55 protein-coding genes (2 of these 55 only partly in view) are annotated in these 55553 nt (G+C 66.8%); 28 read left to right on the top strand and 27 right to left on the bottom strand.

Translation table 11 applies throughout. The features are described from left to right. A protein-coding gene (locus tag IHE46_RS02730; protein WP_192163055.1) for a YifB family Mg chelatase-like AAA ATPase crosses the window boundary here: on the top strand, positions 1-1312 show its 3' portion. The gene continues 188 nt to the left of window position 1, outside the view; only the last 1312 of its 1500 coding nucleotides appear in the window; its start codon lies off the left edge, out of view; its stop codon occupies positions 1310-1312. 115 nt (positions 1313-1427) lie between these two features. Beyond that, positions 1428-3224: a sodium:proton antiporter gene (locus IHE46_RS02725; protein ID WP_192163054.1), complete on the top strand. Its 1797-nt coding sequence runs from the start codon at positions 1428-1430 to the stop codon at positions 3222-3224. 90 nt (positions 3225-3314) lie between these two features. Here the strand turns inward: IHE46_RS02725 and aceA are convergent, their stop codons facing one another. Both aceA and aceB read right to left on the bottom strand, forming a co-directional pair. After that, entirely contained in the window at positions 3315-4610 is a 1296-nt protein-coding gene (gene aceA / locus IHE46_RS02720; protein WP_192163053.1) for an isocitrate lyase, read from the bottom strand. A 207-nt stretch (positions 4611-4817) separates the two neighbouring features. Beyond that, positions 4818-6416 (bottom strand): malate synthase A, encoded by a 1599-nt coding sequence (gene aceB / locus IHE46_RS02715; RefSeq protein ID WP_192163052.1) that lies wholly within the window; start codon positions 6414-6416, stop codon positions 4818-4820. Between the two features lie 255 nt (positions 6417-6671). Here aceB and IHE46_RS02710 point away from each other — a divergent pair, with 255 nt between their 5' ends. Continuing rightward, a complete protein-coding gene (locus IHE46_RS02710) occupies positions 6672-7580 on the top strand; it encodes a LysR family transcriptional regulator (protein WP_225562774.1) in 909 nt (302 codons plus the stop codon). 14 nt (positions 7581-7594) lie between these two features. On the opposite strand, the gene IHE46_RS02705 is transcribed toward IHE46_RS02710, so the two are convergent. From IHE46_RS02705 to IHE46_RS02665, 9 genes are all read right to left on the bottom strand, one after another. Next, on the bottom strand, positions 7595-8224 hold the full coding sequence (locus tag IHE46_RS02705) for a LysE family translocator (RefSeq protein ID WP_192163050.1): 630 nt from the start codon (positions 8222-8224) through the stop codon (positions 7595-7597). A gap of 4 nt (positions 8225-8228) precedes the next feature. After that, on the bottom strand, positions 8229-8825 hold the full coding sequence (locus IHE46_RS02700; RefSeq protein WP_192163049.1) for a 1-acyl-sn-glycerol-3-phosphate acyltransferase: 597 nt from the start codon (positions 8823-8825) through the stop codon (positions 8229-8231). Beyond that, positions 8822-9244 carry an alternative ribosome rescue aminoacyl-tRNA hydrolase ArfB gene (arfB, locus tag IHE46_RS02695; protein WP_192163048.1) on the bottom strand — a complete coding sequence of 141 codons (423 nt, stop codon included), beginning with the start codon at positions 9242-9244 and terminating at the stop codon, positions 8822-8824. The genes IHE46_RS02700 and arfB overlap by 4 nt, the downstream gene beginning before the upstream one ends. Before the next feature lie 97 nt (positions 9245-9341). Then, positions 9342-10064, bottom strand: a complete 723-nt coding sequence (locus tag IHE46_RS02690) for a pseudouridine synthase (RefSeq protein ID WP_192163047.1) — start codon at positions 10062-10064, stop codon at positions 9342-9344. Positions 10065-10141: 77 nt separating this feature from the next. After that, on the bottom strand, positions 10142-11791 hold the full coding sequence (gene ubiB / locus IHE46_RS02685) for a ubiquinone biosynthesis regulatory protein kinase UbiB (RefSeq protein ID WP_192163046.1): 1650 nt from the start codon (positions 11789-11791) through the stop codon (positions 10142-10144). Continuing rightward, a complete protein-coding gene (locus IHE46_RS02680) occupies positions 11788-12462 on the bottom strand; it encodes an SCP2 sterol-binding domain-containing protein (protein WP_192163045.1) in 675 nt (224 codons plus the stop codon). The genes ubiB and IHE46_RS02680 overlap by 4 nt, the downstream gene beginning before the upstream one ends. Positions 12463-12511: 49 nt before the next feature. Further along, complete coding sequence (gene trmL / locus IHE46_RS02675; protein WP_192163044.1) at positions 12512-12979, bottom strand: tRNA (uridine(34)/cytosine(34)/5-carboxymethylaminomethyluridine(34)-2'-O)-methyltransferase TrmL; 468 nt, start codon at positions 12977-12979, stop codon at positions 12512-12514. Between the two features lie 49 nt (positions 12980-13028). Continuing rightward, positions 13029-13196 (bottom strand): hypothetical protein, encoded by a 168-nt coding sequence (locus IHE46_RS02670; RefSeq protein WP_192163043.1) that lies wholly within the window; start codon positions 13194-13196, stop codon positions 13029-13031. A 42-nt stretch (positions 13197-13238) separates the two neighbouring features. Next, positions 13239-13442: a hypothetical protein gene (locus IHE46_RS02665; protein WP_192163042.1), complete on the bottom strand. Its 204-nt coding sequence runs from the start codon at positions 13440-13442 to the stop codon at positions 13239-13241. 385 nt (positions 13443-13827) lie between these two features. Here IHE46_RS02665 and IHE46_RS02660 point away from each other — a divergent pair, with 385 nt between their 5' ends. After that, complete coding sequence (locus IHE46_RS02660; protein ID WP_192163041.1) at positions 13828-14229, top strand: DUF4156 domain-containing protein; 402 nt, start codon at positions 13828-13830, stop codon at positions 14227-14229. A 232-nt stretch (positions 14230-14461) separates the two neighbouring features. Here IHE46_RS02660 and IHE46_RS02655 read toward each other — a convergent pair whose 3' ends face one another. Beyond that, positions 14462-16543 (bottom strand): S46 family peptidase, encoded by a 2082-nt coding sequence (locus IHE46_RS02655; RefSeq protein ID WP_192163040.1) that lies wholly within the window; start codon positions 16541-16543, stop codon positions 14462-14464. Positions 16544-16754: 211 nt separating this feature from the next. Here IHE46_RS02655 and IHE46_RS02650 point away from each other — a divergent pair, with 211 nt between their 5' ends. Genes IHE46_RS02650 through pssA form a run of 6 tightly spaced genes read left to right on the top strand, consistent with a single transcriptional unit; the run spans position 16755 to position 23502 of the window. After that, positions 16755-17249 carry a MarR family transcriptional regulator gene (locus IHE46_RS02650; protein ID WP_192163039.1) on the top strand — a complete coding sequence of 165 codons (495 nt, stop codon included), beginning with the start codon at positions 16755-16757 and terminating at the stop codon, positions 17247-17249. A gap of 3 nt (positions 17250-17252) precedes the next feature. After that, the gene (locus tag IHE46_RS02645) at positions 17253-19358 is read left to right on the top strand and encodes an FUSC family protein (protein ID WP_192163038.1); all 2106 of its coding nucleotides are present in this window, start codon (positions 17253-17255) and stop codon (positions 19356-19358) included. Then, positions 19348-19548 (top strand): DUF1656 domain-containing protein, encoded by a 201-nt coding sequence (locus IHE46_RS02640; RefSeq protein ID WP_192163037.1) that lies wholly within the window; start codon positions 19348-19350, stop codon positions 19546-19548. The genes IHE46_RS02645 and IHE46_RS02640 overlap by 11 nt, the downstream gene beginning before the upstream one ends. 7 nt (positions 19549-19555) lie before the next feature. Next, positions 19556-20587 carry an HlyD family secretion protein gene (locus tag IHE46_RS02635; protein ID WP_192163036.1) on the top strand — a complete coding sequence of 344 codons (1032 nt, stop codon included), beginning with the start codon at positions 19556-19558 and terminating at the stop codon, positions 20585-20587. After that, the gene (locus tag IHE46_RS02630; protein ID WP_192163035.1) at positions 20587-22056 is read left to right on the top strand and encodes an efflux transporter outer membrane subunit; all 1470 of its coding nucleotides are present in this window, start codon (positions 20587-20589) and stop codon (positions 22054-22056) included. Before IHE46_RS02635 ends, IHE46_RS02630 begins: the two co-directional genes overlap by 1 nt. A gap of 48 nt (positions 22057-22104) precedes the next feature. Further along, entirely contained in the window at positions 22105-23502 is a 1398-nt protein-coding gene (gene pssA / locus IHE46_RS02625) for a CDP-diacylglycerol--serine O-phosphatidyltransferase (protein ID WP_192163034.1), read from the top strand. Between the two features lie 11 nt (positions 23503-23513). Here the strand turns inward: pssA and bioC are convergent, their stop codons facing one another. Genes bioC through IHE46_RS02610 form a run of 3 tightly spaced genes read right to left on the bottom strand, consistent with a single transcriptional unit; the run spans position 23514 to position 25913 of the window. After that, complete coding sequence (gene bioC / locus IHE46_RS02620) at positions 23514-24395, bottom strand: malonyl-ACP O-methyltransferase BioC (RefSeq protein ID WP_192163033.1); 882 nt, start codon at positions 24393-24395, stop codon at positions 23514-23516. After that, positions 24388-25176 (bottom strand): pimeloyl-ACP methyl ester esterase BioH, encoded by a 789-nt coding sequence (gene bioH / locus IHE46_RS02615; RefSeq protein ID WP_192163032.1) that lies wholly within the window; start codon positions 25174-25176, stop codon positions 24388-24390. The genes bioC and bioH overlap by 8 nt, the downstream gene beginning before the upstream one ends. Next, positions 25173-25913 carry a sulfurtransferase gene (locus tag IHE46_RS02610; RefSeq protein ID WP_192163031.1) on the bottom strand — a complete coding sequence of 247 codons (741 nt, stop codon included), beginning with the start codon at positions 25911-25913 and terminating at the stop codon, positions 25173-25175. The genes bioH and IHE46_RS02610 overlap by 4 nt, the downstream gene beginning before the upstream one ends. Before the next feature lie 206 nt (positions 25914-26119). On the opposite strand from IHE46_RS02610, the gene IHE46_RS02605 reads away from it, so the two are divergent. Beyond that, positions 26120-26611, top strand: a complete 492-nt coding sequence (locus IHE46_RS02605) for a hypothetical protein (protein ID WP_192163030.1) — start codon at positions 26120-26122, stop codon at positions 26609-26611. On the opposite strand, the gene bioF is transcribed toward IHE46_RS02605, so the two are convergent. After that, positions 26595-27815 carry an 8-amino-7-oxononanoate synthase gene (bioF, locus tag IHE46_RS02600; RefSeq protein ID WP_192163140.1) on the bottom strand — a complete coding sequence of 407 codons (1221 nt, stop codon included), beginning with the start codon at positions 27813-27815 and terminating at the stop codon, positions 26595-26597. The genes IHE46_RS02605 and bioF overlap by 17 nt on opposite strands. A gap of 138 nt (positions 27816-27953) precedes the next feature. Beyond that, on the bottom strand, positions 27954-28997 hold the full coding sequence (gene bioB, locus IHE46_RS02595) for a biotin synthase BioB (protein ID WP_192163029.1): 1044 nt from the start codon (positions 28995-28997) through the stop codon (positions 27954-27956). A 126-nt stretch (positions 28998-29123) separates the two neighbouring features. Here bioB and IHE46_RS02590 point away from each other — a divergent pair, with 126 nt between their 5' ends. Further along, positions 29124-29855 carry a ComF family protein gene (locus IHE46_RS02590; protein ID WP_192163028.1) on the top strand — a complete coding sequence of 244 codons (732 nt, stop codon included), beginning with the start codon at positions 29124-29126 and terminating at the stop codon, positions 29853-29855. A gap of 218 nt (positions 29856-30073) precedes the next feature. Continuing rightward, on the top strand, positions 30074-30538 hold the full coding sequence (locus tag IHE46_RS02585) for a nucleoside deaminase (protein ID WP_192163027.1): 465 nt from the start codon (positions 30074-30076) through the stop codon (positions 30536-30538). Positions 30539-30544: 6 nt separating this feature from the next. Here IHE46_RS02585 and ubiA read toward each other — a convergent pair whose 3' ends face one another. Beyond that, complete coding sequence (gene ubiA, locus IHE46_RS02580) at positions 30545-31474, bottom strand: 4-hydroxybenzoate octaprenyltransferase (RefSeq protein ID WP_343229978.1); 930 nt, start codon at positions 31472-31474, stop codon at positions 30545-30547. 313 nt (positions 31475-31787) lie between these two features. Between ubiA and IHE46_RS02575 the strand changes: the two genes are divergently transcribed. The 10 genes from IHE46_RS02575 (at position 31788) to IHE46_RS02525 (ending at position 42532) form a co-directional block, all read left to right on the top strand. After that, positions 31788-32147 (top strand): DUF1304 domain-containing protein, encoded by a 360-nt coding sequence (locus IHE46_RS02575; protein ID WP_192163025.1) that lies wholly within the window; start codon positions 31788-31790, stop codon positions 32145-32147. Between the two features lie 45 nt (positions 32148-32192). Next, entirely contained in the window at positions 32193-32537 is a 345-nt protein-coding gene (locus tag IHE46_RS02570) for a TfoX/Sxy family protein (RefSeq protein WP_192163024.1), read from the top strand. A gap of 354 nt (positions 32538-32891) precedes the next feature. Next, positions 32892-35225: a TonB-dependent receptor gene (locus IHE46_RS02565; RefSeq protein ID WP_192163023.1), complete on the top strand. Its 2334-nt coding sequence runs from the start codon at positions 32892-32894 to the stop codon at positions 35223-35225. 112 nt (positions 35226-35337) lie between these two features. Beyond that, entirely contained in the window at positions 35338-37749 is a 2412-nt protein-coding gene (locus IHE46_RS02560; protein WP_192163022.1) for an alkaline phosphatase family protein, read from the top strand. A gap of 119 nt (positions 37750-37868) precedes the next feature. Beyond that, complete coding sequence (locus IHE46_RS02555) at positions 37869-39128, top strand: cytochrome c peroxidase (RefSeq protein WP_192163021.1); 1260 nt, start codon at positions 37869-37871, stop codon at positions 39126-39128. A 220-nt stretch (positions 39129-39348) separates the two neighbouring features. Further along, a complete protein-coding gene (locus IHE46_RS02550; protein ID WP_192163020.1) occupies positions 39349-39624 on the top strand; it encodes a hypothetical protein in 276 nt (91 codons plus the stop codon). Between the two features lie 46 nt (positions 39625-39670). After that, positions 39671-39904 (top strand): hypothetical protein, encoded by a 234-nt coding sequence (locus IHE46_RS02545; RefSeq protein ID WP_225562725.1) that lies wholly within the window; start codon positions 39671-39673, stop codon positions 39902-39904. A gap of 571 nt (positions 39905-40475) precedes the next feature. Then, positions 40476-40682, top strand: a complete 207-nt coding sequence (locus tag IHE46_RS02535; RefSeq protein WP_225562724.1) for a hypothetical protein — start codon at positions 40476-40478, stop codon at positions 40680-40682. Between the two features lie 309 nt (positions 40683-40991). Further along, complete coding sequence (locus IHE46_RS02530) at positions 40992-41525, top strand: hypothetical protein (RefSeq protein ID WP_192163017.1); 534 nt, start codon at positions 40992-40994, stop codon at positions 41523-41525. Positions 41526-41674: 149 nt separating this feature from the next. Then, positions 41675-42532 (top strand): hypothetical protein, encoded by an 858-nt coding sequence (locus IHE46_RS02525; RefSeq protein WP_192163016.1) that lies wholly within the window; start codon positions 41675-41677, stop codon positions 42530-42532. A 183-nt stretch (positions 42533-42715) separates the two neighbouring features. On the opposite strand, the gene IHE46_RS02520 is transcribed toward IHE46_RS02525, so the two are convergent. Then, positions 42716-43072 carry a hypothetical protein gene (locus IHE46_RS02520; protein ID WP_192163015.1) on the bottom strand — a complete coding sequence of 119 codons (357 nt, stop codon included), beginning with the start codon at positions 43070-43072 and terminating at the stop codon, positions 42716-42718. Positions 43073-43366: 294 nt separating this feature from the next. Here IHE46_RS02520 and IHE46_RS02515 point away from each other — a divergent pair, with 294 nt between their 5' ends. The 5 genes from IHE46_RS02515 (at position 43367) to IHE46_RS02495 (ending at position 46523) form a co-directional block, all read left to right on the top strand. Next, positions 43367-43588: a hypothetical protein gene (locus IHE46_RS02515; protein WP_192163014.1), complete on the top strand. Its 222-nt coding sequence runs from the start codon at positions 43367-43369 to the stop codon at positions 43586-43588. A gap of 29 nt (positions 43589-43617) precedes the next feature. Further along, entirely contained in the window at positions 43618-44055 is a 438-nt protein-coding gene (locus IHE46_RS02510) for a DUF6869 domain-containing protein (protein WP_192163013.1), read from the top strand. 526 nt (positions 44056-44581) lie between these two features. Further along, entirely contained in the window at positions 44582-44932 is a 351-nt protein-coding gene (locus IHE46_RS02505; RefSeq protein WP_192163012.1) for a DUF3147 family protein, read from the top strand. 28 nt (positions 44933-44960) lie between these two features. Next, positions 44961-45308 (top strand): VOC family protein, encoded by a 348-nt coding sequence (locus IHE46_RS02500; protein WP_192163011.1) that lies wholly within the window; start codon positions 44961-44963, stop codon positions 45306-45308. Positions 45309-45752: 444 nt separating this feature from the next. After that, positions 45753-46523, top strand: coding sequence for a DUF4328 domain-containing protein (locus tag IHE46_RS02495; RefSeq protein WP_192163010.1), 771 nt, complete (start codon positions 45753-45755; stop codon positions 46521-46523). Positions 46524-46602: 79 nt separating this feature from the next. On the opposite strand, the gene ilvD is transcribed toward IHE46_RS02495, so the two are convergent. From ilvD to leuD, 8 genes are all read right to left on the bottom strand, one after another. Continuing rightward, on the bottom strand, positions 46603-48477 hold the full coding sequence (gene ilvD, locus IHE46_RS02490) for a dihydroxy-acid dehydratase (RefSeq protein WP_192163009.1): 1875 nt from the start codon (positions 48475-48477) through the stop codon (positions 46603-46605). A gap of 39 nt (positions 48478-48516) precedes the next feature. After that, the gene (gene ilvA / locus IHE46_RS02485; protein WP_192163008.1) at positions 48517-50088 is read right to left on the bottom strand and encodes a threonine ammonia-lyase, biosynthetic; all 1572 of its coding nucleotides are present in this window, start codon (positions 50086-50088) and stop codon (positions 48517-48519) included. Beyond that, positions 50085-50363: an acetolactate synthase small subunit gene (gene ilvN, locus IHE46_RS02480; protein WP_192163007.1), complete on the bottom strand. Its 279-nt coding sequence runs from the start codon at positions 50361-50363 to the stop codon at positions 50085-50087. The genes ilvA and ilvN overlap by 4 nt, the downstream gene beginning before the upstream one ends. 73 nt (positions 50364-50436) lie before the next feature. After that, the gene (gene ilvB, locus IHE46_RS02475; RefSeq protein WP_192163138.1) at positions 50437-52236 is read right to left on the bottom strand and encodes a biosynthetic-type acetolactate synthase large subunit; all 1800 of its coding nucleotides are present in this window, start codon (positions 52234-52236) and stop codon (positions 50437-50439) included. Between the two features lie 191 nt (positions 52237-52427). Beyond that, positions 52428-52769 carry a hypothetical protein gene (locus IHE46_RS02470; RefSeq protein ID WP_192163006.1) on the bottom strand — a complete coding sequence of 114 codons (342 nt, stop codon included), beginning with the start codon at positions 52767-52769 and terminating at the stop codon, positions 52428-52430. Between the two features lie 68 nt (positions 52770-52837). Then, positions 52838-53854, bottom strand: coding sequence for a ketol-acid reductoisomerase (gene ilvC / locus IHE46_RS02465; RefSeq protein ID WP_192163005.1), 1017 nt, complete (start codon positions 53852-53854; stop codon positions 52838-52840). A 220-nt stretch (positions 53855-54074) separates the two neighbouring features. Next, positions 54075-55172 carry a 3-isopropylmalate dehydrogenase gene (gene leuB, locus IHE46_RS02460; RefSeq protein WP_192163004.1) on the bottom strand — a complete coding sequence of 366 codons (1098 nt, stop codon included), beginning with the start codon at positions 55170-55172 and terminating at the stop codon, positions 54075-54077. Then, positions 55169-55553 carry the 3' portion of a 3-isopropylmalate dehydratase small subunit gene (leuD, locus tag IHE46_RS02455; RefSeq protein WP_192163003.1) on the bottom strand. It continues 197 nt past the right edge of the window, so only the last 385 of its 582 coding nucleotides appear in the window; its start codon lies beyond the right edge, outside the window; its stop codon occupies positions 55169-55171. The genes leuB and leuD overlap by 4 nt, the downstream gene beginning before the upstream one ends.

The following is a 55553-nucleotide window of genomic DNA, read 5'->3' as shown; positions in this document are numbered from 1 at the left end:
CAAGGTCACCGTGAATCTGGCCCCGGCCGAGTTGCCCAAGGACGGCGGCCGCTTCGACCTGCCGATCGCGCTGGGCATCCTTGCCGCCAGCGGCCAGGTGCCGCGCGAGAAGCTCGACGATTGCGAGTTCCTAGGCGAACTGGCGCTGAGCGGTTCGCTGCGCAGCGTTTCCGGCGTGCTTCCCGCGCTGCTGCGTGCGCGGGCGCGCGGACGCAAGGTGGTGGTGCCGCGTGCCAATGCAGCCGAAGCGGCGCTGGTTTCCGAAGTGGACGTGCGCGTGGCCGACACGCTGGCCGAGGTCTGCGGGTGGTTGCGGGGTGCGCAGGATCTGGCCACGCCCACTGGGGTCGATGCCGAAGGCGGCATCTACGACGGCCCGGACCTGCGCGACGTGCGCGGGCAGCTGCAGGCGCGGCGCGCGCTGGAGATCGCCGCGGTCGGCGGCCATCACCTGCTGATGGTGGGACCGCCCGGCACCGGCAAGACCATGCTGGCCGAACGCTTGCCTGGCATCCTGCCGCCGCTGTCCGAATCCGAGGCGCTGGAGACTTGTGCGGTGTTGTCGGTGGCCGGCCAGTCCACCGATCTCGCACGCTGGCGGCGGCGGCCATTCCGGGCACCGCACCACACCGCCTCGGCGGTGGCGCTGGTGGGCGGCGGCTCGCAGCCGCGGCCGGGCGAGATCTCGCTGGCGCACAACGGCGTACTGTTCCTCGACGAATTGCCCGAGTTCACCCGGCACGTGCTGGAAGTGCTGCGCGAACCGCTGGAATCCGGCCACATCGTGGTGTCGCGCGCGGCGCGGCAATCCATCTTCCCGGCCCAGTTCCAGCTGGTGGCGGCGATGAATCCCTGCCCCTGCGGTTACGCGGGCGATACGCGGCGGCGTTGCCAATGCACGCCGGAGCAGATCCAGCGCTACCGGGCCCGCATTTCCGGGCCGCTGCTGGATCGCATCGATCTCACGGTCGAGGTGCCGCCCCTGCCGTTGCGCGAGATGGACACGGCGCGTGGCCCGCGCGACGAGGATTCCGCCACGGTGCGGGCCCGCGTTTTCAATGCACGGCGTCATGCGCTGATGCGCGCGGGACGGCCGAACGCGGAGATCAGCCATCGCGAACTGGAGCGCGACTGCGCGCTGGGGCCGGCCGAAAGGCGCTGGTACGAACAGGCGCTGGAGAGGCTGGGCCAGTCCGCGCGCGCCTACCATCGGATATTGCGCGTGGCGCGCACCATCGCCGACATCGATGGCGGCGCGGCCCTGCTTGAGCGCGAGCATCTTGCCGAGGCGTTGCAATATCGCCGCTTCTGACGGGCGCATCAGGGATGCGTGGCCGGGTCCTTGAGCCCGTCCTGGATGGGCTGTCTGGACGCGTCGCTCGGCGGCGTGTTCCGATAAAGGTCCGCAACGCAGACCAAGGATCGCGATGAGCATCGAACCGGGCCTCGTGCTGACCGGCATGCTGGTGATCGGCTTCCTGTGCCAGTGGCTGGCATGGCGGGCGAAGCTGCCGGCGATCGTGTTTCTGCTGCTGGCCGGCCTCTTGCTGGGGCCGATGCTCGGTCTGTTGCGACCGGATGCCCTGCTGGGCGATCTGTTGTTTCCCATGGTGTCGCTGGCGGTGGCGCTGATCCTGTTCGAAGGCAGCCTCACGCTGCGCTTCCACGAGCTGCCCGGCATTGGCGGCGTGGTGCGCGGGCTGGTGAGCTATGGCGCGTTGCTCGCCTTGCTGCTGCTGGCCGCGGCCGCGCACCTGGTGGCCGCACTGGCGTGGCCGATCGCATTCCTGTTCGGTGCGCTCACGTGTGTCACCGGACCTACCGTGATCGCGCCGATGCTGCGCACGCTGCAGCCGAACGCCCGCATCGCCAATGCGCTGCGCTGGGAAGGCATCGTGATCGACCCGCTGGGCGCCTTGTTCGCGGTGCTGATCTACGAAGTGGTGGTGTCGCGCAAGGAAGGCCACGCGCTCAGCGTGTTCCTCGGCACTGTGCTGTGCGGTGTAGCGGTGGGCGCGCTGGCGGCGTGGCTGTTGGGCCTGCTGCTGCGGCGCCAGCTGATTCCCGAATACCTGCAGAACTTCGGCGTGCTGGCCGTGGTGTTGCTGGCTTTCACGCTTTCCAATTGGCTGGCACACGACTCGGGCCTGCTTACCGTGACGATCATGGGTATCGCGCTGGGCAACATGCGCGATGTGCATGTCGACGACATCCTCGACTTCAAGGAGCACCTCACCACCTTGCTGGTGTCGTTGCTGTTCATCCTGCTGGCAGCGCGGTTGCCGTGGCCGCTGCCAGGCGACCTGCTGTGGAAAGGCGCGGTGATCTTCCTCATCGCGCAGTTCCTGGTGCGGCCGCTCAGCGTGCTGGTGGCCAGCCTGGGTAGCGGGTTGAGTTGGCGCGAGCGTGCGCTGATCGGCTGGGTGGCGCCGCGCGGCATCGTGGCGGCCTCGGTGTCGGCCCTGTTCGCGCTGCGGTTGCAGGCGCTGGGCGTGGCGGGTGCCCAGGCGCTGGTGCCGCTGGTGTTCATCCTCATCATCGGCACCGTGGTCCTGCAGAGCGCCACGGCGCGGCCCTTGGCGCTGTGGCTGAAGGTGGCCGATCCCGAGCCGCGCGGCGTGCTGATCTTCGGTTCCGACGCGGTGGCGCGCGGCGTAGGCATGGCGCTGCACGAAGCGGGTTTCCGCGTAGTGCTGGCGGACGACGACCACGACGGTATCCGGCGGGCACGCATGGAAGGGTTGAACACCTTTTTCGGCAATCCGGCCTCGACGCATGCGGAGCGCAATCTCGATCTCGCCGGCATCGGCCGCCTGCTGGCGATGTCCGTGCACCGCGAACGCAACACGCTGGCCTGCGTGCATTACCGGCAGGAGTTCGGCCGCACCAAGGTCTACCGCCTGCGCGTGCTCGCGCCGGAAGAGAATACCGACCGCGCCGCGCTGGCCGACAAGCTGCTGGCGCCGCCGCTGTTCGACGAAGCGATGACGCACGCGCGTTTCGCGGATCTGCTCGCACGCGGCTGGCGCATCAAGACCACGCGGCTCAGCGCCGCGTTCGACTGGTCGCGCTTCATCGAGGAGTACGGGCCGGACAGCGTGCTGCTGTTCGGCGTGGAAGAGAAAGGCGCGTTGCGTGTGGCCTCGACCAAGCGCGAACTGGAGCCGAGGCCGGGCTGGACGGTGATTGCCCTGGTGCCTCCGCTGGAACAGGATGTGGGATGAGGAAGAGCGGCAAGCGGGAGAGGAAATGCCAAGACAGGTGTACCTCGCATTCCCTCTTTCCCCGCCGCCGATTGCTACGCCCTCGTTTTCTCACGCCGCCGCATGGCGCGCGAATTGCGCTTCTTCCGTCGACCCCTTCAATGCCGTGGTCGACGACTGTCCCTGCTGGATCGCCTGCGTCACCGCGTCGAAGTAGCCTGTGCCCACCTCGCGCTGGTGCTTCACCGCGGTGAAGCCGCGCTCGGCGGCGGCGAACTCTCTTTCCTGCAGTTCCACGAAGGCGCTCATCTGGCGGCGCGCGTAGCCGTGCGCCAGGTCGAACATGCCGTAGTTGAGGCTGTGGAAACCGGCCAGCGTGATGAACTGGAACTTGTAGCCCATCGCGCCCAGTTCGCGCTGGAATTTCGCGATGGTGCTGTCGTCGAGGTTCTTCTTCCAGTTGAAGCTGGGCGAACAGTTGTAGGCGAGCAGCTTGCCGGGGAACTGCTGGTGGATCGCTTCGGCGAACTGCCGCGCCTCTTCCAGGTTCGGCTTGCTGGTCTCGCACCACACCAGGTCGGCGTAGGGCGCGTAGGCGAGGCCGCGGCTGATCGCCTGGGCCAGTCCGGCGCGCACGCGGAAGAAACCCTCGACGGTGCGTTCGCCGGTGACGAAGGGCTTGTCGTTGTCGTCGATGTCGGAGGTGAGCAGGTCGGCGGCATCGGCATCGGTGCGCGCCACGATCAGGGTGGGCACGCCGGCCACGTCGGCGGCGAGGCGCGCGGCGGTGAGCTTGTCCACCGCTTCGCGGGTGGGCACCAGCACCTTGCCGCCCATGTGGCCGCACTTCTTCACGCTGGCGAGCTGGTCCTCGAAATGCACGCCGGCGGCGCCGGCCTCGATCATCGCCTTCATCAGCTCGAAGGCGTTGAGCACGCCGCCGAAGCCGGCCTCGGCATCGGCCACGATGGGCGCCAGCCAGTCGACGCCGTCCTGGCCCTCGGCGTGGTGCAGCTGGTCGGCGCGCAGCAGGGTGTTGTTGATGCGCTTCACCACCTGCGGCACGGAGTTCGCGGGGTAGAGCGACTGGTCGGGATACATCTCGCCGGCGAGGTTGGCATCGGCGGCGACCTGCCAGCCCGAGAGGTAGATGGCCTTCAGGCCGGCCTTCACCTGCTGCATCGCCTGGTTGCCGGTGAGCGCGCCCAGCGCGTTGACGAAGTCCTCTTCGTGCAGGCTCTTCCACAGACGCTCGGCGCCATGGCGAGCCAGCGAGTGCTCGACGGCCACGGTGCCGCGCAGGCGCACCACGTCGGCAGCGCCGTAGTTGCGGCGGATGCCGGCCCAGCGGGGGTTGTTGTTCCAGTCGAGTTCGAGCTGTTCGACGGTGGGCAGATGAGTCTTCATGGCGTGGCTCCGGTGAATGCGAGGCTGTAAAACTTCGGGTGTCGTTGCCGTTCGTCCTGGGCGTAGGCCAGCAGAGTCGGAGTCGAAGGGATCGGACGCTTCGACTCCGCTTGCTGTCGCAAGCTGCGCTCAGTGCGAACGGGATCCGTGGGCTGAGGGTTGTCGCAAATCAGGCATCACGAAGCGGCGTTCGCTTCTCTGGTGGATTCAGGCGAGCTGTTCGTACGCGGGCAGCGTGAGGAAATCGGCCAGTGCGTCGGCGTGGATCAGTTCGCGCAGCAGCCGTGCGGCGGCGTCCACGCGCGCCGCGCCGGGCACGTCGCTGTCGCGCAGGCGATGGGCGTGCGTGGCCAGCGCGTGGTCGAACAGCGCGAAGTCGATCGACGCGTGGTCGGGAAACTCCAGCTTGCCGTGATGCAGCCACTGCCATAGCTGCGCGCGGGCGATCTCGGCGGTGGCGGCGTCTTCCATCAGGTGATGGATGGGCACGCAGCCCTGGCCGTCCAGCCATGCGGCCGTGTAGCGCAGGCAGACCTCGACGTTGTTGTCGAAGCCGGCGCGGGTGATGGTGCCCGGGCACGGCGCGAGCAGCTGCTCGCGGCCCACGCGCACGTCGTCGCGCTCCACGTCGCGCTGGTTCGGCTCGGGCATGTATTCGTCGAACACCGCCTGCGCCACCGGCACCAGCGCGGGGTGCGCCACCCAGGTGCCGTCGTGGCCGGCCTTCACTTCGCGCAGCTTGTCGGCGCGCACCTTGGCCAGCGCGGCTTCGTTGGCGGCCGCGTCGCCCTTGATCGGGATCTGTGCCGCCATCCCGCCCATCGCGAACGCGCCGCGCCGGTGGCAGGTCTGGATCAGCAGCTCCGAATACGCCTTGAGGAACGGCACCGTCATCAGCACCTGGCCGCGCTCGGGCAGCAGGCGGTCGCGATGGCCGCGCAGGGTCTTCAGGTAGGAAAAGATGTAATCCCAGCGCCCGCAGTTGAGGCCCACGGCGCGCGACTGCAGCGCATGCAGGATCTCGTGCATCTGAAACGCGGCGGGCAGCGTCTCGATCAGCACGGTCACCTTCATGCTGCCGGGCGGCAGGTCCAGTTCGGTTTCCGCATGCGTCATCACCGCATCCCACAGCGCGGCCTCCTCCATGCATTCCAGCTTGGGCAGGTAGAAATAGGGGCCGAGGTCGCGACGTTGCAGGGCGCGTGCGTTGTGGAAGGCGTACAGGCCGAAGTCCACCAGCGCGCCAGCCATGGTTTCGCCGTCCACCGTGATGTGGCGTTCGGGCAGGTGCCAGCCGCGCGGGCGCACCACCAGCACCGCCGGATTCGCGCCCACGCGGTAGTGCTTGCCCTCGGGCGAGGTGTAGTCCAGCTTGCCGGCGACCGCGTCGCGCAGGCTGAGCTGGCCGTCCAGCTGGTTGGCGAAGCTGGGCGCGGAGGAATCCTCGAAGTCCGCCATGAACACCTTCGCGCCGGAGTTCAGCGCGTTGATGATCATCTTGCGCTCCACCGGCCCGGTGATCTCCACGCGGCGGTCGCGCAGCGCGGGCGGGATCGGGCCGACGGTCCATTCCGATTCGCGGATCGCGGCGGTGTCGGTGCGGAAATCCGGCAGCTCGCCGGCGTCCCAGCGCGCCTGCCGTTCGCGGCGGGCGGCCAGCAACTCGCGGCGGCGGCCGTCGAAGCGGTGGTGCAGATCGGCCAGGAAGGCCAGCGCCTGCGGGTCGAGGACCTCCCGCTGGGCGGGGCTGGGCTGACCGTGCAGCTGCACGGCTTCGGTGGCGAGGCGTTCGCGGGGCATGGCCATGGGTGGCTCCGGTCGTTGGACGACTCGAAACTAGGCCATCGATTTCAAGTTTGACAAACTAAATATTTCAATTTTTGATATTGTTATTATCAATATTTTCTTTAAATCATTGATGTGACAGAACGAAAAGCCCCAGCCAAGACGGCGAAATCGCCCCAAAAACCGCGCCGTAGTGCAGCGAAGAAGCGTACGCCTGCGCATGGTTCGGGCGGCGAAGCCGTCCGTTTCTACTACAAGGGCAATCGTCACAAGCAGCTGCGCGCCTTCGTGGCCACGGTGAAACTGGGCACGCTGAGCCGCGCAGCGGAAGCGCTGTACCTGTCCCAGCCTTCGGTGAGCCTGCAGTTGCAGGCGCTGGAGCGCGAACTGGGCGTGGCCCTGCTGGAGCGGCGCCGCCGCCGCATCAACCTCACCGATGCGGGCGAGGCGCTGTACGAACTAGCCCGTCCGCTGGTGGAGGGCTGGGACAACCTCGACCGCGATTTCCAGGCCAAGGTGCAGGGCCTCACCGCCGGCAGGCTCACCATCGCCGCCGGCACCTCCACCATCCAGTACCTGCTGCCGGAGCTGGTGCGCCGCTACCGCGAACGCTACCCCGCCGTGCACCTGCAGCTCGCCAATGTCACCGGCAAGGACGGCATGGCGATGCTGCGCGAGGACAAGGCCGACTTAGCCGTGGGCTCGATGCTGGATGTGCCGCACGACATCGCCTGGGCGCCGGTGCGCCAGTACGACCCCATGCTGATCCTGCCGCCAGGGCATCCGCTGGCGGAGAAGGAGGAATTGGCGCTGGCGGATCTCTCGCCCTACGGCCTGATCCTGCCGCCGCAGCGGCTATCCACGTACCGCCTGGTGGACCTGGTGTTCCAGCAGAACCAGGTTCCCTACCACGTCGCCATCGAAGTGGGTGGCTGGGACGTCATCAAGGAATACGTGGCGATGGGCTTAGGGATATCCATCGTCACCGGCATCTGCATCACCGATGCCGACCGCGAGCGTCTGGTCGTGCGCAACATGCAGCGCTGGTTCCCGCAGCGCAGCTACGGCGTGGTGATGCGCAAGGGCAAGTTCCTCAGCGCCGAAGCGCGCGCCTTCATCGACCTGATACGGCCGGGACTGCTCACGCATCGCGACTACGACGAGCCGGGGCACTCGGAGCGCTAGGCGGGCGCAGAGCCTCAGCCTTGCCGTTGCAACGCCAGCTTCAGGCCGAAGCCCAGCAGCACCACGCCGCAGACGCGGTCCATCCACTGTCCGACCTGCTGCTTGCGTTGCAGCAGGCGGTGGATGCGCCCACCCGCCATGGCCAGCACCATCGACCAGACAAGCCCGGTGGCGATGAAGCTGGCGCCCAGCACAAGCAAGCCGAGTTGCGGATGGAGCGCACGCAGCGAAACGAACTGCGGCAGGAAGGCAAGGTAGAACAGCGCCACCTTCGGGTTCAGCACGTTGGTGAGCATGCCCTGGCGGAACGCGGCGACGAAGCCGGTGCCGCGCGTTTGTGTCGGCCTGCGTTCGTGCTGCCGACTGAGCAGCATGCGCAGGCCGATCCATACCAGGTAGGCCGCGCCGAGGTATTTCAGCACCGCGAAAGCCAGCGCCGAAGTCATCAGCAGCGCCGACAGGCCGAGCACGGCGGCCAGCGTATGCACCACGCAGCCGGCGTTGATGCCCAAGGCGGCGCCCAGGCCCACCGCATGGCCTTCGCGACCACTGCGCGCGAGGATGTAGAACGTGTCGAGCCCCGGTGTGAGGTTCAGCGCGATGCAGGCGAGCAGGAAGGCGTCGTAGTGCTGGATGCCGAGCATGGCGTCATATTCCGTGGTACTTGCCCTGGAACGGCGCATAGAACGCGCGCAGCCGTTCGATGTCGGCCGCCATGTCGTCGGTGGTGTCGAGCAAGGGGCCGAGCCGGATGGTCTTGTCGGGGTAGTTGAAGGCGACGGGAAACACCGGCACGCCGGCACCGTGGGCGATGCGCCAGAAGCCGGTTTTCCAGCGCGGCATGTGGCGGCGCGTGCCTTCGGGCGCGATGCCCAGCCACAGCGTGGACTCGCGACCGAAGCGGTCGATCGTCTGTTCGACCATGCCTGCAGCGGCGCCGCGATTGATGGGGATGCCGCCGAGCTTGACGAGCAGCGCGCCCAGCGGGCCGCGGAACAGTTCGCGCTTGGCCATGAAGTGCACGTCGGCGCCGATCGCGGCCTTCATCAGCAGGCCCCAGATGCCGTCCCACCACGAGGAATGCGGTGCGGCGATCAGCACCAGCTTCGGCACGTCGGGGAAATTGCCGACCAGGCTCCAGCCGCACAGCTGCAGCACGTTGCGGCACAGCCTGCGGCGCCAGCCGTCGCGTAGGTGCGGCATATGCGGCGGCAGTTGCGCCGGCGCGAGAACGCTTCCCTTCATTCGAGTCCCGGCTTCTTCGCGCGCAGTTGCTTCAGTTTGCCGCGCTGCTGCTTGCCGGCGAGGCGGCGCTCCTTCGAGGCGCGCGTGGGCTTGGTGGCTACGCGCTTCTTTGGCACCACCTGCGCGGCGCGGACGATTTCGACCAGCCGTTCGCGCGCGTCCTCGCGGTTGCGGCCCTGGTCGCGGAAGCGGCGCGCCTGGATCACCAGCACGCCGTCGTCGGTGAGGCGACGGTCGCGCCGCGCCAGCAGACGTTCGCGCAACGGCTCCGGCAGGGTGGGCGAGCGCGCCACGTCGAAACGCAGCTCCACCGCGCTCTCGGTGCGGTTCACGTGCTGGCCGCCCGGGCCGTCGGCGCGCAGGAAGCGCTCGACCAGTTCGGATTCGGGCAGGGCAAGGGTGCGGCTGATGGTCAGCATGCGCGGAGTGTAGGGGATGGCGCGGGTCGTGAGTCCGTTCGGGCGGCCATCGCACCGATGGTTCGCGCATCCCGTCCTTCGACGCTGTCCGCAGCGCTCAGGCCGAACGCACCGTGGGTACGGGTAGCGTCCAGCCGAAGCGTTCGAGAACACCGGCGTATTCGTGATCCAGCGGCGCCTGCAGCGTCATCGCCGCGCCGCTCACCGGGTGCCTGAAATCCAGCTTCCACGCGTGCAGCAGCATGCGATGGCAGGCGAAGTGCTGCTTGTAGAGGCGGTTGTGGTCGCCACGGCCGTGCTGGCAATCGCCGATCACCGGATGGTGGATGTGCGCGAGGTGCTTGCGGATCTGGCGGAAGCGGCCGGTTTCCGGCTCGGCCAGCAGCAGGGCATAGCGCTGTTGCGGATAGCGGCCGAGCTCGATCGGCACCTCGACGGTGGCGAGCCGGCGGTAGCTTGTGCGTGCTTCGCGGCGCGGGCCGGTTTCGCGCGAGCCGGGCAGCGCGTAGTCGACCACGCCTTCCCCCGGTTCGGGCCAGCCGCGCACCACCACAAGGTACTGCTTGTGCACATCGCGGCCCATGAACTGCTCGCCCAGCGCAGCGGCGATGTCGCTGCTGCGTGCTACCAGCAGCACGCCGCTGGTGGCACGGTCGAGGCGGTGCGCGAGGTACACGTTGCCGCCCACCTGTTCGCGCAGCACGTCCACCAGGTATTGCTCGGCGTCGTTCACCATCGCCGAACGGTGCACGGGCAAACCCGCGGGCTTGTTCACCGCGATGAGCGCGTCGTCCTGGTGGAGGATTTCAATGGGGGACATGAATCTCGTCGCGAAATCTTGTCACGCAGGCAAGGGAGCGGAGTCGCCGCTTCGGCCGCCGCGAGCAGGAGGAAAAGTCAGGAACGGCGCCACCAGCCGAAGGCGAACGCCGCGACGCCGGCCACGCCCATGCCGGCCGGCAGCCAGAAGCCATGCTGCGGCGCCAGCGCCCACAACAGGGTGGCGCAGAGGATCAGCGTGGCGCCGAACGCGCTGCACGCGATCATGCGCAGCAACCGGCGCATGAGGTGGCGCTGATGGCTGAGCGTGTCCACATCGGCGAGCAGGCGGTGTTCGCCCTGGGCGATGCGTTCCAGCGAATCGCGCACCAGCTCGGGAAGCTGCGGCGCGAGGTGGAACCATTCGGGCAGCCGCCTGCGCACTTCGCGCAGGGTGCGCAGCGGGCTATAGCGCTCGCGCAGGATGCGCTTGAGCACCGGATGCGCCACTGCCCAGATGTCGATCTCGGGATCGAGCATGCGGCCCACGCCTTCGATGTTGAGCAGGGTCTTTTGCAGCAGGATCAGCTGCGGCTGCAGGGTCAGCTCGAAGCGGCGCGCGGTCTGGAACAGCTTCACCACCAGTTCGGCCAGCGAGATCTGCGACAGCGGGCGGGTGAAATAGGGTTCGCACACCGTGCGCACGGCGGCTTCCAGTTCGTCCAGCCGCACGGTGGAAGGCATCCAGCCGGCATCGACATGCAGCTTGGCGATGCGCGCGTAGTCGCGTTCGAACAACGCGATGAAGTTCTGCGCCAGCCAGTACTGGTCGGCCTCGGGCAGCGAACCCATGATGCCGAAGTCCAGCGCGATGAAGCGCGGTTCGGTGGGACGCGTGGCGTCGACCCAGATGTTGCCGGGGTGGGCGTCGGCGTGGAAGAAGTTGTCGCGGAACACCTGTTCGTAGAACACCCGCACGCCCTTGGCGGCGAGTGCCTTGCGGTCGATGCCGGCGGCATCGATGGCGGCGACGTCGTCGCTGCTGATGCCGTGCACGCGTTCCAGCGTGAGCACGCGCTGCGCGGTCAGGTCCCAGTACACCTCGGGCACGTAGAGGTCGACGCCGCTGGCGAAGTTGCGGCGGAGCAGGCTGGCGCTGGCGCCTTCGCGCTGCAGGTCCAGCTCGTTCTCCAGCATCTTCTCGACTTCGGCCACTACGTCCAGCGGGCGGATCTTGTCGGCGTTGGGGTGCCAGCGGTTCGCCAGCGCACCCAGCGATTGCAGCAGCTTCACGTCGCGCGCGATTTGCGCGTCGATGCCGGGACGCAGCACCTTCACCACCACGGCATGGCCGTCGGGCAGCGTGGCGGCGTGCACCTGCGCGATGGAGGCGGAAGCCAGCGGTGTCTCGTCGAAATAGGCGTACAGGCTGCCGATGGGCGCTTTCAGCTCGCGCTCGACGATGGCGCGCGCTTCGCCACCGGGGAACGGCGGCACCTGGTCCTGCAGCAGCGCCAGCTCGTCGGCGATGTCTCCAGGCACGAGGTCGCGGCGCGTGGACAGCACCTGGCCGGCCTTGACGAAGATCGGCCCCAGCGCGGTGAGCGCAAGCCGCAGTCGCGCGCCGCGCGGCAGGTTGCGCACGTCCACGGCAGGGCGGCCCAGCAGCGGGCGCACCAGCTTCAGCGGGCGGAACAGGTGGGCGGCGTCCACCAGCTCGTCGAGCCGGTAGCGCAGCAGCACGACGGCGACGCGCAGCAGGCGCGGAACGACGGCAAGCGAGGTCACGCGCCGACTCCTTTGCGCGTGCCCTTGAGGCGTGCTTCCAGTCTGGCCAGTCTGGCCTCCAGCCGCTCGCTGCGCTCGCGCAGCGTGTCCACGCCGTCGAGGAAGGCTTCCGCCTCGCCGGGCGCCAGCGCGATGCGCGATTCGTCGCGCAGCCAGGCGGCACCGTCCTCGGTGAGATGGCCGGCAGTTTCCTTCGCATGCACCAGCGCCTTGCGCACGGCACGCGCCAGCGGCACGCCGAGCACGTCGCCGAAGGTGCGCGCGAAAGCTTCCTCGAAATCGGGAGCGAATTGCGAGGCGAGTTTTTCCAGCCGCCGCGCGAGGTCGGCGTCGCCGGCGATCTCCACCTTGCCCGGCGCCACGCCGTCGTCGCCGCGACGCAGCGCCATCGCCAGCAGGCTGCCCGGCGTGGCCGCCACGCGCAGCGTGCTGGCGGCGGTTTCGCCATCGTCCGGTGGCCCGACGCGCAGGCGGCCGTCTTCCACGGTCACGGCCAGTGCCAGTTCCGGCCCGCGCAGATGCAGCAGTACGCGGCGGCCGTTCATGCCGGCGAGCTTCTGCTGTGTGTCGGGGTCCAGCGACAGCGTGTGGTTGAGCGCGGTTTCCAGCGCGCGTCCGGCGAGCTTGCGCAGCGGCGTGGGCAGCCAGGCGTTGGGGATGGGCGAGGTCATCGCGTGATTGTAGCGGCGTGACCGCCGCCTGTTGCCTGCGGGATCGTTTCTATGCGCCCGCGCCATCGAACCCGAGTTGCCGCCACGCCTCGTACACCGCCACGGCGACGGTATTGGAAAGGTTGAGGCTGCGGCTGCCCGGCTGCATCGGCAGGCGCAGCCGCTGCGCTTCGGGGATAGTGTCCAGCACGTCGCCCGGCAGGCCGGCGGTTTCGCAGCCGAACAGCAGCGCGTCACCGTCGGTGTAGTCCACATCGACATGACGCACGTGGCCGCGGGTGGTGAAGGCGAACACGCGTGGCCGGCCGATGGTGGCGAGGCAATCGTCGAGGCTGTCGTGCACCTTCACGCGGGCGTATTCGTGATAGTCGAGGCCGGCGCGGCGCAGGCGCGCATCGTCCAGCTCGAAGCCCAGGGGGCGGATCAGGTGCAGTGTGGCGCCGGTGTTGGCGCACAGGCGGATGGCGTTGCCGGTGTTCGGCGGAATTTCGGGACGGAACAGGATGACATGCAGCATCCGGCGATTATCGCGTGCGCGGGGGCACGCAGGCCAATCGTGCCGGCGATCAGCCGCGCACCGCTGCGCAGGACGAAATCGTCGTGCAGGCGCTGCTGGTGGTCGCTACGGCATGGGCGTTGGCCGGCTGGGTGACCAGCATCGAGCCCAGCACCGAAGTGCAGACCAGCAGGCAGGCGGCGAACAGGGTGCTGAGCATCAGGGTTTCGTATTTCATGGCGATCTCCTCGGGAAGTAAGTCGTGATGGGAAGGGTGGGCTCAGCCCGGCAGGCGCGGGCAGATCACGCCATCGGCAGGCAGGGCGCAGTGAGCGGGGCTGGCCAGCAGGGCGCTGGTGACGCTGCCGGAAGCGGCCCCTTGGGCGGCTGCAGGGAAGGCCATCAGCATCGAACCCAGCACCGAGGTGCAGACCAGCAGGCAGGCAGCGAACAGGCCGCGCAACATCAGGTTCTCGTATTTCATGGCGTCTCTCCGACTTGGGTGGGTTGTTTCCGCAGTTATCTCAGAGCAATCCGCGTGCCAAGCCGAAAACAGACTTCAAGTGATTGAAATAAAAAGAATTTAAGAATGGGTTCCGGCAACGGGTCGTTTGTCCGCGGACGGTCGGACAGGCGAAGCGGACAGTTGCCGGGGGTGTCCGGGGGTGTCCGGGGGCGATCGCGGGGGCTTGCGGCGGAACGAAGCGTCGCGGCGTGCGTTTCAGCCCTGGAAAGCGTTGGCGCTTGGCGCCGAGGGCGCGCCCGGCGGCCCTGGCGCGCGTACAGACGCGGTCAAGCATCGCGCGTTAGCATGGAGGCCGGACGGTTCGCCGTCCGGCCTTTCTTCATTCCGACTTCGGAGTCGTCCAATGCGCAAGACCGTGCTGTTGATCGTTCCCGCCCTGTTGCTCGGCGCCTGCACCTGGGGCATCAACCCCACGCCGGCCTCGCAGAACGTGCGCACGGCATGGAACGGCGACGTTTCGGGTTGCCGCGATCTCGGCAAGATCACCGTCTCGGTGATGGATCACGTAGGTCCGGTGGACCGCAACGACATCAAGGTGCGCGACGAGCTGCAGGTGATGGCGCGCAACGAGGCCGCCACCATGCACGCGGACACCATCAAGCCACTGGCCGACCCCAGCGACGGCTCGCAGCCCTGGGGTGCCTACCAGTGCGGCTCGCGCGTCATCCAGCCCGCCAACGCGCCGGGACAGCCCCAGCCGCCGCAGGGTGGCGGCGCGCAGACCTTCCCGGTCAAGGGCAACTGAGCCGCACCTTGCCGTCGTGAGAAAGAACGAAGGGCGCCAGCGGCGCCCTTCGCGTTTTTGTTGAAGAGTGCAGCCATGGATGGCCGCCCATTTGATCTTCACGATCAAGGACGATCGCAAAGAATGAAGAGTGCGGCCATGGATGGCCGCCCGTTTGATCCTCGCGATCAAGGACGATCGCAAAGAGATGCTTCAGACCGGTGCGCGGTACCAGCCCGCGCACCGGCGGGTGTCACAGATGCCCGTTGGCCAGTTCGTCCGCCAGTCGCGGCAGCCCGTAGATCTTGCGGACCGCTTCCATCAAGGCGGCGGTGTCCACCGCCACCGTGCGGTTGTTGCTGCCGTCGTAAACGAAGTCGCCGCCGATGGAATGGATGTTGCCGTCGAAGACCAGGCCCACCGCATGCCCGTCGCGATCGATCACCGGGCTGCCGGAGTTGCCGCCGATGATGTCGTTGTCGGTGACGAAGTCGAACGGCGTGGACAGATCCAGCGAGCCCTTCGCCTTGATCCAGCTGTCCGGCAGCTTGAACGGGTCGGCGCCGGTGGCGCGGTTGTAGGCGCCGGCGAAGTCGGTGAACGGCGGCACTTCATGGTCGCCTTCCTTCCAGCCGGCCACCTTGCCGTACGACAGGCGCAGGGTGAAGGTGGCGTCGGGGTAGTTGCTGGTGCCTTCGCGCGCGAAGCGGGCCTGGGCGATCGCCTCGTCGGCTTTGGTGGTGGGCGCCTGCACCTCATCCTCGTACTGCTTGCGCAGCTGGGTCGCGGTGGGTTCGATCCCGCGTACGAACATGATCATCGGATCGGTGGATGCTTCGATGGCCTTCTCGCCACCGTCCCACAGCTGCTTGCGCACCGCCGGGTCGGCGAGCTTGGTGCCGTTCACCAGCGTGGTGGCCAGTTCGTCGGGCGACTGCTTGCCCAGCGTCTGGTGCACGAAGGCGTCGTCGGCGCCGAGGATCTGGCGCATCTTCTCCATCGACCAGGCCATCATGGTGCGTTCGAACTCGGGGTACACCGGCACCTTCGCTTCCAGCGACTGCTCCACCGCGGGCAGGTTGGCATCGCGGTACTGCGGCAGGCGTTCGGCATCGGGCTTGGCGCGCTGGGCGGCGCCGCGCACCAGGGTCATCGCATCGGCGAACAACTCGGTGCCCACGCCGAAGCCGCGGCCGCCGGCGATCATGTTGTAGCGGTCCTGCAGTTCTTTGCCGCGTTGCTGGGCCTTGGCCAGGTCGGCCCACGGATCGCCGTATTTCGCGCGGCGCGCCGGGTCGGCGGCGATCCAGTCGCGCAGCGCGGCGTCGTCCTGCTGCTTCTGCGCGATGAAGCTTTCGTTGGTGAGCGTTTCCAGCCAGCCGTTGAACACCTTCAGCGTGTTCTCGATGCCGAACTGCATGTCCTGTGCTTCCTTGGCCTGCTGCGCGCCGGCACGGCCGTACTGCCACAGTACGCCGCGCAGGTCGGACAGGTAGCCGTAGAACGGGATCAGCATGTCGTCGCGCATGGCCGACAGCTGCAGCCAGGGCGTCTCGCGCTGGGTCGAGCCGGGGTTGCCGACGACGAAGGTCATCTCGCCGGCCTTGGGCCCGTGCGGATCGAACTGCAGGAACTGCGGGGTCTTCGCCGGCTTGTTGTCGACGTAGGCGCGGAAGAAGGTGACGTCGAGGTCGTAGCGCGGGAAGTTGAAGTTGTCGGGATCGCCGCCGAAGAAGGCGATGCTCTGCTCCGGCGCGAATACCAGGCGCACGTCCTGGTAGCGGCGGTACTTGTACAGCGCGTAACGGCCGCCGTGGTACAGCGTCACCACGTCGCAGCGCCAGGTCTTGGCATCGCCGGCGACGCATTCCTTTTCCAGCTTGCTGCTGACCGCGCGCTCGGCCTTGATGCGCTCGGCGCCCTGCTTGCCGCTGGTCGCGGCGTTCACCTGGTCGGTGACATCGGTGATCTTCTCCAGCTGGTTGAGCTCCACATCGGGGCACTTCGGCTCGTCTTCCTGCTTCATCGCCACGTAGCCGTCGGACATGTAGTTGTGGCCAGTGCCGGAAAGCTGGGAAAGGCAGCTGTTGGCGCAATGGTGGTTGGTCATCACCAGGCCGTTGGCGGAGACGAACGATCCGGAGCAGCCTTCCGCCAGGCGCACTGCCGCGTGCTGCACCAGGTCGATCCACTGCTGCGTGGGAGTGAAGCCGTAGCGTTGCTGCATCTGTTTCACCGGCAGGTGGTCCAGCGTCCACATGCCTTCGTCGGCCATGGCGCCGCCAGCGGCGCCCAGCAGCAGGCCGGAAAACCCAACGAGCAACCAGCGTTTCATCGCATCTCCTCCGTATGGGGCGGATCGGCGCGGATGGCGCGAACCCGCGATTGGCGTGTCGAACCGGCGACGATCATGGCCTTCGGCCGCCGAGGTGCGGAAGTGAAGGTCGGCAGGGGTGCTTGCAGGCCAGCCGTTCCGGGCATAAAATTCATTACCATATATTTCATATATGAAATAAATACAGAGACATCAACGGTTGCGCCCGCCCATGAACAGCTTCGCCCCCACCGAACAGCGCCTCGCCGTCACCTGCCGACGCCAGCCCGCATTCCCGCGCGAGCCGGCGGTGCTGGTGCGGCTGGTAAAGCATCTGCACAAGCGCGTGCACGACGCTGCCAACGCCACCCTCAAGCCATGGGGCATCAGCCATCCGGAGTACAACATCCTGATGATGCTGTACGGCACCGAGGGCTATACGTTGAACCCCTCGCAGCTGGCCGAGGCAGCGGGCGAGAAGTCGGCCAACATCACGCGGCTTGCGGACAGCCTCTGCGACAAGGGGCTGGTCGAACGCACCGCGAGCGACGCGGACCGGCGCAAGGTCAGCCTGAGCCTGAGCCGTGCGGGACTGGCGATGATCGACGAGTTCATGCCGTCGATCTGCGCGTTGCTGGAGCGCCAGACGGCTGGCCTGAAACCTGCCGAGACGGCACAACTGGAGCGCCTGCTCAAGAAGTTCCTCACCCAGCTGGAGCAGGATTGAGCGATGGCGGCGGCATCGACCCCTTTGGAACCCTCGGCGAACCGTTGGCCGACGCTGGCGGAAGTGTTCGCGGGCGAGGGGCGGGCCTGGCTGTTCGTGGCCAAGACCGTACTGGCGGTATACCTGGCCGCGTGGCTGGCGATGTGGATGCGGCTGGAGGCACCGTCCACCGCGATGATCACGGTGGGCATCGTGATGCATCCGCAGAGCGGCATGGTGCTGGCCAAAAGTTTCTATCGCGCGATCGGCACCTTGTGCGGAAGCACGTTCGGGCTGGCCCTGATGTGCGCGTTCCCGCAGCAGCGCGAATTGTTCCTGCCCTGCCTGTCGCTGTGGGTGGCGCTGTGCGCCGGCGGCGCCACGCTGTACCGCAACTTCATGTCCTACGGCTTCGTGCTGGCCGGCTACACGGCGGCCATCGTGGCGTTGCCGGCGGCGGCCAATCCGCTCGGGGTGTTCGATTCGGCGCTGATGCGCGTGAGCGAGGTGATGCTGGGCATCCTGGTGTCCACCGTGGTCAGCGACTTGCTGTTCCCGGATCGGCTACGCCTCGCGCTGCGGCAGAACGCGCGCGCGCATTTCGCCAATTTCATCGACTTCGTGCGTGGCTCGACCGGCGGCGCCATCCCGCGCGAGGCGATGGCGCAGGCGCATCTGCGCTTCGTGCGTGCCGCGGTCCAGCTGGAGGACATGCGCGCCTCGGTGATCTTCGAGGATCCGGAAGTCCGTGCGCGCAGCGCGCGCATGCGCCTGCTCAACCAGCACAACATGGCCGCGGCGACCAGCTTCCAGTCGCTGCACCATCTCATCAACCGCTTGCAGCGCGAAGGGCGCACCGCCGAAGTAGATGCGCTGATCGCCCTGTACCGTCCCATCGGCGGCGCGCTGGAAACGGCGCCGGCCGACCTGCACGACCCTGCGGTGTTGGTGCCGCGCCTGCGCGAGTGTGCACGGCAGCTGCCGGCGCTGGAGGCGACACTGCGCACCGGGCTGGCGCCGGGCCATGCGCAGCTGGCGTTCGACACCGGCGCCACCCTGCTGAAGCGCTTCCTCGACGAATTGTGCGGCTACGTCGAAGTGGAACTGGCGCTGCGCGCGCAGGTGCAGCGGGGTGGCGTCGAGCGCGTGCATTTCCGCCGCGGCACCGATGCCACCGGCGCCATGGTGGCGGTGCTGCGCACCTTCCTCACCATGACCGCGCTGAGCGTGTTCTGGATCGCCAGCGGCTGGCCCTTCGGTGCCAGCGCGATGCTGCTGGCCACCATCTTCAGCGGCCTGCTCGCGGCGGCGCCGAACCCGCTGGCTTCCGCGTTCAACATGCTGATTGGCTATGCCGCCGGCATGCTGGCGGGCATCTTCGCCGCATACTGCCTGCTGCCGGGCAGCGACGGTTTCGTGATGCTGGTCGCGGCGACCCTGCCGCTGCTGCTCGTCGGCCCATGGCTCAACGCCCATGCCGAATTCAGCGGCGTGGGCGGTGGCTACTCGATCGGCATCGTCTACATCCTCGCGCTCAAGAACCCGATGGTGTACGACCTCTCGCATACGCTGAACGATGCCGTTGCGCAGCTCGTCGGCGTGGGGATGGCAGCGGTGTCCTTCGTGTTCGTGCCGCGCGTCACCGGCAGCGGATGGCAGCGCCGCCGCCAGTTCCGCCGGCTGCGCGAGCAGGTGGTGGAGGCCGCCACCGCGCCGCTGGACGGCTTGCGCTGGCGCTTCGAAAGCGCCAGTCGCGACCTGTTCCACCAGGTCATCACGCATACCCGGCCGGGCAGCCGCCAGTCGCGCGCATTGCTGGGCTGGGCATTGGCGGTGCAGGAGGGCGGGCGCGTGCTGATCGAACTGCGCGAACAATTGCGCACCGGCGATGCGCCGGCCGCGGCGCGCGAGGCGGCGGAACGCTCGGTGCAGGCCGTGGCGCAGCTCTATCGCCAGCCGGATGAAACGCACCGTCAGCACGCCGAGGACGAAGTGCGCGCCGCGATCGAAGCCTGTGCCTCCGTTCCTGCGTTGCGCACGCATCTGTACCAGTTGCTTGGCGCGCTGCGCGACGACGAGTCGCCGTTGGTTGCCGCCCATGCCGTCGAGGAGACCGCCCATGCCCCATGAGATTTCCATCGGCGGCGTGCTGGTGCCCGGCCTGTTGCCGATTTTCCTGGCCTGCCTGCCGCTGATCCTGCTGGTGGACGCATTGATCGGCCGCTACGGCCTGCATCGCTACGTGTGGCACCCGCCATTGTTCCGCCTTGCCCTGTTCGCCTGCCTGTTCGCGGCGGGCGGCCTGTTGTTTTTACGTTGAGTCAGCCATGAACAAGACTTCGCTGCTGCGTCTCCTGATCACCGCCTGCGTGGTGCTGGTCGCCCTCCTGCTTGGCCACGCACTGTGGAAGCACTACCTGTACTCGCCGTGGACGCGCGACGGCCGCGTGCGCGCCGACGTGGTGAAGGTGGCGCCGGACGTGGCCGGCCTGGTCACCGAGGTGCGCGTGGGCGACAACCAGTTCGTGCATCGCGGCGACGTGCTGCTGGTGATCGATCCCTCGCGCTACCAGCTCGCGCTGGCGCAGGCCCGCGCCAATCTCGGTGCCGCCGGCGCCAGCGTGCAGGCCAGCGACGCCAACATCGCCGCAGCCACCGCCGCCGTGGCTGCGCGCAAGACGGACTATGCGATGTACCGCGCGCAGGCGAAGCGGCGCATGCAGGTGCCCGCAGGCAGCGTGGTGTCCAGCGAGACGCGCGACAACTCGATCGCCACCGCCGAAGCGGCGGAAGCGGCCTGGCACCAGGCCGAGGCCGCACTGAAGCAGGCGCGGGCCGCGCGTGACCAGGCGCTGTCGGCGCAGGCGCAGGCGCAGGTCGCCGTGCAGAATGCCGAGCTCAACTTCGAACGCACGCAGGTGCGCGCCCCGGTGGACGGCTACGTCACCAACGTGCAGGTGCGCGTGGGCAACTTCGCCAATGCGGGCGCGCAGCAGCTCGCACTGGTGGACAGCCACAGCTACTACATCTACGGCTATTTCGAGGAAACCAAGCTGCCGCAGCTGCGCGTGGGCGATCCGGTGGACGTGCGCCTGATGGCGGGCGGCATCCGCCTGCAGGGCCGCATCGACAGCATCGCGCGCGGCATCGCCGATCGCGACAACGCCGGTAGCCCGGATCAGCTGGCCGACGTGAATCCCACCTTCAACTGGGTGCGCCTGGCACAGCGCATCCCGGTGCGCATCGACATCGATGCCAGCAAGATGCCCGCGGGCAGTGTGCTGGTCGCCGGCATGACCGCGACCATCGAGGCACATCCGCGCGACGACGACCGCGCATCGAAACAGGAGCAGCCGTGATGCGCGTGCCGCCTTTGCCGCGGACGCTGGCTTGCGCCGCGCTCACCCTGGCGCTCGCCGCATGCGCGTCTACCGGCGGCCTACATCCCACCGGCCATGAAATCGCGCCGGACAGCTTGCAGACGCGGCAGAGCCTCGCCGATGTGCAGGTCAGTCCCGCCGCATGGCCGCAACGGGATTGGTGGCATGCGCTGGGTGATCCGCAGCTCGACGCGCTGATCGCCGAAGCACTGCACGACAACCCCGGCCTCGCCGTGGCCGATGCGCGCGCGCGGCTCGCGCAATCCGAGGCGCGGGCGCTCGACGCCGCGCGCGATCCCAGCGTGGAGGCCAGCTATGCCGCCACCGGTGCGCGGCTTTCCGAGAAGGAAGTCGGACTGGTGTTGCCGGAGGTCGTCGGCACGTTCGCGTGGATGCAAAGCGCCGGCGTGGATTTTTCCTGGAACCTGGATCTATGGGGCGGCCAGCGCGCCGCTTGGGAAGGCGCGCTGGGCCGCAGCCGCGCCGCGGAAGTGGATCGCCGTGCCGCGCGCATCCAGCTGTCGGCGAACGTCGCGCTGGCCTATATCCAGCTGCGCCAGGCTTTCGTGTTGCGCGACATCGCGCAGCGCGACGTCGAGCGCGCGGACCGCATCGCCGCGCTCACCCACACCCTCGTCGCCAGCGGCATGGGCCTGCCCGACAACCTGCTGCAGGCGCGCGCCGAAGCCGGCATTGCGCAGCAGCACCTGGCTGCGGCCGACGCGGCCATCGACAGCGCGCGCATCAGTCTTGCCGTGTTGCTGGGCAAGGGGCCGGACCGCGGACTGCAGATCGCGGCGCCCGCCGGACTCAAGCCGGTGTCGCTGGCGGTTCCGCCGGACCTCACGGCCAACCTGTTGGGCCGTCGCCCCGATCTGGTGGCCGCGCGCTGGCGCGTGGAAGCCGCCTCGCAGGACATCAAGGCGGCCAAGGCGCAGTTCATGCCCAACCTCAACATCAGCGCGATGGCCGGTTTTCTCGCGCTGGGCGACAACGTACCGCTGTTCCAGATGCCCGCGCGCACCTATAGCGTCGGCCCCGCGCTCTCGCTGCCGCTGTTCGACGGCAAGCGCCTGCGCGCCGGTCTCGATGCGCGCGATGCGCTGTACGACGGGGCGGTGGCCAGCTACAACCAGACCCTGGTGCGCGCGGTGAACCAGGTGGCCGACCTGCTCAGCCTGTCGCGCTCGGTGCAGAGCCAACTGCAGACACAGCAGGACGTGCTGCACAACGCCCAGCGCGCCTACGACAACGCGCAGATCGGCTACAAGGCCGGGCTGGGCACGGAGCTGAACACGCTGATCGCCCGCCGCACGCTGCTTACGGCCGAGCAGAACGACGCGGTACTGCAGAGCCGGCAGGCCGAACTGGCCGTGCGCATGGTCGAAGCACTGGGCGGCGGCTTCAAGGACGATGCGGCGCCAGCCGACAGCAGCAAAGACAGGTGACGAATGGCCGTTGCCTGCGTGCAACCGGCATTCGTTATTCTTTGACGCATGAACATGCTGATCAATGCGCCGCGCCGCATCGCGCGACGCCTCGTCTCGCCGCTGCGCCCGAAGTCGCGGGCGTGGCTCGAGGCGCTGCCCGCCTTCGCCGTGCCTGCCACCGCCGTCGGAACCCTGCACGGACCGCAGGCGTTCCACCAGGCGTTGCTGGCGCAGATCGCGCAGGCCACGCGGCGCATCGTGATCGTGACGCTCTACCTGCAGGACGACGATGCGGGCCGCGAGGTGATGGAGGCGCTCTATGCGGCGCATGCGCGGCAGCCCGGGCTGGAAATCGACGTTTTCGTGGACTGGCATCGCGCCCAGCGCGGCCTCATCGGCAAGCAGAAAAGCCAGGGCAACGCGGCGATGTACCGCGATTGCGCGCAGCGCCACGGCGGCGGCGTGCGCGTGTGGGGCGTGCCGGTGCAGAACCGCGAACTGTTCGGCGTGCTGCACCTCAAAGGTTTCGTATTCGACGACACGGTGCTGTACAGCGGCGCCAGCCTCAACGACGTCTACCTGGCGAAGCACGGGCGCTACCGGCTAGACCGCTGCCATCGCATCCGCGACGCCGCACTGGCCGAGAGCATGGCGGCCTTCGTGCAGCGGCATTTCCGCGACAGCGAGGCGGTACGCCGCCTCGACCTGCCCGATCCGCCGCCGACGCGCGCACTGCTCCCGGCGATCCGCACGTTCCGCCAGCAACTGCAGCAGGCGAGTTACGTGGTGCCGATGGCGGCGTTGCCGGATGGCGCCGTGGCCGTCACGCCGCTGAAGGGTTTCGGCCGCGCCGACAACGCGCTCAACGATGCCATGCTGGCCCTGCTGCGCGGCGCGCGGCAGCGCATCGTGCTGCTCACGCCGTATTTCAATCTGCCGAGCCCGGTGCGCGCGGCGCTGGGGCAGGCGCTGCGCCGCGGCTGCAGCGTCGAGATCATGGTGGGGGACAAGACCGCCAATGACTTCTACATCCCGCCCACGCAGCCCTTCCGCACCATCGGCCTGCTGCCCTACCTCTACGAAAACAACCTGCGCCGCTTCGCGCGCACGCATGCGCGCCAGCTCGCCAGCGGCCAGCTGAACCTCCGGTTGTGGCGCGACGGCGGCAACAGCTACCACCTCAAGGGCCTGTTCGTGGACGACGACTGCGCCCTGCTCACCGGCCACAACCTCAATCCGCGGGCCTGGGCGCTGGACCTGGAGAACGGCCTGTTGCTGCGCGATCCCTCGCGCCGCCTGCATGCAATGCACGAAGCGGAGTGGGCGTCTTTGCGTCAGCACGCCACGCGGCTGGTTGACCATCACGCGCTGGAAAGCGCGCGTAACTATCCGCCGGAAGTGCGGCGCCTGCTGCGGCGTCTCAGCCGCGTGCGGCTGGACAGGCTGGTGAATCGCCTGCTTTGATCATCGGCGCCTTAGCGCCGCCGCGAGCCGCGCAGGCTGTCCACCGAGAAGCTGGCCATTTCGCCGCCGCCGGCCATGCGCCGCGACTGTCCGGGCGGCGGTCCCCACGCATGCGCGGTCACCACTTCCCAGGTGGCGGGAATGCGGCCGTCCACGCGCATTGCCTCGTAGGCGGTAAGCATGGCGCGGTAGTGGGCCTTGCCGGTGAGGTGGCGTTCGCGCGCGGCATCTGCGTGGGTGGCGCCGAGGCCGCGCAATTCTTCCAGCAGCTTGCGTGGCTCGCTGTAGGTGAGCGTGTAGCGCTCCACGTCCAGCACCGGATCGCGCAGACCGGCGTTGAGCATCGCGTCGCCGATGTCGTGCATGTCGAGGAAGCGGCTCACGTGGGAGTGTCCGTCCGCCGCCGCCCAGGCCGCGCGCAGTTCCTTCAGCGTGTCGGGGCCGAAGGTGGTGAAGGCGAGCAGGCCGCCGGGCTTCAGCACGCGCGCGCATTCGCCGAACAGCGCGGCAAGGTCGTCGATCCACTGGAAGCACAGGTTGGAGTGCAGCACGTCCACGCTGTGGTCGGGGAACGGCAGCGCGGTAGCCGCGGCGCAGACGCGGCGGAACGGCTTGAGCCAGCCGCTGTGCGCCTTGGCCTCGCGCAGCATCGGCAGGGCGAGATCGACCGCGATCACCTCGGCCTTGGCGTAGCGCTGCTTCAGCAGCGCGGTGCCGCGGCCGGTGCCGGCGCCCACGTCGAGCACGCGCGCGGGCGTTTCCAGATAGACGTCCAGACGCTCCAACAGCGACTGCTGCACTTCGCGCTGCAGGGCATCGTGCTTTTCGTAACTGCGCGCGGCGCGGCCGAAGTTGCGGCGTACGCGTTCGCGGTCGAGGTGGAAATCACTCATGGGAGCCGCATCCATCAAAGCTGTCCAGCAACGGCTGCAGCGCCTGCGCCACCTGGTCGGGATAAGTGAAGAACGGCGCGTGGCCGGCGTGTTCGATCTGCATGTAGTGACCTTGCGCCTGCTGCGACGACCATTCCATCGCCTGCGGCGGCACCAGGCGGTCGCGGCGGCCGGCGAGCCACATGTTTGGCTGGCGCAGCTCGGGCAAGCGTGCGCGCAGGTCGCGGGTTTCCAGGATGCGGATGCCTTCCTGCAGCACGCGCAGGTCCGGCTCGCCGCGTGCGAAAGCCAGCGCACGCAGGTGGCGCAGCTCGGCGCGCGGATCGGGGCTGCCCATCGCTTCCAGCGCGAGGAAGCGTTCGATGGTGGCGTGGTAGTCGGTTTCCAGATCCAGCGCGAGCTGGTGCACCAGCGTCGCGTCGCTGCCCCACGGCCAGCTTTCGTCGCGCGCGAATTTCGGCGTGGCGCAGAGCATGGCGAGGCCGCGCACGTGCTGCGGCCGTTCCAGCGCGGCGGTGAGCGCGATCAGGCCGCCCAGCGACCAGCCCAGCCAGAGCGCCGGCGGCGTGGCTTCCGCGATGGCGGCGGCACAGGCGGAGGGTTCCAGCGGCAGGCCGCATTGGCGCGAGTAGCCGTGGCCGGGCAGGTCCACCACGTGCATTGTGCAGCGCTCGGACAGCGCCTCCACCAGCGGCGCCAGCACGCCGCCGTGCATAGCCCAGCCGTGCAGCAGTACCAGCGGGACGGGACCGCGGCCCAGCCTTTCGATGTAGAGGCTCATGCCCTCTCGCCGGAAGGGAGCAGGCCGGCATCCACCGCGCCGCGCCCGTCGAACACGAAGCAGTCTCCCTGCCAGTGCGCGCCGTCGGTGAGCTCCAGGTATTTCAGGATGCCGCCTTCGAGCTGATGCACATGCTCGATGCCGAGGCCCTGCATGTGCAGCGCGGCCTTCTCGCAGCGGATGCCGCCGGTGCAGTACGACACCACGGTCTTGCCCGCATAGCGCGAGCGGTCCGCGGCCACGGCCTGCGGGAACGCTGTGAAGCTGGCGAGGCGGTAGTCCACGGCGTCGGCGAACTTGCCCACGTCGGTCTCGTAGTCGTTGCGCGTGTCCAGCATCACCACTTCGCGGCCGTCGTCGTCGTGGCCGCAATCCAGCCAGCGCTTCAGCGTGGCGGCGTCCACTGCCGGCGCGCGGCCGCCCTCGGGGCGGATCGCCGGCATGCGCATGGTGATGATTTCTTTCTTCAACCGCACGCGTAGACGGCCAAACGGGGCGTCGTCGGACAGCGATTCTTTTGCCTCCATGCCCGCAAAACGCGCGTCGGTGCGCAGCCATGCCATGAACGCATCCACCGCCTCGCGCGGACCGGCGAGGAACAGGTTGATGCCCTCGGGCGCAAGCAGCACGGTGCCTTTCAGCGCCAGCGCGGCGGCGCGTTCGAGCACGCGCTCGCGCAGCGCGGGCAGGTCGTCCAGTGCGACGAAGCGGTAAGCGGAGAGGTTGATGACGGGCATGGCGGGGAAGGGGCAGGGCTGACGCGCAATTATAAGTGGTGTGTTCGCGGTTCTGGCCGGTGGGCGTACAACGTCGCCGGCCACAGATGACATGCCATGGCCAGGTGCGCGCACGAGGCCTCGCGGTACGCGACGACAGGCGACGCGCCGCCTCGCGGAGCACGCTTTCTCAGCCCCGATCCGGGGCGCGCTCCAGAGGAAGCGAGATGAAGACCATCATGAGCCTGGTTATCGGATTGCTGTGGTTTGCGGCTTCCACGGCCTCCGCGCAGCAGAGGACAGCATCCGAAACCGGACGCTATACCGACCTCGTGGCCACGCTGCAGAACGACGACGACATCAACACGTGGTACAGCATCGCCGATGCCTTGCGGCGGGACTTCGACTCGATCTGCGGCGACACCTTTTGCGAAGGCGACTACAGCAACATCGCGGCGTTGCGTTTCGCCTGTTCTGCCGACGCGGCAACGGGCGAGGTCGGCCAATGCGTGTGGAGCTTCGCGGCCAGCGACGAGCGGATTGGTACGCGGCGCGGCCGCATCCATGCCGCGATTCCCGGTTGGCGTTGCGTCAGCCCGCTGGCGCCGCACACCACGGTGCGCGAGTTGCTCGCCGCGCTGGCCGGAGCGCATCCGCTGCATGCACCGCTGCCGCGAACCGGCGCCACCCTGTACGACGGACTCAGCGACTGCCTGTGACGTCATGGCCGGATGCCTGGGCATGTCCGTGAAAGTGGCTGCCCAGTGCATCCAGCAGCTGGTCGACGTGTTCGTCCTCGTGCGCCGCCGACAGCGTGATGCGCAACCGCGCCTGTCCCTGCGGCACCGTGGGCGGACGGATCGCGGTGACCAGCAGGCCGCGCTGTTCCAGCGCTTGCGCGGCATCCAGTGCGGCCTGCGCATCGCCCAGCAGCAGCGGTTGGATTGCACTTTGCGACGCCATCAGCGGCAGGCCGAGCTGCGCGGAGCCGGCGCGGAAGCGCGCGATCAGCGATTGCAGTTTCTCGCGGCGCCAGTTTTCGCCGCGGGCGATTTCCACGGCGGCACAGGCCGCCGCGGCCAGCGCCGGCGGCATAGCAGTGGTGTAGATGTAGGGGCGCGCGAACTGCACGAGTCCATCGATCAGTGCGGCAGGACCGGCCACGAAGGCGCCGCTGCAGCCCAACGCCTTGCCCAGCGTGGCCATCAGCACGGGCACTTCGCGCTGGCCCAGGCCAGCGGCCTGCACGCTGCCGGCACCTTCGGTTCCCAGCACGCCCAGGCCATGCGCATCGTCGACCATCAGCGTGGCGCGTTCGCGCGCGCACAGCGCGGCGAGTTTGGCGAGTGGCGCCACGTCGCCATCCATGCTGAACACGCCGTCGGTGGCGAGCAGGGCGGCGGCTTGCGGGCGGCTCTGCAGCTGGCGTGCGGCAGCATCGACATCCGCATGCGGGTAACGCTTCAGTTCCGCGCCGGCGAGCTGCGCGCCGTCGAGCAGGCAGGCATGGTTGAGCTTGTCCTGCACGCACGCGTCGCCATGCCCGAGCAGCGCCTGCATGGTGCCGAGGTTGGCCATGTAGCCGGTGGAGAACAGCAGCGCACGTTCGCACCCCGTCCATTCGGCCAGTGCCTCCTCCAGTTGCGCGTGCTCGCGGCGATGGCCGCAGATCAGATGCGCCGAGGCACCGCCCACACCCTCGTCGTCGGCGGTGCGCTTCAGTGCGGCGATCAGTTGCGGATGCTGTGCAAGGCCGAGGTAATCGTTGCTGCAGAAGCCGAGCAACCGGCGGCCGCCGCTTTCCAGCCAAGGACCTTCCGCGTGTTCGATGGTGCGCAGGCGGCGACGCAGGTTGGCATGCTCGCGCTCGGACGTCTGGATGGCGAGGCGGTGAAGCAGGTCGGGGCGCGATGGACTGGTCATAGTCGACAAGTAAGTGCACCCAGCCGCCTATCCGAAAGCGACGGAGAGAGGACGTCATCGCGTATCAACCGCTCGACGCCCTCGGCTCCCGGATGCGCCGCGGCGGGGCCGCGACGCCTATCGCGCAAGAGGGCTGAATCAAGCCGCCGCACTACACCCGCATCCATGCCCGCAGCTCGCCGGCGCAGCTTCCATGATGTCCGCATGCACCGTGCCCGCTTCTTCCACCACTTCCATCGCATGCAGGTCGAGGCGACGGAACAGCGCGCGGTCGTGCTCGGTGTCCGGGTTGCCGGTGGTGAGCAGCTTCTCGCCATAGAAGATCGAGCCGGCGCCCGCGTGGAAGCACAGCGCCTGCACCGCGTCGTCCATCTGCTGGCGCCCCGCCGAGAGGCGCACGATGGACAGCGGCATCAGGATGCGCGCCACCGCGATGGTGCGCACGAACTCGAACGGATCGAGCTTCTCCGCGTTGCCCAGCGGCGTGCCCGGCACCGGCACCAGCTGGTTGATCGGCACCGAATGCGGGTGCTCGGGCAGGTTGGCCAGCGCCTGCAGCAGGCCTGCGCGCTGTCCACGCGTTTCGCCCATGCCCACGATGCCGCCGCAGCAGGTCTTGAGGCCGGCGTCGCGCACCTGCTCCAGCGTGGCCAGGCGGTCCTGGTATTCGCGGGTGTGGATGATCTCGCCGTAGAACTCCGGCGCGGTGTCGATGTTGTGGTTGTAGTAGTCGAGGCCGGCGTCCTTGAGCTGCTGCGCATGGCCGTCGCCGAGCAGGCCGAGTGTGGCGCAGGTTTCCAGGCCGAGGTCCTTCACCGCGCGCACGATCTCCGCGACCTTGGGGATGTCGCGGTCCTTCGGGCCGCGCCACGCCGCACCCATGCAGAAGCGGCTGGCGCCGGCGGCCTTCGCGGCCTTGGCGCGCGCCAGCACGTCGTCGACTTCCATCAGTTTCTGCGCTGCCACGCCGGTGTCGTAGCGCGCCGCTTGCGGGCAGTAGGCGCAATCCTCCGGGCAGCCGCCGGTCTTGATCGACAGCAGGGTGGACACCTGCACCGCGTTTGCATCGTGATAGGTGCGGTGCACGGTGTGCGCCTGGTGCAGCAGTTCGTTGAACGGCAGGGCGAACAGCGCGGCGACTTCTTCGCGGGTCCAATCGTGGCGGACGATGGCTTCGGACATGGGGGACTCCGTGGCTGAGGCCGCAAAGTTTGGGTGGCATGCCGGTATGCGTCAACTGTTCGCCAGGGTATCGAGGTTGACGGAAGCCGCCGCCATCGGCTTGTCCCATTCGTTAAGGAAGACAGGATGACGGCATTCGGAAAGGATTGGCTCCAACCATGGCGCGGGCTGCAACGCTGGCTGCTGCCGTGGCGCTGCCTGTTGTGCGGTTCCACGGGCGCGGATGGCGTGGACCTGTGTGCCGATTGCGCCGCCGAACTGCCGCGCAACCGCAATTGCTGCGCGCGTTGCGCCCTGCCGCTGGCCGCGGCCGCCGCCCTGTGCGGCGAGTGCGTGCGTCGCACGCCGCCGTGGGACGCGGCGTGGGCGCCGTTCCGCTACGGCTGGCCGCTGGATCGGCTGGAGTCGCGCTTCAAGTTCGGCCACGACCTTGCCGCCGGCCGTGCGCTGGCCATGCTGTGGCAGCGCGAACCCATGCCGTTGCCGAAACCGGCACTTCTGCTGCCGGTGCCGTTGCATCGCGCGCGGCTGCGGCAACGCGGATACAACCAGGCGCACGAGCTGGCGAAACCGCTGGCGCGCCACTTCGGCGTGCCGTTGCGCCACGACGTGCTGTTGCGCAGCCGCGGCACTGCGGCGCAGACCGAACTGGATGCTGCCGGCCGCCGCCGCAACGTGCGCGGTGCTTTCGCCTTGCGTATTGGTATTCCGCTGCCCGCGCACGTAGCGATCCTCGACGACGTGATGACCACCGGCGCCACCGTTGCCGAATGCACGCGGGTGCTGAAGCGCGCGGGTGTGCAGGGTGTGGATGTGTGGGCGCTGGCACGCGCACCTTCGCCGCGTGGTCCGAACTAGCGGTGCCGCATGGCATCGCGTTCAGGCCGCGGCCGTTACGGAAGTACCTGTCATGCTGACTGCCTCTGCCTCTGCCTCTGCCTCTGCCGCAGCCGCAGCCGCAGCCGCAGCCGCAGCCGCAGCCGATACGCGTGTCACGCAAACGGAACCCGCGATACCCCTACGCTGTCCGTCTCTGGCAAGACGATCCGCGCGTGCGGAGGTCCGGGAGGGGTTCCATGAACCAAGACGAGCATTTCCTGCGCGAAGCCATTGCCCTGGCCCGCGACAACGCTGCGCACGGCGGGCGCCCGTTCGGTGCCGTGGTGGTCAAGGACGGAAGCGTGGTCGCCGTCGGCGTCAACGAGATCTTCGCCACCGGCGATCCCACCGCGCATGCCGAGCTGCTGGCCATCCGCGCGGCTGCCAACGCCCTGGGCTCGCCCCGGCTGGACGGCTGCAGCGTCTACGCCAGCGGCCACCCTTGCCCGATGTGCCTGGCCGCGATGCACCTGTGCGGCATCCGCGACGCGGCCTATGCGTATTCCAACGAAGACGGCGCGCCCTACGGGCTTTCCACCGCCGCGGTATACGCGGAAATGGCCAAGCCGGTGCACGACCAGCAACTGCCGGTGCGGCATGTGCCGGTGCGCGACGAGGACGGCGATCTTTATGCGTACTGGCGCCAGATCGCCTCGCGCTGACGAGGGTTACTTCACCGCCAGCGCCAGTGCGATGCCGATCCACACCGCCAGTCCCCACCAGTTGTTGTGGCGGAAGGCGGCGAGGCAGGGGCCGCGCTCGCGCTTGCGGATCAGCCACAGCTGGTAGGCGAACAGGCCGGTCGCCACCAGCAGGCTCAGCCAGTACGGCCAGCCCAGCTGCGCGCGCTGGCCCACGAACACCATCGCCAGCAGCAGCGTGGCCATCAGCACGCCGAGGATGGGCAGGTCGGCGTCGCCGAACAGGATGGCGGTGGATTTCGCGCCGGCCCTGAGATCGTCCTCGCGGTCCACCATCGCGTACTCGGTGTCGTACACCACCGACCACAGGATGTTGGCGATGAACAGCAGCCAGCCCAGCGGCGGCACCGTGCCCGCCACCGCCGCGAACGCCATCGGAATCGACCAGCCGAACGCCGCGCCCAGCACCACCTGCGGCAGGTAGGTCCAGCGCTTGGTGAACGGATAGATCGCCGCCAGCGCCGCGCCCGCGAAGGAGAGTTCGATAGTGAGCCGGTTGGTGAACAGCACCAGCACGAAGGCGAACGCGAGCAGCGCGCCGAACACGATCAGGGCCTCGCGCGGCGTCACCCGCCCGCTGGCGATGGGCCGCCCGGCGGTGCGTTCCACCATCGGATCGAGCTTGCGGTCGGCGAAGTCGTTGATCGCGCAGCCTGCCGCGCGCATCGCGAACACGCCCAGGGTGAAGATCGCCAGCGGCTTCAGCGGCGGCCAGTCGCCCGCCGCCAGCCACAGCGCCCACCACGTCGGCCACAGCAGCAGCAGCGCGCCGATGGGCCGGTCCATGCGGGTGAGCACCAGGTAGTCGCGCACCTTCTCGCGGTACCGCGGCGGCAGCTTGCGCAGCAGCCAGTCCAGCACGCCGTTGGCGCGCGTGGAGCTGTCGGCGGGGCGCACGACGGTGACCGCCGGTGCCTTCGTGACGCGCGACGAAGTCGTGGGGGAGGATTTGCGCCGCTGGCGCTTGCGCGGAGTGGGGGCCATCGGCGAAGTTTAGCGTGCGTGGGCGAGGGGCATGGCGTGATGCAGTGCAGGCAATGAGAATGGAGCGTCCTTGGCGGCGCATCGGCATGCAAAGCCATGTTTTCGCCCGCCAGGCTCCTGCGTACCGTCGCCTGCATGACGCAAACCGGCGTGCCGGCAAGGTATGACAGTCTTATCGCGGGGCATGTGGAAAAGGTCGGCGCTTATTGTCTGGGGGTGGACTGTGTTGGCAACAATCTCCGAAATTGTGGTGGTACTGGTGGCTTTGCTCCACGGCTATTTCCTAATGCTGGAAATGTTCCTCTGGGACAAGCCGGCCGGGCGAAGGGCATTCGGCCTGTCCAGGGAGCAGGCGGCGGCCACGAAGGTGCTGGCGGCCAACCAGGGTCTGTACAACGGCTTCATTGCGGCCGGCCTGCTGTGGGGCGCCATCCGCGGCGCGGCGGGCTACGACTTCAAGATCTTCTTCCTGCTGTGCGTCGTCGTCGCGGGTGCCTATGGCGCCATGACGGTGAGCCGCAAGATTCTTTACGTGCAGGCGGTCCCCGGCTTGCTGGGCCTGTTGCTGGTGTTTTTCTCGCGCTGACATTCCGCAGCGCGTGACACGACTTGGACTTGGGGTTCTTCCTGCATGGCTACCGACAACGATTTCATCGAATACGTGAGCGAGCAGGTCGCGCTCGGCGACCGACTCACGCACAAGAAGATGTTCGGCGAGTACGCCTTGTACGTGGACGGCAAAGTGGTGGCCTTTGCCTGCGACAACAGCCTGTTCGTGAAGCCCTCCGCCGCGGCGGCGACATTGGCGCCGACGTTGCCGCAGCGTCCGCCGTATCCCGGCGCCAAGGATTACCCGGTGGCCGACGAATTGCTGGACGACTCCGACGCGGTCCGTCGCCTGCTCCTGGAAACGGCGGCGCTGATGCCGCTGCCCAAGCCACGAAAGCCCAAGGCGACAGGTAGCCGCGGTAAGTAGCCTGCTGGCGACGCCCGATGCGCTGAAGCCGGGTTACGCCGTTGAGGTGGCACCCTGTACGACAGGGTTGCGGAAACCTTCAATCTCCCTCGATCGCATTGCCATTGATCGCGTCCACATTCGCCGCGTGCGGAGCGCGGCCGCGTGTCGCGCGTATGACCATCGCAGAGTGACGTGCCACCTGCCGCGCCCGCGACTGCCGCCGCCACCTGTCACGGGCCGCGCTTTCATCTGGCTGTAGGCGAATTTTCACAAAGCGCATGCACCATGCCGCAGCCGTCACGGACGGTCACCGAATTTCTCCTCACCCACTGCGGCGTCTCCGCGAGACGCGCCGCACAAGGATGCCTGCGCATGTTCAGCCGCCGCACTTCGATCCACCTGTCGGGCCTCGCCCTGGCCATTCTCGCGACCCTGCACGGGAACATCGCTGCGGCGACCGACGATACGTCCGCCACCGCCACCGCCACCGCTCCGGCGGCCGCGCCCTCCAAGGACAACGCCAAGTCGCTGACGGCGGTGTCCGTGGTGGCGGCCGGCCAGACGCGCCAGGTCCAGACCATCGGCAGCAAGGACATCGAGGCGGTCGCGCCGGGCACCAGTGCGCTGAAGGTACTCAACGAACTGCCCGGCGTGAACTTCCAGTCGTCCGATCCGTGGGGCGCCTACGAGTGGTCCACCGCGATCAGCCTGCACGGTTTCGACCAGAGCCGCCTCGGCTTCACCCTGGACGGCATCCCGCTCGGCAACATGTCCTACGGCGTGAGCAATGGTTTGCAGGTGACCCGCGCGATCAGCTCGGACAACATCGCGTCGGTGCAGCTGGCGCAGGGCGCCGGCGCGCTGGGCACGCCGTCCAACACCAACCTGGGCGGCACCGTGCAGTTCTATTCGAGCGACCCGGATGCGCAGGCGGGCTTCCGCTTCAACCAGACCTTCGGTTCGGACGATACCCATCGCACCTTCGTCCGCGCGGATACCGGCGACTTCGGCGGCTTCTCCCTGTTCGTGTCGTTCGACCACGCCAGCACCGACAAGTGGAAGGGCTACGGTTCGCAGGAATCCAACCAGGCCAACCTCAAGGCGCTCTACCAGTGGGGCGACGGCAACCGCATCAGCCTGTTCGTGGACAGCTCGCGCCGCAAGGAATACGACTACCAGGACCTGTCGCTGACCAGCCAGCGCGTGCTGGGCTGGAACTTCGACTACTGGCAGCCCAACTGGAATACCGCGCTGCAGGCCGCCAAGGCCTACCAGGCCACCGGCCAGTACGGCGGCGTGGCCAACGGCTATCCGGCATCGCTTGCCGGCCTGCCTGCCGATTACGACTGGCTGGACTCGAACTACTACGCCGGCGGCGGCATCCGCAACGACACCCTGAGCGGCCTCAGCGGCAGCTTCAACCTCGGCAACGACATCACCTGGAACGTGGGCACCTACTACCACGATGATCGCGGCGAAGGTCAGTGGACCACGCCGTACGTGTCGTCGCCGGTCTCCGGCTTGCCGCTGGCCATGCGCACCACCGACTACGGCCTGGATCGCTACGGCGTCACCAGCTCGCTGCAGTACACGATCGGCAACAACGACATCGAAGTGGGCGTGTGGGGCGAGGACTCCAGCAACAACATCGAGCGCAACTACTTCAACCTCAACGGCCCCTATACCGGCCTGTGGATGTTCTACGACGGCGAGACGCCGTTCCTGCGCGGCTTCCTGCAGCACTACACCTACGACACGCGCATGGCCTATGCCGAGGACACGCTGCACTTCATGGACGACCGGCTGACGGTCAACTTCGGCGCCAAGTCGCTGCGCTCCACCAGCACGTCGGATTCGCTGGTGGCCACCAGCGCATTCGCGCAGGGCAGCATCAAGGCCAGCAAGAATTTCCTGCCGCAGGCCGGCGTGGACTACAAGCTGGACGAACACCAGGACATCTACGCGTCCTACAGCAAGAACATCGATGCCTACGGCCTGCTGCCCTTCGCCACCTCGCAGGCGGCCTTCGACGCCAGCAAGAGCACGCTCAAGCCGGAAGGCTCGCAGACGCTGGAAGCGGGCTACCGCGTGCATGGCGACACTTTCGAGGCGGCGGCCGACCTGTACTACACGCGCTTCAGCAACCGCCTGCTGCAGATCACGCCGTGCTCGGCGGTGCAGACCTGCGCCAGCCAGCTCGACAACGTGGGCAGCGTGATCAGCAAGGGCGCCGACCTGTCGCTGATCTGGCGTCCCATCGACGGCCTGCGCTGGCTCAACACCGTGTCCTCGGACAACTCCAAGTACCAGGACAACTACCTCAACGGCGGCGTGGTCGCCACCAAGGGCAAGTACGTGGTGGGCATCCCGAGCTGGATGGTCACCTCCGGCGTGAACTACCACGTGGGCGCCTGGGACTTCACCCTCGACGGCAAGTACACCGGCCGGCGCTACATCACCTACACCAACGATTCGCAGGTGCCGTCGTACTGGCTGTTCAATGCGGGCGCGAGCTACGACTTCGGCGCGCTGGCGGGTTTCCGCGACATCCGCCTGGCGTTCAACGTGACCAACCTCGCCAACAAGCATTACTTCGCGACCACGGGCACCAACGGTTACGTCGCCTCCGATCCGAACGGCTACAACCAGACCCTGCAGGCGGGTGCGCCGCGCCAGGCGTTCATCAACCTCAACGCGCAGCTCTGACATTTTCCCGTGCCGGCTGATCGGAGCCGGCACGAGGAATGCGGGCGCGAAAACGCTACTGTTGCAGCTGGGCGCGGACTTGTCCGCGTCCAATCATTTCCGGGGATCGCTCATGAAACATCGCCTGTTGTCCGTGGCCCTGCTGCTCGCGCTTGGCGGTTGCGGGCATGAAGCTGCCGTATCGCATGTCACCGTCAGCGGCACGGTCGGCGGCGCGGTGCCGGTGGCGGGCGTGCCGGTCACGGCGACGGACCATGCGGGACATCACGCGGTGTCCAGCGTGACCGATGCGCGAGGCCGCTACTCGCTCGTCCTCGACGGCATGGGCCCCTTCGTGCTGACGGCGCCGTTCAACGACGACGATGGCGCTGCGGCCACTTTGTCCGCGACCTTCGCTCCCACGTCGGAGCAGACGCAGGCGGTGGCGAACCTCGATCCGGTCACCACGCTGCAGACGCAACGTGCCTTGGGCGCGGTGCTGGACCGCGCACCGGATGCGGCGCAGATGGCAAGCTTCGACGCTGCGCGCATCGCCGCAGCGGAACACGATGTCGCCACCGTGCTCGCGCCACTGTATTCGGCCTTCCATGTATCTGCCGATACAGCGAAGGATTCGGCGGCTAGCGCGTCATCCCATGCCGATACCGGCAACCCGCTGGGCGCGTTGTTCGCAGTCGTCCACTTCGACGTGCGGCACGGCACCGTCAGCGTGGGCAGCGATGCCGACCGCGTCGTCGTCTCCATCCCTGCGCAGGGCACACCATCCGCCGCCGTGCCGGCAAACGCGGCGGCTTCGGCGCTGGCCATCGCGCAGGGGCCGACCACCACGCCGATCCAGCACGTCATCGTGGTGATCGGCGAGAACCAGACCTTCGACGGCCTGTTCGGCGGCTATGCACCGGCCGCCGGGCAGTCGGTGCGCAACCTGCTGTCCGAAGGCATCATCAACGCCGACGGCACGCCCGGTCCCAACTTCGCGCTGGCGGCGCAGAGCAAGGGCGCGCCCTTGCAGGCCTATACCCTGCAGCCCGAACGCGCAGGCAGCTACACCACGCTGCCGCAACCGCTGCAGATCGGCGAAATGAATCCGGTCACCTTCGAAAACGCCGCGGGCGTGCCGGACACGCGCTTCCCCGCCGACCTGCCCAACGGGCCGTTCCAGATCACCCGCTACGTGCCGTACCGCGACGCCGGCAAGGACGGCCTCGCGGCGACGGTGGTGACCGGCGATCCAGTGCACCGCTTCTTCCAGATGTGGCAGCAGACCGGCGGCGACAACGACAAGCTGGACATGTTCACCTGGGTGGCCGCCAGCGCCGGCATGGGCGGCGACACCAAGGGCGTGAGCCCGGCCAACCCGTCGCAGGGCGGCGAGTTGATGGGCTTCATGAACATGTCCGCAGGCGACGCGCCGCTGTTCCGCGCGCTGGCGCAGGGCTATGCGCTGAGCGACAACTACCACCAGTCCATCATGGGCGGCACCGGCGCCAACTTCTTCGCCATCGCCACCGCCGACGTGCCGTTCTTCAACCAGGACGGCCAGGTCGCCACGCCGCCGGCCAACCAGATCGAGAACCCCGACCCGATGCCGGGCACGCCGGACTTCTACACCCGCGACGGTTACTCGGGCGGCTCCTATGTGGACTGCTCGGACACGAAGCAGCCAGGCGTGGCCGCCATCCGCGCCTTCCTCGACGCGCGGCACATCCCCAGCAAGTGCGCGCCCGGCGCCTACTACCTGGTGAACAACTACAACCCCGGCTACGACATGGACGGCCGCGTGCAGCCGATCGGCCCGGACAACTACACCTACCCGCCGCAGACCGTGCCCACCATCGCCGAAGTGCTGGCAAAGCACGGCGTGAGCTGGAAGTGGTACACCGGCGGCCGCGACGCAGCCGACGTCGCCACGGACGCGGCCACGCTGCACATGTCAGTGCCTAAGGCGCAGATGCTCCAGTACAACAACATCGGCGATCCGCTGGTGGCGTCGTCCAAGGTGATGGGTGATCCGGCGCTGAAGTCCGGCCTGGCCGGTCTCGCCACGTTCGACAGCGACCTCGCGCACCACACGCTGCCCGCGGTGTCCTTCGTGGTGCCGAAGGGTTTCGACAGCGGCCACCCGGGTTATTCCGCACCGGCCAGCTACGAAGCCTTCCTCAAGGATCTGCTCGCCAAGGTGCAGGCCGATCCCGCGCTGTGGGCGCACACCGCGATCCTCATCACCACCGACGAAGGCGGCGGCCACTTCGACACCGGCTACATCCAGACAGTGGATTTCTTCGGCGACGGCCCGCGCATCGCGATGCTGGCGGTGTCGCCGTATGCGCGCAAAGGCGCGGTCGATCACGAGTACGGTGATCATGCGTCGATCCTGAAATTCATCGAGCGCAACTGGCGCCTGCCGCCGCTGTCGCCGCGCAGCCGCGACAACCTGCCGGACCCGGTGACCACGGCCAGCCATCCGTACCGGCCGGTCAACGGCCCATCGGTGGGCGACCTCATGTCGCTGTTCCAGTTCTGAGCCATCATCGCGTCGTCGGCGGTGATCGCGAGTTGGGCAAGGCCATGCGTCTCGTGCGGACGGAACGGTATCGAAGCAGGTCCGGCTGGATCCGGCCCGCTATCGTCGCGGCGCTGGCGATGGCCGCCATGGGTATCGCGGGCGTGTGCCTGCCGGTGGTCGCGCGTGAACACGCCGCATCGACGACATCGACAGACGCGGCAATCGATGCCGCCATCCGCCAATGGGTGCGCTATCCGTCGCCACCGGCACGATTGAGCGCGCAGGCGGCGCTGGGCCGGCAGCTGTTCTTCGACACGGCCTTGTCCGCCTCCGGGCGTATGTCTTGCGCCAGTTGCCACGACCCCGCGCACGCCTACGGGCCGCCGGACGGCCGCGCGGTGCAATTGGGTGGCCGCGACCAACGCCATGCCGGCACGCGCGCCGTGCCCTCGCTGCGCTACCTGGACAACACGCCGCTGTTCACCCTGAACTACTTCACCCCCGGCTCCGAAGACGCCGAATACGAAGGGCCGACCGGCGGCTTCGGTCGCGACGGCGCGGCCGCATCACGCCGGCAACAAGCGGCCGCCCCACTGCTCGATCCGGACGAGATGGCCAACGCCACACCGGCGGCCGTGGTCGCGGCGGTGCACGAGGGTGTCTTCGCGCACCAGTTCGAGCAGGTCTTCGGCGCGGATGTGTTCGCGCATCCACGGCAGGCGTTCGACGACATCGGCGCCGCGCTGGAGGCTTTCCAGGCCGAAGACCCGAGCTTCCACCCTTACACCAGCAAGTTCGACGCGGTGGTCTCGGGCCACGCCCGCTTCACCGCACAGGAGCTGCACGGCTACGCCCTGTTCAACGACCCGAAGAAAGGCAATTGCGCGTCCTGCCACATCGACGTGCCCGGACCGGGCGGGCGGCCGGCGGCGTTCACTGACTACTCGTACGAAGCGTTGGGTGTGCCGCGCAACCCGGTCATCCCGGTCAACCGCGATCCGCATTACTACGACCTGGGCTTGTGCGGCCCCAAGCGTAGCGATCTCGCCGGACAGGCGCAGTACTGCGGCATGTTCAAGACGCCCACCTTGCGCAACGTCGCCACGCGCCGGGTGTTCTTCCACAACGGCTACTTCCACACGCTGGACGCGATGATGCATTTCTATGTCGAGCGCGATACCGATCCACGGAAGTGGTATCCGGTGGTGGGAGGCAAGGTGCAGAAGTTTGATGACCTGCCGTTGCGTTATCGCGCGAACGTGGATCGTAGCGACGCGCCGATGGATCGCGTGCAGGGCGACAAGCCCACGCTCGATGCTCGTGAGATTGCCGATGTCATTGCCTTCCTTGGTACGCTGGATGATGGTTATTCGGCCAAGGCCGGTGGGGCGCTGTAGCGGGCGAAATAAGGGGAGCGGAGTGCATTTTTTTTGAAAGCTCTACTCTGATCCTTGTTTTGTTTTGGCTTCCTTTCCGCACCGGCGCTCTGCCTGGTCCTTCTTGCAGGTGCCGTCATTGGCCTGCTCGTTGTCATGCTTTCATCGGTTCTATGATCGGCAAGTCTGGAATGTCCGCTTTCGACCCGAAGCGGACATGAGCGATAGACAAGGAGACGGCATGGATAGCAGCGACAAAGAAAGGGGCGAGCGTGGCGTCACCTGCAGCCTGCTGGGGCTGCCTGATGGCCGCCTTCGGGTGGTGCTGAACGATGTCCGGAATCTTGCGCCTGGTGAGTCAGGGCCATGGCAACACGAGGTCTTCGTGACGTTCAAGGATTACGAACGCGGGGAGCTATCTTCTCTGGATTTACCCGAAGACGAGTTAGCGGCGTTCGGCCACTATGTTCTGGCGTGCTTGCTTGCGGCAAATGGCCTGCTGCTGTCGGAACCGTAAGGTCTGCTACCGACCCAAAGCGGACTTCGCAAACAAGGGGAATCTTGTGTCGCATGCGCTCTATGACCTGCTGAGCCGCTTGGAGGCTGCAGGGATCTACTTCAGGCTTGGAAGGCACCGCCCGGACTCGGTTCTAGTCTCGCTAACCCTGGTCGGCGAACGGGTCGATGTGGACGTATTTGAAGACGGCCATATGGAGGTTTCCCGGTTTGTGGGCACCGAGGACATCGTTGGGGGAGTTGAGCTCGTTGATCGCCTGATCAATGAAAATACCGATTGAGGGAAGGTCCTCTTCCAACCCTTAATGGACAACCAAGTCAGGCAAATCAGAGGCGGGCCAATGCGCTACACAATTCCCGAGGAATGGCTAAGCTTTTGCGACTTTGAGATGGTGTCGCCCGGCTACCGCTTCTATTGCTACGAACAGAACTCGAATGCTCAGCCGGTTCCACTATCGGAAATTGAGCCACCTGTTAGGGGAGAGGGTGTTGACCCTTTCAAGAAATACAAGATGGTTCCGGTGCTTATGGCCATGATGGACCCAGAAGGGATTTTGCCACCTATAGTCGTGGCCCCAATCGAGTACACATCAACCTATAAGTACAGAGTCGTGAACGGGTTTCACCGCTTTTATGCTTCTGCGCAAAGGGGATATCCACAGATTCCCGTCGTACTTAGCGATGGCGGGCGTTGGTAACTTGATTTCCTGCGCGTCTGGCGCACCAGTTAAGGTCCGCTTTCGACCCAAAGCGGACATTTCTGCTGGAATCCCAAAGGGGGCAAGGGGTGTCATGGCATGGGAAGAAAGGTATGGCGGAATCTGGAACCTGTCCCTCCGACAGGGCGACTCCGTGCTGTTCGAGCGCCACCTGCCGGACCTCGACCTGGTAACAGTGGTCGTGAATCGGGCTGACGGACTGTTGTCAGCTTCCGTTCTAAGAAAGGAACACGATCCGCAATGGCGTCTGCCTTTCTGGGGCACTGCGGAAGCACCCGCCGTTGTCGAGACGATAGCCGACGCAGACAAGTACTTTGAGGCGGCGATTAGCCGCGAATAGAAGGTCCGCTTCCGACCCGAAGCGGACACTTCAGGGTGTGGCGTAGAACTGAAAGGCCCCTATGGGACAGGAGAATGTATGTCGATGATGCAGATTTCGTCGAGCCGATTGGCACGGTCCGCCGACTGTCCGCAGTGCGGCGCCGGCAGCACTCTCGGCTTTAATTGGGACTACGCGCAGACGGCGACTAACCCGCAGTTTCGACGTGACTTATCAGTCTTTGTGTCGTCCGCACCTTTGAGGTATGGGACTCTTTATCAATGTCGTGCCTGTCAAAGTCACTGGTATCTATCAGGCTCTCCAGCCTTCATGAATTACGTCTCGCCAGACCGTCTAGAACTTGTTAGTAGATGGAATGATAAGCCGATTCTTTTGAACCCAGGGCAGGTATCAATTCTCGGTGCGATTGGGTCGACCCCGCCGGATGTCTACGGAAATGGAAGCCAATATGTCGAGACGCCATGTGCGGTGACCACGGTTCATGGCGAGTCGTTTGATCTCGCAATAGTCTCACTTCAGAAGCACGCCCCATATGAAGAGTGGCGCCATTGCTATCTTGCCAGCGACATCAAAGAAATCCGGCCGAGCCCATTTGCGTTGAACCTAGAAGTAAGGACCGCCACGTCACGAGCCGATGAGATTCGTATGGGCTTTGCGCCCACTGTGGTCGAGGCACCGGATGGCGAGGTTCTGGTACTCAACTGGAGGCAAAATTTCATTGTTTCTCCGAAGTTCGACGTAAGCCAAGTTGCCGTTTCCAGTCGAAGGTTCGACTGGAAGTCACCACCCCCTGTCCTCGGACCGCCCCAGGGTGTCGTTTACTTTGTAGCCGACCAGTCTTGAATGACTGAGAATCCTGAGGTCTGCTTTCGACCCATAGCAGACTTCTGCTTCAGGGATGCGTACACCGATCCGCCAAACCCAATGACTCGCTTCTCATTCCAAGCAATCGTCAATAACGTCAGCTCGGCCATCCCGGAAACGAACAGCAAATGAAATCAAAATCGATTGTCGCAGTGGGCTTTCGACTCTATGCCATCTGGCTCGGCGTGAGCGCGCTACAGCTTCTCCTGGCAAGCTTTGCCTTCGAGCGACAGAGCATGATGCATCCCTACGGGGCTTCACCTTGGCTCGGTTGGCTGCTGGCAGCAGCTTTTGGTTTGGCGGCACTAATCGTATGGGCGCTAAGCGGATGGATAGCAGCGAGAATGCTTGCTGGCGTCACTGATGAAGGCGATGCGCGCATCACGCGATTCGACTTCGTCGTCATCGGCTGCGTATTGATGGGGTTGTGGTGGCTTAAGGAGTCGGTTGTCCCATTTGCCGGCTTGTGGCTCAAGGCCTTCGTCAATTCCCCGGAGCTGGGGAAGTCGGCATTCAACTGGCTGCTTGAGAACGCCAAAGTCACGATGCTGACGGAACTGCTGCAGATCTCGCTCGCGCTGGTCTCCATACTGCGTGCCTCAAGCATCGCCAAATGGATCTTGAGGCACGTACCTCATGTGCCCGACATTGTTCCGGAGCGCCCGGAGCCCTTCGAGAACCTGCTGAGACGTTTAAAGGAACTTGGCCTGCGACAAGTCGCAAGGCGCGACATCGTCGCCAAGCTTGTCGAACAGGTCGCTACACATCCTGATGCATACCTTCATCTGGAAGATTTGACCGGACTCCTGCATTACGAAGCGAACTCACTGACGCGCAGCGCAAGCGCAAGAGTAATTGCTCGGCTCGGTTCGGAAGCAGCCAGAAAGTCGAAAAATTCGGCTATTACACGACTCGCTGACGAAGAATCACCTGAAGTGAAAGGTGACCTGACGGCATTGGTTGCACTCGCGGCCGTTGACCCGTAGACGAACTGTCCGCTTTCGACCCAAAGCAGACCTTCTGAAAATAGTGACTGACCCGAGGATAAGAAACAGGGGTCAGAGTGCACTTTCTTGGAGTGTTGGTGCTTTGCGCGGACACTCGATGACGCCGGGTCCAGCAAGCGGTGCTGGCTGAGCCCGGTCATAGCGCTGCTTCAAGGTCCGGGCTCAGGGCGGTATGTCGCTCGGGCAGATCAGCATGGGCTCGGGTAACTGGCTGAGTTGTTCGGCTTGTTCGCTGAGGAAGTACAGCGCGGCGAAGAGGCCTTCGGTGGTGGCGATGTCGAGGGGGCTGCAGCCGGGGTCGAGCGTTTGGGCTTGGCAGTTGGCGTGGAAGTCGCGGAAGGCTTCGTTGTTGGTGAGGACGCGGGCCAGGGCGTGGATGGCGATGGTGAGGCCGGCCAGGGTGGCGGCGTCGTGTTCGTCGGGGCCGGCGTCGGCGCGAGTCCAGTAGGGGCGCGCGAGCGGGTTGATGGGGGCGGGCGCAGCGTCGTGCGCGGCTGACGTATGATCGGGCTTAGCCATGATCAACTCCTAATAAGTTGGTTGTGGTCAGCGGGTCGCATGGGTTGCCGCCCATGCGGCCCGCGCTGCTTTGGGTTTGCGGGTTTTCTCCGGCCGTCGGCGATTATGCCGTGGCGATTTTCATCATAAAGGGATGGAAAAAGAAAATCTGTCAGAGTGATGAGGTGGAATTGTAGGCATGCGACTTTATTTTGTAGGCAAAATAGATTTTAGAGTAAATTTGCTTGAGAGTTCTATTATGGTCTCTTGTTTCGTATCTGTGTTTTGAAGTTAATTCAAGAGCAGGAGAGTACGATGATAATTAAGAGTGAAGTCGCCAAGGCGATTAGTGATCTAATGATCGACTGTGGTGGAAAACTGGACGAGTCGGTTAGCATGGTCAGAGATAATTGCAGCCCCGAAGAATTCAAGATGTATCGCACGGCCATAGGGAAGGTGATGGGAGAGATTCTCCTTGAGGTTCTCAATCCGTTATACAAGCTTCATCCTGATATCAAGCCGACCGAGATGAAGTAGACGGGAATAGGGGGGCAGGGTGGACTTTCTTGAAAAAGAATACTCTGAGCCGTATTTTCCATTCAATTCAAGCATTGAGCTTCATGGGCACTCAATCAGCCATCGAAATTGCCGAAGCATGGACCAGCGCTTGGTCTGGTGTAGATCCCCCGGCCGTGGGTGCTGATGTGGGCGAATCGCGCTTGGATTGGGAGCTTCCACGAGAAGACCCAGAGCTATGCCTTGCGTCGATTGTCGAGGTACTGAAACGCATAGATGGCTTATCCCCAAACCGTCTCCTCGCTGCACTAGCTGCGGGTCCGCTGGAAGACCTCCTGACTCAGAACGGCAGCGTTGTCGTGGAGCAAGTCGAGGTACTCGCCCGACACAGCCCGGAGTTCCGCTTCTTGCTTAACGGTGTCTGGGACAGCCGAATTCATCCGGAAGTGCTGTCCAAACTGGCCAAGTACCGTAACCGGCCATGGTGAGGCCTGCGAATGCACCTACGGTTCGAATAGGCCACTGTCCCATATCGCCCCTTGGGGTTCGCCGCACACATAGGTCCCCACGAGGGCGCCGGAGCCCGACGTGCGGAGTTCCGAGCTGCAGCCGCCGAGCTGACAGCTCGGCCCGTGAGGAAATTAGCCTGGGCCGTCGAGCTTTTTTCTCGGCCGGTGCGGCTTAGAGCTCGGCACACCGAGAAATTTGCTCGGCGCGTCGAGCAAAAAGCTCGGCGTTTCGAGTTTTTATCTCGGCGGCCCGAGCTGTAGGACTCGGCGCGCCGAGTTCTTTTCTCGGAGCGCCGAGTTATTTGCTCGGGAGCCCGAGTTCGGTGCTCGGCCGATGCAGCTCGCATCTCGGCTATACCAGCTCAAACGTCCAATCGGAGCCGGCTTACCGAGGAGAAAGCGCGCCCGGCATGGGGCGGTCCAGGTCGACGCCCTAACGGCCTATCGCCTTCACGCAAGCCCCGTTCTACGATGCGTTTCCCCCATCCCGGCAGACAACAAACCCATGCTGCAGTACGCGTTCAAGGTCATCGTGTCGGCCCTCATCATCGTGGCCGTGTCGGAGCTGGGAAAGCGCAGTTCGTTCTGGGGCGCGCTGCTCACCTCGCTGCCGCTGACGTCGCTGATGGCGTTCATCTGGATCTGGCGCGACACGGGCAACGCCGAGGCCATCGCGTCGCTGTCGCATGGCATCTTCTGGATGGTGATCGCGGCGCTGCCGCTGTTCCTGATACTGCCGACCCTGCTCCGTAACGGAGTGGGGTTCTGGTCGGCGCTGGGGCTTTCCTGCCTGGTCACCGTCGGCGTGTATTTCGCGCTGACGTGGGTGCTGGGGCGGTTCGGCGTGCGTATCTGATTTTCCGTACAGGCGGAGGAGAACCGACATGCCCAAGTCACTCGATCACATCGCCTTGGTGGTGCGCGACCCCGCGCGCAGCGCACAGCTGTTCGCGCAGGTATTCGAGGATGCGCGGGTGCAACTGGGCACTGGCGAGCACGACACCCTGGTTTGGCTGGGTGGCGTGTGTCTGGTGCTGGTGTGCGGCACACCGCCGGAAACGCGCAACGGCGACCACATTGCTTTCACGGTAGATAAGACCGAGTTCGCGGCTTGCGCTGAGCGGTTGCGCGCAGCGGGCATCGCCTGCCTGATGGCGCGTGGCGACAGCGCGCTGTACTTCGACGATTACGACAACCACGTGTTCGAGCTGGACGTGGCCGAAGGCGCTTGATGCCAGGCTATGGGCCCGGGCCTCGAATAGCCGCTGCTAATGTCCTTCGACTTCGCTGCGCTACGCTCAGGGCGAGCGGTGGGGGCATTGCATTTGTGGGGCGGCCGATAGTGGCGCTGAAGAGTCGACACCATGCTTGTCTGTGCGGGCATGGCGTCGAAAGCCGGGGTGCTGCTGCGGTCAGGCAGCTCTTGGTCGGTGCGTGCCATGCTCAGCCGTCCGAAGGCGGAAGCAGGGGTCGAAACAGGCGAAACAGGGACACAGTGCGTTTTCTTGGAGTATTGGCGATCTGCCCCTGCGTGTTCGCCATCGATTGCGCTGGCTCGCTGTCCAGCATTGGCGCATGCACTTCGTTGGCAATCGAAAGAATTGCCGAACTTATACGGCACACGGCACAATCGGTCAGGGGAAACTGGCCACTGAGGCTCGACGGGGGGAATCAACATGGATCAGGAAAATCCGTACCGCGCGTCGGACGTCGCCTTGGCAGACGCGACGAAGCCGAATGGGCACGACTGTGTTTTCCGCTCGCCGCAGGTATTAAGCCGCGTCACGGCCGGCTTGCTGATCGCCGGTATCATTCTGACTGTGTTGACCGTTGTCGCCATGGTGATGCTGCGGCAGGCGCTGCAACATGCGATCAACCATGATCTTGCGCAGGCCGAACTTGCTGCCACCCTGCAAAGCCGCGGCACATGGCAGGTGCGGGTGGCTTTGCTGGCGGTACTCGTGTTGATCGCTACCTATGTCGCTGCCGGCATGTGGATTTACCGTATTGGTTGCAATGTGCGCTCGCTCGGTGCCAAAGGTATCGACGACAGTCCGGGCTGGGCGGTAGGCTGGTATTTCGTTCCATTCATGAACCTCGTACGACCGTTCCGCGCCATGAACCAGATCTGGCTGGCCAGCGCGGATCCTGTACGTTGGGCATCCATGTCGACACCGCACCTGTTGCGCTTCTGGTGGGCCTTCTGGCTCATCGCCAACATCTACGGGAGCGTTGTCGCGCGTCTGCCGGTCAACCAGAATGACCCTGCGGGGCTGGTGCAGATGCAGTCGGTGACGATAGGCAGCGAAGTCGTCGACCTTGTGGCGAAAATCATTTTCCTGGTAGTCGTGTTGCGACTGACGCGAAGCCAGCTCGATCAGCACGGTCGCATGCGGTCAGCATCCCGGCTCCGGTTAGAGCCGGATTTTCCGCCGTTGCCGTCCTAAGCGCTGATTATTGCGACCAGAGATAGCACCCGCCTCTGCCGATTTTCGTAACCGTAAACCGGGAACGATGCGCCCGCTGTCAGGCCGTGGCTTCGTCAGCCTGCGTCACACCCAGCCGCCCCAGATCCCGCACCGCCCCGTTCGCCGCATTCGACGCCATCGCCGCATACGCCTGCAGCGCCACCGACACCGGCCGCGCACGGTCCACCGGCTTCCACGCCTTCCGTCCACGCGCTTCCATCGCAGCGCGACGCGCTGCGATCACTGCTTCCGGTATGTCGAGGCGGATACCGCGGTTGGGGATGTCGATGGCGATGGGGTCGCCGTCTTCCACCAGGGCGATCAATCCGCCTTCGGCGGCTTCCGGCGAAACGTGGCCGATGGACAGGCCCGAGGTGCCGCCGGAGAAGCGGCCGTCGGTGATCAGCGCGCAGGCTTTGCCCAGGCCCTTAGACTTGAGATAACTGGTGGGGTAGAGCATTTCCTGCATGCCGGGACCGCCGCGCGGGCCTTCGTAGCGGATCACCACCACGTCGCCGGCCTTCACCTTGTTGCCGAGAATGCCGCTCACCGCGGCTTCCTGGCTCTCGTACACCTTGGCGGTGCCGTGGAAGACGAGGATGGATTCGTCCACGCCCGCGGTCTTTACGATGCAGCCTTCCGGCGCGAGGTTGCCGAACAGGATGGCGAGGCCGCCGTCCTTGCTGAAGGGGTGCTCGGCGGAGCGGATCACGCCGCGCTCGCGGTCGGTGTCCAGCGACTCCCAGCGCGCGGACTGGCTGAAGGCGGTCTGCGTGGGCACGTTGCCGGGCGCGGCGCGGTAGAAGTGGTGGGTGGCTTCGTCGTTACTGCGCTGCACGTCCCATTGCGCCAGCGCGTCGGCCAGCGTGGGGGCGTGCACGGTGGGGCGGCTGGTGTCGATCAGGCCGGCGCGGTCGAGTTCGCCGAGGATGCCCATGATGCCGCCCGCGCGGTGCACGTCTTCCATATGCACGTCGTTTTTCGCCGGCGCCACCTTGCACAGGCAGGGCACGCGGCGCGACAGGCGGTCGATGTCGGCCATGCCGAAGTCCACGCCGCCTTCGCGCGCGGCGGCCAGCAGGTGCAGCACGGTGTTGGTGGAGCCGCCCATCGCGATGTCCAGGCTCATCGCGTTCTCGAACGCGGCCTGGTTGGCGATGCCGCGCGGCAGCACGCTGGCGTCGTCCTGCTCGTACCAGCGGCGCGCGAGCTCCACAATGCGGTGGCCGGCGCGGCGGAACAGCTGCTCGCGGTCGGCATGCGTGGCGAGCACCGAGCCGTTGCCAGGCAGCGCCAGGCCCAGCGCCTCGGTAAGGCAGTTCATCGAGTTGGCGGTGAACATGCCCGAGCAGGAGCCGCAGGTGGGGCAGGCCGAGCGTTCCACGGCGGCCACTTCGGCGTCGCTGTAGCTCTCGTCGGCGGCCACCACCATGGCGTCGATCAGGTCGAACTTGCGCTGCACGCCCTTCATCATCGCCTTGCCGGATTCCATCGGTCCGCCGGAGACGAAGATGGCGGGGATGTTCAGCCGCATCGCGGCCATCAGCATGCCGGGGGTGATCTTGTCGCAGTTGGAGATGCACACCAGTGCGTCGGCGCAGTGCGCGTTGGCCATGTATTCCACGCTGTCGGCGATCAGCTCGCGCGAGGGCAGCGAATACAGCATGCCGCCGTGGCCCATGGCGATGCCGTCGTCCACCGCGATGGTGTTGAACTCCTTGGCCACGCCGCCGGCGGCCTCGATCTCGCGCGCCACCAGCTGGCCGAGGTCCTTCAGGTGCACGTGGCCGGGCACGAACTGGGTGAAGCTGTTGGCCACCGCGATGATGGGCTTGCCGAAGTCACTGTCCTTCATGCCGGTGGCGCGCCACAGGCTGCGCGCGCCGGCCATGTTGCGGCCGTGGGTGGTGGTGCGGGAACGGTAGGCAGGCATCGGTTTCGTGCTCCGTGGATCGATTAGATAAGTGTGGTGTCAGCTGCGCAGCAGCAGGCGGTAGGCGGCGTTGTCGCTTTCGTCGCAGTGCGGGTAGCCCAGCGATGCGAGGAAGCGGTGCAGCGCGGCCTGTTCGTCCGCCGGCGCCTGGATGCCGACCAGGATGCGGCCCTGGTCGGCGCCGTGGTTGCGGTAGTGGAACAGGCTGATGTTCCAGTCCGGGTGCAACTGCGCGAGGAAGTCGGGCAGCGCGCCGGGGCGCTCGGGGAAGTCGAAGCGGTACAGGCGCTCGTCCTGCGCCAACGGCGAGCGGCCGCCCACCATGTGGCGCAGGTGCAGCTTGGCCAGCTCGTCGTCGCTGAGGTCCAGCACGTCGAAACCCTGCGTGCGGAACACGGCGGCCAGCGCGGTGCGCTCCGCACGGCTGGCGGTTTGCACGCCCACGAAGATGTGTGCCTGCCGCGCGTCGCCGATGCGGTAGTTGAACTCGGTGATGCTGCGGCGGCCCAGTGCTTCGCAGAAGCGGCGGAAGCTGCCGCGTTCTTCGGGGATGGTCACCGCGAACAGGGCTTCGCGCTGCTCGCCCGCTTCGGCGCGCTCGGCGACGAAGCGCAGCCGCTCGAAGTTCATGTTGGCGCCGGAGACGATGGCCACCAGCGTGGCATCGTGCAGGCCGTGCGCCGCGGCGTACTGCTTCAGCCCGGCCAGCGCCAGCGCGCCGGAGGGCTCGGGCACACTGCGGGTTTCCTGGTAGACGTCGCGGATCGCGGCGCACAGCGCATCGCCATCCACGCGCAGCATCGCATCCACGTGGCGGCGGCAGAGGTCGAAAGTGAGCGCGCCCACTTGCTTCACTGCGGTGCCGTCGGCGAACAGGCCCACTTCAGGTAGCAGCACGCGCGTGCCGTTTTCCAGCGAACGTGCCATCGCGTCGGAATCGGCCGCCTGCACGCCGATCACCTTGGTTTGCGGCGACAGCGCCTTGATGTAGCCGGCCACGCCGGCGAGCAGGCCGCCACCGCCCACCGGCACGAACACCACATCGGGCGCGGCAGGCAACTGCCGCAGCAACTCCATGCCCACGGTCGCTTGACCGGCGATCACGTCGAGGTCATCGAAGGGATGCACGAACACCAGGCCGCGCTCGGCCTCGATGCGTGCGGCGGCGGCTTGCGCGTCGCTGTAGGAGTCGCCGGCCAGCAGCACCTCCACGAACTCGCCGCCGAAGCGGCGCACCGCGTCCACCTTCACCTGCGGCGCGGTCACCGGCATCACGATCACCGCGCGGATGCCGAGCTTGGCCGCCGCCAGCGCCACGCCCTGCGCGTGGTTGCCGGCGGACGCGGCGATCACGCCGCGCGCGCGTTGCGCCTCGCCCAGTGCGGCCATCTTGTTGTACGCGCCGCGCAGCTTGAACGAGAACACCGGCTGCAAATCTTCGCGCTTCAGCAACACCTGGTTGCCGAGGCGCGAGGACAGCAGCACGGCGGGTTCCAGCGGCGTTTCGCGCGCCACTTCGTACACCCGCGCGGCCAGCGTGCGGCGCAGCAGGTCGAAGTCGGCGGGCGCGTCGCCGGAAGGCGTTTCGCGCGTGGCGAGCTGCAGGTTCATGCAGGCGTGGCGGCGAACCGGCTGCCGTCGTGGCTGCCGACCAGCGAAAGACTGTTGGCGTCCAGCACGTCCACCAGCTTGCGCACCTGGCGCAGGATCTGTTGCAGCGTACCTTCGTCGCCGTGCAGCACCAGGGTGAGCTGCGACACTGCGGGGTCGTGCGTGGCGGCCACGGTGAGCGTGTCGATGTTGACGTGGCGCGCGGCGAACAGGCCGGCCACGCGCACCAGCGCACCGGATTCGTTCTGCAGCAGGATGGAGAGGGTGTGTTTCATGGTCTTGCTCCCGACACGGTCATTCGCATCGTTGCGGGTGAATCCCTTCTCCCGGCAGGAGAAGGGACGTGCTTCAGAACATCGACGTCGACGGAACCTCGTTTGCTTCCACCGCCACCGCACCACGCGAGGCGATGAAATCACCGGTGATCATCTGCGCGTAGGTCGCGCCTGGCCCCACCATCGGGTACACGCCGGCATCGGGGTCGATCATCACTTCGAGAAAGGCCGGCCCTTCGAAAGCGAGGAAATCGGCGACGGTGGTGTCGAGCTGCGCCTTGTCGTCGAGGCGACGCACCCACTCGAAGCCGTCGGCCAGCGCGGCGAGCACGAAGTTCTTCTTGTGCAGGCTCTTGTCCGAGGCGGAGAAGCGGCCCTTGAAGAACAGCTTCTGCCACTGCCGCACCATGCCGTCGCCGCTGTTGTTGAGCAGCACGATCTTCAGCGGCAGGCCGTAGGTGGTGACGGTTTCCATCTCGCCGAGGTTCATACGGATGCTGCCGTCGCCGTCGATGTCGATCACCTGCGCATCGGGCCGCGCGAACTGCGCGCCGATCGCCGCGGGCAGGCCGTAACCCATCGTGCCCATCGAGCCGGAGGTGAGCCAGTGGCGCGGCTGCGTGAAATCGAAATACTGCGCGGCCCACATCTGGTGCTGGCCCACGCCGGTGCTGACGATGGCGCGGCCCTGGGTGATACGGTTGATCGCCTCGATCACCGCATACGGCTGAATCAGCGCGTTGTCGCGGTCGTAGTTCATCGCATGGTCGCGCTTCAGCGCGGCAACGTGCGCGTGCCAACCGGCGAGCTGCGGCTGCAGGCCGCGCGCGCGGCCGTAGGCGGTGAGGCGCTCCAGTGCGGGCACCAGCAGGCCCACGTGGTGCCAGTCCACCGTCTTCACCTTGCCGATCTCGGCGGGGTCGATGTCGATCTGCGCGATGAACTTCGCGCGTGGCGCGAACTTGCCCGGCACGCCGGCCACGCGGTCGTCGAAGCGCGCGCCCAGCGCGAACACGAAGTCGCAGTCTTCCACCGCGTAGTTCGCGAAGGCGGTGCCGTGCATGCCCAGCATGTGCAGTGCCCGCGGCGCGGTGCTGTCGTACGCACCCAGGCCCATGAGCGTGGTGGTGACGGGCAGGCCGAACGTGTCGGCGAATTCGCGCAGGGCGGCCGACGCCTCTGCGGCGATCACGCCGCCGCCGGCATAGATCAGCGGACGCTCCGCGCGCATCAGCGCGTCGAAGAAGGCGGCGCAGGCGGCATCGTCCAACCGCGCGTTTTCCACGGTGCGCAGGCGCGCGCGGTAGCCGGGGATGGGCAGGCGGCAGGCGCCGTCGAAACGCAGCGCGGCGTTCTGCACGTCCTTCGGCACGTCCACCACCACCGGGCCGGGGCGACCGCTGCGTGCGATCTCGAACGCGGTGCGCAGCGTGGCTTCCAGCGCGGCGGGGTCGGTGACCAGAAACACGTGCTTGGCGCAGGCGCTCATGATGTTGCTCACCGGCGCTTCCTGGAACGCGTCGGTGCCCAGCGCGGGCGTGGCCACCTGGCCGCAGACCACCACCATCGGCGTGGAGTCGGCCATCGCGTCGCGCACGGGCGTCACGGTGTTGGTGGCGCCGGGGCCGGAGGTGACGATGGCCACGCCCACCTTGCCCGAGGCGCGCGCATAGCCTGCCGCCATGAAGCCCGCGCCCTGCTCGTTGGCCGGCACGATCAGCGGCATCGGCTCGCGGCCATCGGCGGTGGGGTGCTCGGCGTTGTAGCGGAACACCGCGTCGTACACCGGCAGGATGGCGCCGCCGGAATAGCCGAACAGCACGCCCGCGCCTTCGTCGGCCAGTACCTGCACGATCGCCTCGGCGCCGGTCATGGCGTGGCCGGCGAGCGGGTGCTGGTCGAGGGTGGTGGCGACGATGGCCGTCTGCGTTGAGCTGGTCACGATGGGTTCCTGTGGGTGGGTGGAGCAATGGCGTCCGGTTTTCTCTTGCCGTCTTCCGGTTCTTGCCTCATTCCGGCTCTTGCCGTCATTCCGGCCTGCGCCGGGATGACGAATGGCATGCGTCAATTGCGGATCAGGTCGCGCTCGACCGCGGGATGCACCGGCACGCCGAAGGTGGCGATGATCTGCAGGTCCTGCTCCAGCGTGGAGAAGCGCTGCCACTCGATGCCGTTGGCGTCGGTGTTGCTGGCGAAGCCCTGCGCGCTGTCGTCCTCGAAGCCGAGCTGGCAGATCTGGCCGGCCTTCTCCGGCTGCTGGCGGATCGAGAAATTGAGGCTGTCGGTGCGCCACATCGCGTAGATGCCATAGACCAGGGCCTGCGGCGGCTGGCCGAGGCGCTTGCTGTAGTCGGCGATGGAAGCGTCCAGGTCAGCGACGGCCAGTGCGATGTGAAAGCGTTTCATGGCGTACCTCGTGTTCGTTCGTGTGTGAAAGCGGGCCGCGCCGGGGATGTGCGCGGCCCGGTGGTGCATCAACCGACTTTCTTCAGCGCCTCGGCCGGCTTGGCGGCGTCGGACTGCAGCCACGGCATGCGCGCGCGCAGCTTCTTGCCGACCACTTCGACCGGGTGGTCGAGGTCGGCCTGCTTGAACTTCTTGTAGTTGGGCAGGCCGGCGTTGTATTCGGCGATCCAGTTCTTGGCGAAGGTGCCGTCCTGGATGTCCTTCAGCACGCCCTTCATGCGTTCCTTGGTGGCGGCGTCGACGACGCGCGGGCCGCTCACGTAGTCGCCGTACTGCGCGGTTTCGGAGATGAACTCCAGCATGCGGGTGATGCCGCCTTCGTAGAACAGGTCGACGATCAGCTTCAGTTCGTGCAGCACTTCGTAGTAGGCGATCTCCGGCTGGTAGCCGGCTTCCACCAGCGTCTCGAAGCCGGCCTGCACCAGCGACGAGGCGCCGCCGCACAGCACGGCCTGCTCGCCGAACAGGTCGGTCTCGGTCTCTTCCTTGAAGTCGGTCTTGATCAGCATGGCGCGGCCGCCGCCGATGCCGTTGGCGTAGGCATGGGCCTTGGCTTCGGCGTGGCCCGAGACGTCCTGGTGCACGGCCCAGATGCTGGGCACGCCGCGGCCGCGCTCGTACTCGGTGCGCACCAGCGCGCCGGGGCCCTTGGGCGCGACCAGGATGACGTCGATGTCCTTGCGCGGTTCGATCTGCTTGAAGTGCACGTTGAAGCCGTGCGCGAACAGCAGCGCGGCGCCGGGCTTGATGTTCGGCTCGATGCTTTCCGTGTACAGCTTGGGCTGCACCATGTCGGGGGTGAGCACGGCGACCAGGTCGGCGCCCTTCACGGCGTCGCCCGGCTCGGCCACGCTGAAGCCTTCGGCGCGTGCCTTGTCCCAGGAGGGGCCGCCCTTGCGCACGCCGACCACGACGTCGAGACCGGAATCGCGCAGGTTGAGGGCGTGGGCGCGGCCCTGGCTGCCGTAGCCGAGGACGGCGATGCGAGCCTTGGCCAGCGTGTCGTTGGTGGAGGTGGTGCTCATGCGTTGACTCCTTGGTTGATGGCGATGCGTGCGTGTGTGGTGGGGGCGAAGCGGAAGAGGGTTGCCTCCCCTGCGCGCGGCGCGGCGCCGTTCAGGGGGTGGCGACGAGACATGGCCGGGGAGTTGGCATTCGTCGCCGATGACGCCGTGCGCGGCGCACAGGGGAGGACAAGGGTGGCGAAGGCGCGGACGCCTTCGCCGTGGAAACGGGAGCGCGCGCTCAGCCGCATGCGCGTGCTCCGTCGAAATAGCTGCGGTGCGTGGCGGCGTAGTCCGCCAGCGCCTTGAGCACGGCGTCGCGCACTTCGGCGGTGCTGGCGCCGCCGCCGATGTCGCGGGTGTGCGGGCCGTGCCGCAGCACGTGGTCGATGGCGGCTTCCACCGCCTGCGCTTCCGCCTCCAGCTGCAGCGAATGACGCAGCAGCAGCGCGACGGAAAGGATGGTGCCGACGGGGTTGGCCACGCCCTTGCCCGCGATGTCGGGAGCGGAGCCGTGGATGGGTTCGTACAGGCCGTTGCGGCCTTCGCCCAGCGAAGCGGAGGGCAGCAGGCCCAGCGAACCGGCCAGCGCGGCGGCCTCGTCGGTGAGGATGTCGCCGAACAGGTTTTCGGTGACCACCACGTCGTAGCTGCCGGGGCGCGTCAGCAGCAGCATGGCCATCGAATCGACCAGCTGGTGCTCCAGCGCCACGTCCGGGTAGTCGGCGGCGACGCGGGCGACGGTGCGCCGCCACAGGCGCGAGGTTTCCAGCACGTTGGCCTTGTCCACCGAGGTGACGTGGCGGCGGCGCGCGCGGGCCAGTTCGAAGGCGCGGCGCGTGACGCGCTCGACTTCGGCTTCGGTGTACTTGCACTCGTCGGTGGCGTAGTCGGCGCCCTTGGTCTTCGCGCCGAAGTACGCGCCGCCGGTCAGCTCGCGCACGAACAGCACGTCCACGCCCTTGAGCTTCTCGTTCTTCAGCGGCGACAGGTCGGCCAGCGCGGGATGCACGGTGAGCGGACGCAGGTTGGCGTACACGCCCAGCGCGGCGCGCAGGGTCAGCAGGCCCTGCTCGGGGCGCACCGGTGCGTTCGGGTCCGACCACTTCGGGCCGCCCACCGCGCCCAGCAGCACGGCATCGGCCGCCTGGCAGGCTTGCAGCGCGTCGGCCGGCAGCGGCTCGCCGGTGGCGTCGATGGCGGCGCCGCCGATCAGGTGTTCGTCGAACGCGAACTCGTGCTCGAAGTGCGTGGCCACTGCCTCCAGCACGGCGACCGCCGCGGCAGTGACCTCGGGGCCGACGCCGTCGCCGGGCAGGGTGACGATGCGTGCCTTCATGCCGCTTTCTCCTGTTGTTCGTAATGGGCGATCAATTTCTCGTTGTGCAGCAGGTAGCCGAGCTGGTCGACGCCGTGCAGCAGGCAATGGCGCGCGAACGGTTCCAGCACGAAGCCGATGCGGCCGCCGTCGGGCAGCGCGATGTACTGGCCTTCCACGTCGATGCTCAGCTCGATGCCGGGGTTCGCCAGCAGCCACTCGTGTTCGGCGGCGGAAACCACGATGGCCAGCAGGCCGTTCTTCAGCGCGTTGTTGCGGAAGATGTCCGCGATCTCGCTGCACAGCACCGCCTGGATGCCGTAGTCCAGCAGTGCCCACGGCGCATGCTCGCGCGAGGAGCCGCAGCCGAAGTTGCGCCCGGCGACGACGATGGCGCAGCCC

It is taken from the genome of Rhodanobacter sp. DHG33, assembly GCF_014843005.1.
Lineage (GTDB): Bacteria > Pseudomonadota > Gammaproteobacteria > Xanthomonadales > Rhodanobacteraceae > Rhodanobacter_A.
Note: the sequence above shows the minus strand (reverse complement) of the source record. Positions and strands in the feature narration are given on the sequence as shown.

Excerpts from the sequence above, each read along its gene's own strand:
- IHE46_RS02725 (WP_192163054.1), top strand. The coding sequence starts at position 1,428 with ATGAGCATCGAACCGGGCCTCGTGCTGACCGGCATGCTGGTGATCGGC.
- aceA (WP_192163053.1), bottom strand. The coding sequence starts at position 4,610 with ATGAAGACTCATCTGCCCACCGTCGAACAGCTCGAACTCGACTGGAAC.
- aceB (WP_192163052.1), bottom strand. The coding sequence starts at position 6,416 with ATGGCCATGCCCCGCGAACGCCTCGCCACCGAAGCCGTGCAGCTGCAC.
- IHE46_RS02705 (WP_192163050.1), bottom strand. The coding sequence starts at position 8,224 with ATGCTCGGCATCCAGCACTACGACGCCTTCCTGCTCGCCTGCATCGCG.
- IHE46_RS02700 (WP_192163049.1), bottom strand. The coding sequence starts at position 8,825 with ATGAAGGGAAGCGTTCTCGCGCCGGCGCAACTGCCGCCGCATATGCCG.
- arfB (WP_192163048.1), bottom strand. The coding sequence starts at position 9,244 with ATGCTGACCATCAGCCGCACCCTTGCCCTGCCCGAATCCGAACTGGTC.
- IHE46_RS02690 (WP_192163047.1), bottom strand. The coding sequence starts at position 10,064 with ATGTCCCCCATTGAAATCCTCCACCAGGACGACGCGCTCATCGCGGTG.
- IHE46_RS02680 (WP_192163045.1), bottom strand. The coding sequence starts at position 12,462 with ATGACCTCGCCCATCCCCAACGCCTGGCTGCCCACGCCGCTGCGCAAG.
- trmL (WP_192163044.1), bottom strand. The coding sequence starts at position 12,979 with ATGCTGCATGTCATCCTGTTCCGTCCCGAAATTCCGCCGAACACCGGC.
- IHE46_RS02670 (WP_192163043.1), bottom strand. The coding sequence starts at position 13,196 with ATGAAATACGAAACCCTGATGCTCAGCACCCTGTTCGCCGCCTGCCTG.
- IHE46_RS02665 (WP_192163042.1), bottom strand. The coding sequence starts at position 13,442 with ATGAAATACGAGAACCTGATGTTGCGCGGCCTGTTCGCTGCCTGCCTG.
- IHE46_RS02660 (WP_192163041.1), top strand. The coding sequence starts at position 13,828 with ATGCGCAAGACCGTGCTGTTGATCGTTCCCGCCCTGTTGCTCGGCGCC.
- IHE46_RS02655 (WP_192163040.1), bottom strand. The coding sequence starts at position 16,543 with ATGAAACGCTGGTTGCTCGTTGGGTTTTCCGGCCTGCTGCTGGGCGCC.
- IHE46_RS02650 (WP_192163039.1), top strand. The coding sequence starts at position 16,755 with ATGAACAGCTTCGCCCCCACCGAACAGCGCCTCGCCGTCACCTGCCGA.
- IHE46_RS02645 (WP_192163038.1), top strand. The coding sequence starts at position 17,253 with ATGGCGGCGGCATCGACCCCTTTGGAACCCTCGGCGAACCGTTGGCCG.
- IHE46_RS02640 (WP_192163037.1), top strand. The coding sequence starts at position 19,348 with ATGCCCCATGAGATTTCCATCGGCGGCGTGCTGGTGCCCGGCCTGTTG.
- IHE46_RS02635 (WP_192163036.1), top strand. The coding sequence starts at position 19,556 with ATGAACAAGACTTCGCTGCTGCGTCTCCTGATCACCGCCTGCGTGGTG.
- IHE46_RS02630 (WP_192163035.1), top strand. The coding sequence starts at position 20,587 with ATGCGCGTGCCGCCTTTGCCGCGGACGCTGGCTTGCGCCGCGCTCACC.
- pssA (WP_192163034.1), top strand. The coding sequence starts at position 22,105 with ATGAACATGCTGATCAATGCGCCGCGCCGCATCGCGCGACGCCTCGTC.
- bioC (WP_192163033.1), bottom strand. The coding sequence starts at position 24,395 with ATGAGTGATTTCCACCTCGACCGCGAACGCGTACGCCGCAACTTCGGC.
- bioH (WP_192163032.1), bottom strand. The coding sequence starts at position 25,176 with ATGAGCCTCTACATCGAAAGGCTGGGCCGCGGTCCCGTCCCGCTGGTA.
- IHE46_RS02610 (WP_192163031.1), bottom strand. The coding sequence starts at position 25,913 with ATGCCCGTCATCAACCTCTCCGCTTACCGCTTCGTCGCACTGGACGAC.
- IHE46_RS02605 (WP_192163030.1), top strand. The coding sequence starts at position 26,120 with ATGAAGACCATCATGAGCCTGGTTATCGGATTGCTGTGGTTTGCGGCT.
- bioF (WP_192163140.1), bottom strand. The coding sequence starts at position 27,815 with ATGACCAGTCCATCGCGCCCCGACCTGCTTCACCGCCTCGCCATCCAG.
- bioB (WP_192163029.1), bottom strand. The coding sequence starts at position 28,997 with ATGTCCGAAGCCATCGTCCGCCACGATTGGACCCGCGAAGAAGTCGCC.
- IHE46_RS02590 (WP_192163028.1), top strand. The coding sequence starts at position 29,124 with ATGACGGCATTCGGAAAGGATTGGCTCCAACCATGGCGCGGGCTGCAA.
- IHE46_RS02585 (WP_192163027.1), top strand. The coding sequence starts at position 30,074 with ATGAACCAAGACGAGCATTTCCTGCGCGAAGCCATTGCCCTGGCCCGC.
- IHE46_RS02570 (WP_192163024.1), top strand. The coding sequence starts at position 32,193 with ATGGCTACCGACAACGATTTCATCGAATACGTGAGCGAGCAGGTCGCG.
- IHE46_RS02565 (WP_192163023.1), top strand. The coding sequence starts at position 32,892 with ATGTTCAGCCGCCGCACTTCGATCCACCTGTCGGGCCTCGCCCTGGCC.
- IHE46_RS02560 (WP_192163022.1), top strand. The coding sequence starts at position 35,338 with ATGAAACATCGCCTGTTGTCCGTGGCCCTGCTGCTCGCGCTTGGCGGT.
- IHE46_RS02555 (WP_192163021.1), top strand. The coding sequence starts at position 37,869 with ATGGCCGCCATGGGTATCGCGGGCGTGTGCCTGCCGGTGGTCGCGCGT.
- IHE46_RS02550 (WP_192163020.1), top strand. The coding sequence starts at position 39,349 with ATGGATAGCAGCGACAAAGAAAGGGGCGAGCGTGGCGTCACCTGCAGC.
- IHE46_RS02530 (WP_192163017.1), top strand. The coding sequence starts at position 40,992 with ATGAATTACGTCTCGCCAGACCGTCTAGAACTTGTTAGTAGATGGAAT.
- IHE46_RS02525 (WP_192163016.1), top strand. The coding sequence starts at position 41,675 with ATGAAATCAAAATCGATTGTCGCAGTGGGCTTTCGACTCTATGCCATC.
- IHE46_RS02520 (WP_192163015.1), bottom strand. The coding sequence starts at position 43,072 with ATGGCTAAGCCCGATCATACGTCAGCCGCGCACGACGCTGCGCCCGCC.
- IHE46_RS02515 (WP_192163014.1), top strand. The coding sequence starts at position 43,367 with ATGATAATTAAGAGTGAAGTCGCCAAGGCGATTAGTGATCTAATGATC.
- IHE46_RS02505 (WP_192163012.1), top strand. The coding sequence starts at position 44,582 with ATGCTGCAGTACGCGTTCAAGGTCATCGTGTCGGCCCTCATCATCGTG.
- IHE46_RS02500 (WP_192163011.1), top strand. The coding sequence starts at position 44,961 with ATGCCCAAGTCACTCGATCACATCGCCTTGGTGGTGCGCGACCCCGCG.
- IHE46_RS02495 (WP_192163010.1), top strand. The coding sequence starts at position 45,753 with ATGGATCAGGAAAATCCGTACCGCGCGTCGGACGTCGCCTTGGCAGAC.
- ilvD (WP_192163009.1), bottom strand. The coding sequence starts at position 48,477 with ATGCCTGCCTACCGTTCCCGCACCACCACCCACGGCCGCAACATGGCC.
- ilvA (WP_192163008.1), bottom strand. The coding sequence starts at position 50,088 with ATGAACCTGCAGCTCGCCACGCGCGAAACGCCTTCCGGCGACGCGCCC.
- ilvN (WP_192163007.1), bottom strand. The coding sequence starts at position 50,363 with ATGAAACACACCCTCTCCATCCTGCTGCAGAACGAATCCGGTGCGCTG.
- ilvB (WP_192163138.1), bottom strand. The coding sequence starts at position 52,236 with ATGACCGGCGCCGAGGCGATCGTGCAGGTACTGGCCGACGAAGGCGCG.
- IHE46_RS02470 (WP_192163006.1), bottom strand. The coding sequence starts at position 52,769 with ATGAAACGCTTTCACATCGCACTGGCCGTCGCTGACCTGGACGCTTCC.
- ilvC (WP_192163005.1), bottom strand. The coding sequence starts at position 53,854 with ATGAGCACCACCTCCACCAACGACACGCTGGCCAAGGCTCGCATCGCC.
- leuB (WP_192163004.1), bottom strand. The coding sequence starts at position 55,172 with ATGAAGGCACGCATCGTCACCCTGCCCGGCGACGGCGTCGGCCCCGAG.